This is a genomic window from Simiduia sp. (assembly GCF_058345725.1).
In genome coordinates, this window is the sequence record NZ_JBTUOC010000065.1 from 57,672 (window position 1) to 98,673 (window position 41,002).

Consider the following 41,002-nt stretch of genomic DNA (forward strand, 5'->3'; position numbering starts at 1 on the left):
AAGGCGGCATGACACTTAAGGCATTAATTGTTGACGACGAATCGCTGGGCAGACGCGGACTCAAACTGCGCTTGGCCGAGATAGACGGCGTCGAGGTGGTGGGCGAGTGCAGCAACGGCAACGAAGCCTTGGCGGCCATTCCCGAACTGGCACCCGATCTGGTATTTCTGGATATTCAAATGCCGGGTATGGACGGTTTTGACGTTGTACGCAGCCTACAAGCCGACGACATGCCCATGATTATCTTCTGTACCGCCTTTGATCACTACGCCGTCGACGCCTTCAAAATTCACGCCGTGGACTATCTCCTCAAACCCATTGAGGACAGCAGATTGCGCGAGGCCATCGCGCGCGCGCAAGAGGTATTCGAGCACAAAAATGCCGTCGCCGACAAGGCGCAACTTCTGGATGTCATCGGCCGCATCACTCAGAAAGATCCGGCACAGCTGGAAGATTGGCTGGCCGAAGAAGGCGAGGGCGCCCAATACCCGGAAAAATTGGCGGTTAAAGACGGCGGCAATATTACCCTGGTACCCGTGGCCGACATCGACTGGGTGGACGCCGCCGGCGATTACATGTGCCTGCACGTTAGCGGCGTCATTCACGTCATGCGTATCACCATGAAAGCGCTCGAAGAACAATTAAATCCGGCCCTGTTCCAGCGGGTACACAGATCCACCATCGTTAACATTAAACGAATTGAAAAAATCAGCTCTCATATCAATGGGGAATATCACCTCATTTTGCACAGCGGCGATAAGTTAAAAATGAGCCGCAGCTACAAAGACAAGGTATCCACCTTCCTCAAGTAACCGTTGGTCGTACGGTTTCTTTGTTTGCGGCCCGTGGACTCCACTGGCCGCAAGTTTTTTACACTACGCCTCAATTTGCGGAACTCTGCCAAACCCTTTTGCTAAGGTGACATTCTCTCACGCATCCACGCTGCACGAATGGATATGCCACCATGAATTTCACCAAAGCAACTTTGCGCAATCCACCCGCTGCGATTGTCGCCATCATCTTCGCCGTCGCCTTCGGCCTGTTCAGCTTAAACAAACTACCCATTCAACTTTTCCCCGATATTGAAAACCCAGTGATCAATATTCAAGCGGGCTGGCGCGCCGCCAGTCCAAAGGAAATGGAATCGGAAATCGTCGAGCCCATCGAAGAAGTGCTGCAGGGTTTGCCGGGTGTCAAAGAGGTCGTGGCCTCCTCCAACGCCGGTTGGGCCTGGATCAACCTGACCTTTAGCATGGATACCGACATGCAGAAAACGCTGGTGGATGTGATTTCGCGCATGAACCGCTTAAAGCCTCTACCGCGCGACGCCACCCAACCTATCATTAGCCTCGGTGGCGGCGGCAGCGGTGGGCCCGCGCTGACGTGGTATTTTTTACAGGTATTGCCCGGCAACGACACCCCCGTCGAGGATTACATCCCCTTTGTGGACGAAGTCATCAGCCCCGCCATCGAGTCGATACCAGGCGTTGCCAGTGCTCGGGTGGGCGGCGCCGGGGGCAATAACCAGGAAGAGCTACAAATTCGCTTTGACCCCTATCGCGCCGCCCAGCTGGGCATTCAATTGCCGGCCGTGGCGGGCTTGGTCAGCCAGTCTAACGACGTCTCGGGCGGGCGCGTCGATGTGGGCCGCCGCCAGTACACACTGCGCATGGCCGGGCGCTTTAAGCCGGAGGACCTGGGCGGCATGGTGTTGGAGTGGCGCGACGGCAAGCCCATCACCTTGGGTGACATCGCCGATATTGACGTGCGCAAGCCAGACCGCTTTAGCTTGGCCACGCAAAACGGCAACCCCGCCATCGGTATCGAGATTACTCGCGAGAGCGGCGCCAATGTGCTGGCTACGTTAAACGCCGTGAAAGCTAAAATGGCCGAGCTGCGCGACGGCCCCGTGGCCGCCCGCAACCTAACGGTGGTGCAGTCCTTCGATGCCTCGGTGTTTATCTACCGCGCGATTAATCTCGTCACCAGCAACATCTTTTTGGGTGTGCTATTGGCTGTGGGCGTACTCTGGTGGTTCTTGCGCCGTCTGCGCGCCACCTTGATCGTTGCGCTAACCATTCCCATCTCGCTGCTGTCGACCTTCATTGTGCTGCAGTTTACCGGCCGCACACTCAACGTCATCTCTCTGGCGGGCCTGGCCTTCGCCGTGGGCATGGTGCTCGATGCGGCCATTGTGGTGCTGGAAAATGTGGTGCGCCTGCGGGAGCAAAAACACGCGCCCGACGACAGCGCCACCCAGGGCACGGGCGAAGTGTGGGGTGCCTTGCTGGCCTCTACAGCCACCACCGTGGCCATCTTTTTGCCCGTGGTATTTTTGAAAGATGTGGAGGGCCAGCTGTTTTCCGACCTGGCGCTTACCATCACTATCGCGGTCAGTATTTCGCTGTTGGTCGCCGTGACGGTGGTGCCACTGCTGGCCTCGCGCTGGCTCAAGGACGAGGGCCTAAAAGATCACAACCAGGCGCTGTGGACGCGCATTACCGGGCTGATCATGCGGCTGACGCACACGGCCAAGCAGCGTTGGGCACTGATTGCCGGCCTGATTTCGGTACCGCTGCTGGCCACTTGGCTACTGCTGCCCGAAATGGACTACCTGCCGCCGGTTAAGCGCGACGCAGTGGATACCTTCTTCCGGTTTCCGCCCGCCACCAATATCGACACCATCGAGAAAGAAATTGTGGCGGTCATCAACGAGCGCATGGGGCCCTATATGCGCGGCGAAAAAGAACCGGCGCTGAAAAACTTTTACGTGTTGGTGTGGCCGGGCGGCGGCACCATGGGTGCGCGCGCCTTGGATCAGTCGAAGGTGGAGGATCTACTAAAAATTGTGCGCGAAGAAATTACCGTCGACCTGCCCGACACCCAAGCCTTTAGTTCACAGGGCAATTTGTTTGGCCAGTTCGGCGGCAACCGCGCCGTGCCCATGCACCTGCAGGCGTCCGATCCCAAGCTGCTAGCCCAGGTGGCCGAGCAGGCGGTGGGCTGGGTCAACGAAGCCATACCCGAGGCTCAGGCGCGCGTGGAGCCGGGCACTGCCGACTCGGAGCCTGAACTGCGCCTGCTACCCAACGACCGAGCGCTGCAGGAGCTGGGCTGGAACCGGCGCGACATGGGCGCGGTTATACGCATGCTGGGGCAAGGCCTGTGGGTGGGCGAGCATTTTGACGCCGTCAAACGCATGGACGTCATTTTGCGCGCCCAGCGCTGGGATGATCCCGAGTCGCTTACCAACCTGCCACTGGCCACCCCCAGCGGCGCCGTGGTGCCCCTCGGCCAGCTGGTCAGCCTTGAGCGCACTGTGGGGCCCAACCAGATTCGCCGCATCGACCGCCGGCGCACACTGACGCTGGTGGTGGTGCCGCCGGAAGACATGTCGCTCGAGAAAACCATCGCCACGCTGCGCACCCAGGTGGAGCCCAAGATCCGCGCCGCCCTGGCCAGCGGCAATGTCCAGTACGGCGGCAGCGCCGACAACCTCAAACAGGCGCTCGGCACCATGGGCGAGAACTTTGCCGTGGCGCTGCTGATTTTATTTTTATTGATGAGCGTGCTGTTTCGCTCGCCCAAAGACAGCGCTCTGGTATTGCTGGCCATGCCGCTAGCCATGGTGGGCGGCGTTATCGCCCTGCAACTGCTCAACGCCGTGGGCTTCCAGCCGTTGGATCTGCTCACCATGATTGGCTTTGTGATCATGCTGGGGCTGGTGGTCAACAACGCGATTTTGCTGGTGCATCAAACCCGCTCCGCCGAGCGCGCGGGCATGAATCGGCACCTGGCCGTCGAACAGGCACTGATGTTGCGCCTGCGGCCGATTTTTATGAGCACCCTCACCAGTTTGTTCGGCATGTTGCCTTTGCTGCTGATGCCCGGCGAGGGCAGTGTGATTTACCGCGGCCTGGCGGCCGTTATCGTGGGCGGCATGAGCGTTAGCACGTTATTTACACTGGTATTGCTGCCGTGTTTTCTGCGCATGGGCGCCAAGGGTCAATTGTCGATGCACGACATCCCACCCGGCAGCCAATTGCGCCATCTGAAATCTGTGGCCTGAGGAACTTGCCATGAAGCTATTAACAACCATTGGTGTCATGGGCCTGTGTTTGGCCAGCTCGCTGGTCTCTGCCCAGCAACAACGCCCGCCTGCCGCCGTCGAGGTGGCAGAGGCACAACTGCGCGATATCGCCCCTACGGTGTGGGTGCCCGGCACCGTCATTAGCCGCCAGGATTCCAATATCGCGGCCGAAATTGCCGGTAACCTACTCTGGGTGGCAGAGGTGGGCGATGCGGTTAAAAAAGGCCAGCCACTGGCGCGGCTAAACGATAGGGTTTGGCAATTGCAACTGGCCAACGACCAAACCAATATCGAGCGCCTCAAGGCCAATCTTGAATTTCTGACCCGCCAGGTCGAACGCAACGAACGACTGGCCCAGGCCAATAACGCCTCCAAGTCGGAAACCGAGCGCCTAATCATGGAGCGCGAAACCACCCGCCAGCAATTGCGCGCCGCCGAAATTGCCCTGGCCCGCACCCAGTACGACTTGGAGCGCACCCAGGTGCTGGCGCCCTTTGACGGCATTGTGGTGGCGCGCAATCACCAGCCGGGCGAACACATTGGCGTCGGCGAAACCCTCGTGCGCCTAACCAACACGGTCAATCTGGAAATCAAAGCGCAGGCGCCCCTTGGCACCCTGCGCTACGTGCAAGCGGGCGGCGAGGTGGCCATTAAAAATGCCTTCCTCACCCAAACTGGCAGCGTGCGCAGCCTGGTTCCCGTAGGCGATGAGCGCTCGCGCATGCTGGAATTGCGGATTACCGCCGACGCCGACTGGGTGATCGGGGAGGCAGTGCGGGTAGAGCTACCCAACGGCGAGACACGGGCGTCTCTGACGGTGCCTCGCGATGCTCTGGTGCTGCGCGAACACCAAGTCTACGTGTTTAAGGTGGGCCCCGACGACAAGGCCGAGCGGATCGACGTAGTTACTGGCGATGGCTACGGCAGTCGCATTGCCATTTCCGGCAACCTGGCACCCGGCGACCTGGTCATCGTGCGCGGTGCCGAGCGCCTGCAAGAAGGCCAAACCGTCAACATTCTAAAACAACACGCCGCCACCGACGGACTGGCCAGCAACAGCTGATTCTGCCTGCAGCCTTTCATTTCGGATTTTTGCCCCCATCATTGGGGGCAAACCTCAGTTTTGTGAATGAGCCGATTGTTATGAAAACTGCCTTTTTGCTGCAAAACCAGTTGAAACACTTGCTTAACAAACAACGTGAGTGGGTAGACGCCACAGACCTCAAAAGTCTCTACCAAACGCCCCACAAAGACGAGGCGATCAACCAAAAGGTAGAGGTCAACGCCAAGGACTACACCCAGCGCATCCACCTTTTGGAGTGCCCGCTCAACGACAAGGGCCTGCCAATGATTCCAGCAGATGCCCTGCCCGAGCCGCTGCCCGTCAAACCCAAAACCGGCGAGCAGTCCGACCTGCTGGACGCGACATCCCCTGATGACGCAGAGGCTGCAGACGCGCTAAGCTCCCCCCTAACCGAGGCAAACGACGCACCCTCAGCGCCTTCGGATGCCGATCAAACCCAGCCAGTCAGTCTGCTGGACTGACCACACGCCTAAGGCCTAAGGAGTAGCCCTTGACCACCCTGTCGCAACCCCTGCAAGACAAATTGGCCTGGTTGGCCGAGGGCAACACCCATCTGTTAAAGGTGATACTGCGCGGCCTGGAGAAAGAAAGCCTGCGCGTGGGCACAGATGGCAAGCTCGCCCAAACGGATCACCCCAAGGCTCTAGGCGCCACGCTCACCCACCCGCACATCACCACGGATTACAGCGAAGCGCTGCTGGAGTTCATCACCCAGCCACACACCAGCGTGGACGCGCTACTGGGCCAGTTGAGCGACATTCACACCTTTACCTACCGCCACCTGGGCGACGAGGTGCTGTGGGGGGCCAGCATGCCGTGCATGATAGGCGCCGACGCCGATATTCCCGTGGCCCGCTACGGTAGCTCCAATACCGGGCGCATGAAAACCACCTACCGCATCGGCCTGGGCCACCGCTATGGACGCGCCATGCAAACCATCGCCGGTGTGCACTACAATTTTTCCTTTTCCGACGAGCTGATTGCAGCGCTGCACGCCCGCGCCAAGAGCCCGCTGAGTTTTCAGGACTTTAAAACCCAGTGCTATTTTGATTTGATCCGCAACTTCCGGCGCTATTTTTGGCTGTTGGTGTATGTGTACGGCGCCGCACCCGCAGTGTGCCGCAGCTTTGTGAAAAACCGCCCCCACAAACTCGTACCCGTGGGCGACGACGACCACAGCTTGCACCTGCCGCACGCCACCAGCCTGCGCATGGGCAATCTGGGCTACCAGAGCGACGCCCAAACCTCTCTGATGGTGTGCTACAACAACCTCAACACCTACCTGAAAACCCTGTGCGGCGCCATAACCCTGCCCCACGCGGACTACCAGGCCATCGGCCTGAAAGATGCCGAGGGCAACTACAACCAGCTCAATACCGCACTGCTGCAGATAGAAAACGAGTTCTACTCCACTATCCGGCCCAAGCGCACCAGCCAGCGCGGCGAGACGGCGCTGAATGCCCTGTACGCGCGCGGTGTAGAGTACATTGAGGTGCGCTGCGTCGACCTGAACCCCTACGAACCGCTCGGCGTCACCCGCGAGCAACTGCACTTTATGGATGCCTTTTTACTGCACTGTCTGCTGGAAGACAGCCCGGAAACCGACTGCAGCGAATATGCCGACATGCAGGAAAATCAGCGTCGCATTGTGGAGCAGGGGCGCGACCCCCAATTGACCCTCAAGCGCTCGGGTCGGGAATACCCCATGCACCAATGGGCCGACGAGCTGCTGGCGGGCATGGCCCGCAGCGCCGAACTGCTGGATCAGTCGGCCGACAGCGCGGATTTTTCCCAGGCTGTGGCCAATGTCGCCAGTCGCATCGACGATCCTCGCCAAACGCCGGCCGCCAAACTCTTGGCCGATATGCAAGCGCACAACAAGACCTTTTACCAACTGGCCAAAGACCTGGCCGACCAACACGCCGAGTACTTTCGCCAGCGCAGTCTCACCAAAGACAGCCTGGCGCTATTTGAAAAACAAACCCAGGCCTCACTGGCCGCGCAAGTACAATTGGAGCGCGATCAGGATGGCGACTTCGAACAGTATTTGGCGGATTTTTACGCCCAATACACCTGCTGCAACAAACCGAAGTTTGACTGCCTCTAGCAGCGCCCAAACACCGGTGTGGGCCAGATGAATTATCTGGCCCACCTGGCACTGTCCGGCGCCGATGCGCACATGCGCGCGGGCGGTTTTCTGGGCGACTGGCTAAAGGGCCCACTGCACCTGCACACAGACCATTGGCCCGCCGGCGTCATTGCCGGCCTGCAGCGCCACCGCCAAATTGACGCCTGGATCGACCGGCAACCCGAGACCGCCGCCGCCATGGCCGCTCTGGGCCCGCGCTACCGGCGCCTGGCCGGCCCCGTCATCGACATCGCCTTCGATCATCTGCTGGCCCAGCAGTTTAGCCACTGGCACGACCAATCCTTGCCGTCCTTTTGCGGGGAGGTTTTCAGTCAACTGGCCCCGCTGCGTGCGCAGATGCCCGCCGGCGCCCAGCGCTTTTTAGCACGCGCCCAAGCACACCAGCTGTTTGAGCGCTACGGCGAGCCAGCCACTTTTTACCAAGTGGTGGGCAGTTTGCGTTTGCGCCTGTCAAAGCCCGAGTTATTAGCCGGCGTGGAAACTACGCTGGCGGCGCAGCAAACCGCCATCGCCACCCAGTTCAACGCGATTTACCCCAAGTTGCTGCAGTATGTGAACGCCCTTGAGACGCAAGATCGCTAAGCCTGTCGCCACCAACCACTGGGGAGGCCCCTATGCCCGTCATCACCATCCGCTCACTGCCCTTCGCCGAAACGCCGCCCATGGGCACTTGGCTACAACAGATCAGCGCCGATTTCGCCCGCGGCACCGGCATTGACGAAACCCACATTTCGCTGCGCTGGCATACGCTGCCGCCGGGATATTGCCTCGATGCCGGCCGCTGTGAAGAAACTCAACCCGCGCACAGCCAGCCGATACAAGTGCACCTGCTGGTGCCGGATTTTAACAGTGCCGAAACCCAAGCCCACATGATGACCTTGCTAGCCGACTGCTTGAGTCGCCACACGCCAATCGCGCGCGACAATATTTTTATCCACCTCGAACTGGCGCACTCGGGGCAGGTGTTCGACGCCGGCGAGCTAGTGCGCTGGTAACCCACTTGCGCCTGCCGCCGCCGTGCACATGGCAGTCCGCCACCGACTTTGATATTCTGCGGCCTGCTATTTAACCGCACTGAGAATTACCACTCAGATATTTACGCGCCGCCGTGCTTTAGCAGTGGCAAGCCTTCAATCGGGCAGGTCTTTGGACAGACCCTTTCGTTGCGCCCTCAAGGAGAAAGTTCGTGTCGTTCAACCGCCCACTGGCCACCCTGTTAGCTCTGTTATTGGCGGCCTGTTCGCCCAAAGAAACCTCCGCGCCTACCAATGCCGGCGCAGAATCGCCCTCAACAACACAACGGCTAACCGACGCCACGGGTGCAGCGCAGCCCGTCTTTGAGGCCGCCCCGGTTGAGGGCACGGGTATTCAGTATGAGCTGAATCAAACCCACAAGCCGCGCAATGCTATAGAGCAAGCCCGCAACAGCACCCTGTTTATCGACACGGGCTTTGGCACCGGCTCCGGTTTTTTTATCGATAACGAATGCACCATTGTCACCAACAAACACGTGGTATTGCTCGACAGCGATGACATGCGCGATATGCGCAAATCGCGCAACAATATTCGCTACCAATTGGATAGGGGTGTAGCCGCGCGCGAGCAGCGACACCAACTGACAGAATCACTGGCCTATTTGGACAAAGCCGTAGAGGCATTTTACGACGACGGCTCGGCCAAGAAAATTTTGGTCAGCCTAGTGAACGGACGCGAGATCGAAGCCCGTGTGCTCGCCTACAGCCAGCAGTTCGATCTGGCCTATCTGCACGTTCGCGAACAAGGTTGCGCGCCTCTGCCGCCGCTTGACGAAGACAATCTGCCCCTGGGCCACAAGGTCTACACCATCGGCAACCCCGTGGGGCTTAAGTATTCCGTCACATCCGGCATAGTATCGGGCACGCAAACCTATGAAAAAATAGACTATGTGCAGACCGATGCCGCCATTAACCCCGGTAACAGCGGTGGCCCCCTAATCGATCAAGAGGGTCGTGTAGTGGGCGTTAACACCATGATTTTATCCGGCTCCGAGGGCATCGGTTTTGCGCTTTCCATTCAAAAAGTATTGGCAGATTTAGCGGCGCTGGCAGAAGTCATTGCGGAAGAAAAAAATAGCACCACCTTTGCCGATTGGCTGGCGGGCAAGCAATTCGTCAAAACCGTGGACAGCGCTGCCAAGCAATCGAACACTCAAACGGCACTGCGCAATTGCCTGACCGAATTCGACAACGAAGAGTGGTCCGCCGCACTGCCCGAATGCGAGCTAGCCGCCAATGCCGGCAACGCCCAGGCAAAATACTTTCACGCCCAATTGCTTTACGCCCTGGGTGGGCGGACCAATAAGCGCAATGCCCTGTCGCTGATCAAAGCATCTGCCAACGAAGGTTATGCCGAGGCTATCTACACATTGGCCACTTTGCATCAGCAGGGCGATCAAGTCAGACGCAACATCAATGCCGCGTTCGATTTGTACAAAGAGGCCTGCGATTTAAAACACGGTTTTGCATGCAACAACGCAGGCCTACTGAGCTTGCAATCCTACGAAAACACCCAGGCTGTTGCGTTTTTCGATCAGGCTATTGAACACGGCAGCGTTTTGGCACTGTTCAATAAAGCCTATCTCTATGAAACCGGCCGCGCTTTACCAAAAGATGAAAACAAAGCCTACGAACACTACTACAAAGCCGCCATGCTGGGCAGCAATTTGGCTCAGTACCGTATGTTTTGGCTGAACTATCGCGCCATAGGCACGGATAAAAACTTTCCCGAAGGTTACAGCTGGCTGCTCATTTCCGAGCTCGATAAGGAAGATGTGGAAGACGGCGTACCGGGTTGGAACGACGATATTCCCAGCGGCACTCGTCACTTTTTCGAGAAGCTATTGAGCAAAGAACAAAAACAGCAGGGTGCAGAGCTGGCCGACAAAGTTGGTACAAAAATTAAATTCAATGCCGAGGCGCACCGCCGGAAATTTTTATACAACCGCAGCGCCAAATAAACCTTTTGTATCAACTCTGCCGCAGACATAAAGGGCCTGCAGCAATTAAGTGGCGCCTTGGCGCCAGTCATTTTTTAGCGCGGATTCACCCAGCAAATGCGTCTTATAACGAGCCTAGCGCGCAATTAGCAATTGCGGTAGTCCACTTCACGACCGCTAGGCAAGGGGCCGCTGTCAGCCACCGCTGAACTGCGCCATCTGTGGCGTTATCACGGGCGTCCACCCGCCCCTTGCAACGCCCAACCGGCTTGTTAAGCTGGCGCCATCACACTTGGATAAGGGCCTTATCATGACATCAATGTTGCGCTTTCTTGCGGTGGTCGCCGTACTATCGATTGCCGCCTGTTCCAACGACCAGCATGCTCTCGAACAGGACATGGCCGCACCGCGGCTGGCTGCGTCTATGAAAATGATGGCTGAGCCCGCACCGGAAGGCGCCGGCGCCAGCTATCTGGCCTATGAACACAGTATCACTTTAGACATGGCCGCCGATGAGGTAGCGCCCGCCTACCAACAGCTGATAACACGCTGCAATCAACAACCTCAAAACCTGTGTACTTTAATGACCTCGAACCTGCAAACCGGCGAGCAAAGCTACGCGCACCTACGCATGCGCATGCCACCGGATCAGGTTGAGCCGATGCTGTCACACGCCGGTACGCTGGGCGAAGTGACCCATCAGAATACGCAGGTCGACGATCTGCAAAACGCGATCGTCGATAACGCGAAGCGAGTTGAAATGCTGGAGAGCTACCGCACCAAACTCCAAGCCCTTGAAACCACCTCGGCCAAGGAAGTGGAATCGCTGATTCGCATTGCCTCTGAACTCTCGCGCGTGCAGTCAGACCTGGAGTACGCGCAGGGCGAAAAGGCGCGTTTGCGCCAGCGCGTGGATTTACAGGTGGTTAACATTCACCTGCAAACTCAAAGCTACACGGGATTCTGGTCGCCCATAGTTCAATCACTCGGCGATTTTGGTCGCCACTTCGCCCAGGGCACCGCGCACACCCTGACGGTGGTGGCCTACGGTTTGCCGGGCTTTGCCATACTCCTGCTAGTGGTGCTACTCCTGCGTATGCTGTGGCGTCGACGCCACTAGCAGAACAACTGAACGCTGGTACCCCAATCAGGAGACGCGATGAGTATTCAAGTGGGCATTGTGGGCCATGGTTACGCGGCACAAACGTTTCACTGGCCGCTACTTTCGGCACTGCCCGAGTTCGACGTGTGCGCCGTAATGAGCTCCCGGTCGCCTGCGGACTTGCCACCAGTGGCGGTGTATGACTCGATTGATCAATTGCTTGCGCACCCGGGCCTGTCGCTGGTGGTGGTCACCGCGCCCAACGACCAGCACTTTGCCCTGGGGCAAAAAATACTGCGCGCCGGCAAGCATTTGGTACTCGAAAAACCCATGACCGTTTCGCTGGCGGAGGCACAAGCGCTGGTGCAGCTGGCGCAGGCACAACAATGTGTGCTGACGGTATTTCAGAATCGGCGCTGGGATGGCGACTTTCTGACGGTGCAGAAAATACTGGCTGAAAATCGGTTGGGCGAGGTGAAGTATTTTGAATCTCGCTTCGACCGATTCAGACCCATTGTGCGCGATCGCTGGCGCGAAAATGCCGGCGCCGGGGCGGGCATCTGGTTTGATCTTGGGCCCCACCTGATCGACCAAGCCCTGCTGTTATTTGGCTGGCCCGATGCGATTACCGCGCGCCTCGGTGCACTGCGCGAGCACTCGCACAATACCGATTTTTTTCACGTGCAATTGCACTACCCGGGTCTGGAGGTGGTATTGCACGCCAGCCCCTTTTGCGCGGCGCCCACCGAGCGCTTTCGCGTGGAGGGCACGCGCGGCAGCTACCACAAAGCCGGGCTGGACCCACAGGAGTTGCAATTAAAAAACGGCCTCGCGCCCGACCACCCGGACTTTGGACTGGCACCGGCCGAGGCAGGCACCTATTGCGACGGCCAGCAGTCACACCGCCTACACACCGAGCGCGGCTGCTACACAGCTTTTTACCGGCAACTGGCCGACGCCATCACAACTGGCGGCCCGCTACCTGTGACACCGGCACAAGCCTGCGCCGTGATGGCCATACTCGCCCTGGCCGAACAGAGCGAAGCACAGCAGTCGCGCTTGCCCTGTGGCACCGAACCCTGGGCGATACTGCCGGTCACACGCTCAGCACACTGCGAGAACGCGAATGAATAATCAACACGCGGGATTCCAGTTGCGCCCCTTCGAGCCGGCAGATGCGTCTGGACTGCTGGCGTTAAATCAACACTCGGAACAGGTATTGAGCCCCCTAACGGCCGAGCGCTTTGCGCAACTGCGCCAACAGGCAGCGCTGCTGTGGGTGGCCGAACGCGGCGGGCAGATGGCCGGCTTTTTAATGGGTTTCTGCGCCGGCGCCGCCTACGACAGCGTCAACTACCGGTGGTTTAACGCGCGCCTGCAACACTTTTTTTATATTGATCGGATAGTGATTGGTGCCAGTGCACGGGGTTTGGGCATAGGGCAGACATTTTACCGCGAGCTGCAACGCTGGGCGCGCGGCCGCTCGCTACACTGGCTAGCGGCGGAAATCGATATTGCACCCGCCAACCCAGCCTCACTGCGCTTTCACCAACAACAGGGCTTTGTGGCTGTGGCCGAGCAGGGCACCGGCCACAAACGCGTGTCGCTGCAACTGAAATCCCTCGAGAAAGAAGGCGCTACTAATGAGCACTGACGACCATTTCACCTTTGTACAAGCCGACGAAGTGGAAACCCGTGCCACACTATCAATTTATCCAGCGCCCTTTGCTGCGCGCATGCAGGGCCGTCACAAACGCGTGCTAGGCGCACTGTTCGGCTTGCAAAACTTTGGCGTCAATCACACCACGCTCGAGCCCGGCGCTCAGTCTGCCCTGCGTCATGCACACGCATTGCAAGATGAATTTATTTATATTCTCGCGGGTACCGCAACCTTGATAGACGACCAGGGTGCGCACGCGTTACCGGCGGGCGCTTGTGCCGGCTTTAAAGCCGGGTCGGGCAATGCCCACCACCTGCGCAACGACACGGATCAGCCAGTGGTTTATTTGGAGATTGGCGACCGAACGGCGGGCGACGCGGTGCACTACCCGGACGACGACCTGGTGGCCGAATCCTTAGATGGCCGCTGGCAGTTTCGCCACAAAGACGGCCGACCTTACGAGTGATGTTTTAGCGAGGTCAGCGCTGCACAATGAGGTTGTCAAAAAAAACATCCACCACACCGCTGTCGCCACCCACTTCCAATTCGATGACTTTGCGAATTTCTGCCAGCGCGTCCTGGCGCAGTTGTTCTTTGCCCTGCTGAGTGTCTATCACCAATTCTTCCTGGCGACTCATGAGACTCACCAGCGTATCGCGAATGGCCGGCATATGGTGGCGCACATTCTGGGCTGCACCCACGTCGTGCACTCGAACGGTCAACTCGGCTTTCAAGTAGCGCAGCCGGCCAGGGCCGCCGTAGTTCACTACAAAGGGGGGCTGCAGGGGAATGTATAGCGCCTCGGGCTTTGGGGCCGGGGCCGCATCTTCTTCCGTCTCGTCTTCCTGGGCGGCAGCCTGCAAGGCAAACCCAAAACATAGACACACAGCAAACAACCAGTGCGTAACTTTGACCATAACCTCATCCAACTCATCGTCTAACTAAGCCTTAAGCATAGCAGGCCGGCGCGGCCATTTTGCCCATTGCCGCCCGCACCCTCGGTGACTGAACCTCACTGGTCGGCCGACCGGCGTTTTTCAGCCGACTAGATATTGTGCCGGCTGTCATTTTGCCCTAGTGTGGCCGCCAAATCACAAGCCCCTTCCGACCACAGGAGCCCCCATGCTGCCCGGTATTCGACCCACCTACCTGATTGTTTTCCTCGGCTGTACCGGCCTGATCCTGACTGCACTTTACATGCAGCATGTCATGGGCATGCATCCCTGTCCGCTGTGCATTACCCAGCGCGTCTTTGTCATTGCAGTAGGCTTGCTGGCATTGGCTGCGGCGCTGCACAACCCTAAGCCGCTCGGCCGTAAAATTTACGGCGCGCTGAGCCTGCTGGCGGCGCTTGTGGGTGCCGGCGTTTCCGCCCGCCACGTCTGGATTCAATCGCTGCCAGAAGACCAGGTGCCCGCCTGCGGCCCAGGGCTAGAGTATATGTTTGAAACCTTTCCTCTCATGGAAGCCTTAACGCTGCTGTTTCAAGGCGACGGCAATTGCGCCGACGTGGTTTGGCAGTTCCTGGGGCTCAGTATTCCAGGCTGGACGCTGGTGGCCTTTGCTGGCCTGGCGCTGATCAGCGGTTGGCAGGCGTTGCGCAAGGCGTGATTGCCGGGCTATTGCTACTGCTGCTGTTTCAGGGCATCGGCGAACTCCTAAGCCACTGGTTTGGCTGGCCCATTCCGGGGCCGGTGGTGGGCATGTTACTGTTGTTTGCGAGCCTGCAATGGCTGCCCGCGCTCTGGCCAGATAAGTTAGTGCGCGGCGCGGAGCAGGTGAGCGGGGCGTTAATCGGTAATCTCAACCTGTTGTTTCTACCGGCGGGCGTTGGGATGTTTTTCATGCCGGCGCATATCAACGCCCAGTGGCCCGCGCTTTTGGCGGCGATCCTACTCGGCACCTTTATCAGCCTGTTGCTGTGCAGCTGGCTATTGGCGCGCCTGGCAGTCAATGCTAGCCAGGCAACACCCAAGGCGCGGGATTAGTACCGCCATGCCAGAGCGCTTACTGGATCTGGGGCTATTGGCCGCCACCTTGGCAGCTTACCAACTGGGCCTTTGGGTGCACGGGCGCGCTGGGCGCAGCCTGTGGTTACACCCGCTGGTTATCGGCGCCAGCAGCTTGGCGCTCTTCATCGGCCTTACCGATTTGACCTACCTGCGCTATCAGGCTGCCACGGACTTCTTTTACAGTCTGCTGGGCCTGGCGACGGTAGCGCTGGCCATTCCCTTGCACCGGGAATTCCACCACGTTAAACGCTTCTTGCTGCCCCTACTCGCCAGCGTCGGGCTAGGTAGCTTTGCCGCCTGCGCCGTCGCGGTGGGCCTGGCGAGCCTCGCCGGCGGCACTCAAGCCCTGCTGCTGGCAGTGGCGCCTAAGTCCGTTACCACTCCCATTGCGCTCGGCATCGCCGAATCACTCGGCGCCAATGCCAGCCTGGCCACCGGTACGGTTATTTTTACCGGTGTGGTTGGCGCACTGTTGGCGCCCTTGGCCTTTACCCTAAGCGGCCTCACCGATGCCCGCGCTCAGGGCCTGGTGCTGGGCATCAACGCCCACGGCATTGGCATCGCTCGGGGCTTCGAAATTAACCGCACCACCGGCGTCTTCGCCAGCCTGGCCATGGGTCTGACTGGCGCTTTTACCGCACTTTGGCTGCCGGCTTTGGTTAATTACTGGCTGTTCTGACAGCCAGAAATGCTTGCTCGGTGCAGGGCTTTCCCCTACATTGGGCACTCGTCTCGTCGAATGAGTTAAGGAATTAGCGACATGCTCGAAAATTGCGTAACAGCGAAAGAACGTTGGGGTGGCGTCAGCGATATTATTGACCGCTGGCTGCAAGAACGTCAGAACGCGCTGGTTCTTTACTGCAAGCTGTCTGACTACGACGACTTCGAACCCGAACAGCACGGCGACAAGGTGCGTACACTGTGCCAATTGCTGGTGGACTACACCTCGGCCGGCCATTTTGAAGTCTATAAACAGCTGGTAAACGAGGCCAAAGAATTTGAGGATCAGGAAGCCATCAGCCAGGCGGCCGACCTCTACGCCACCATCGATCCCACCACCGATGTGATTCTGGATTTTAACGACAAGTACCAGGAGACGGACGATCTGGACGCACTGCGCGCCGATTTGTCACACCTGGGCGACGCCCTCGAAACCCGCTTTGCCGCAGAAGACCGCATGATTGCCGTGCTGCACGACGCGCACAAAGACTTAGTGGCGTAATGTCCTCCGGGCCTCGGCAACTCGCGTCGAGCCCGCATACTTCCATTGCACTGGTCGCGCTGGTCGGCGCGCAGCGAGCCTGCCAAGTCAGATTGCGAGCGGGGGCAGGGCGCGGTTTTTTGCACTATCTTTAGAGGCAGCAATCCCTGTGTCCGGACCCCTCTATGAAATGTATTGCCCTCGGCATTACCTTGCTACTCACACTCGCCGCTTGCGATTCCACGCCCACTCCATTTGCCAGTTTTGAAGTTGCCAATAAGGGGGCGCTCAGCGCGTCTCTATCGGACACGGGCGACTACGCCATTGTGGGCTCTATTTTCGAGGGTGGCAGCCTGTGGCGAGTGACCGATCAAGAGCGACTCTACAACTGGAATCACCGAGCTGGCGAACAGTCCACTATTACCAGCAGCGCGTTTTCCCCCGACCGACGCTGGGCCGCCACCGCCACCACCCACACTATTGTGTTTTGGGATCTGCAAACGGGCGAAGCGCTCCGGTTTTGGAATGCACCGGCGGAAATTCTAGACATGGTTCTCGCGCCCAACGGCAACTATGCATTGCTGGGCCTGGTAGATGGTACGGCCGTCATGTTTGACATTAAGCGCGGGGGTGTTACGCGCACCTTTCGCCACGCCAACCGGGTGCGCAGCGTCGACCTGACTGCGGACGCCAAGTTTGCCCTGACTGGCTCAGAGGATAAGACCGCCACCCTATGGGACGTTGCCAGCGGCAAGGCGGTGCGCACCTTTGCGCACGACGAGGAAGTTCAGAAGGTGGCCCTCAGCCGCGACGGTAGCCGCGCATTGACCGCCGCCAAGTACGACAAAGCCGTGGTTTGGGATTTGGATACCGGTCGCGCCTTGGGCAACATTCCTCTGGCCGGCACCATGGTCAAGCGCGGCCTGCGGTTTACCGCCGCACGCTTTTCGCCGGACAGCCGCGAACTGTTAACCGGGCGGCCGGATGAAATTGTGCAGCTGTGGGATGTAGAACAACTGCGCGAGTTAAGGCGCTGGCGGCTACCTAAACGCGACACCCTGCAACCCACCGGTGCATCGGTGCAAGCCGTGGCCTTTACAGAGGCCGGCTACTTGGCTGTGGCCAGCAATGGCTTTATCCACAAACTGCGTTGAGACGCAAAATGTGCGGGCATACAAAAGGCTGCTTGTGCAGCCTTTTTTAAACGCTTTGTCGGTAAAGCTTACTGTGCAGCCGCTTCTTTCTTTTCGCCGGCGGCAATGCTCAGTAATTCAACTTCAAAGATCAGTGCCTGGTTCGGGCCGATGGGGCCAGTGCCGCCGGGACCGTAAGCCAGCTCTGATGGAATGTACAACTCGTACTTGGCGCCGGGGCTCATCAACTGCAGGGCCTCGGTCCAGCCAGAAATCACGCCGGTCACCGGAAAACTAACGGGCTCGCCACGGGTGTAGGAGCTGTCGAATTCGGTACCGTCGATCAGCGTGCCTTTGTAGTGCACTGTCACCGTGTCAGCGGTTGTGGGCTTGGTGCCTTCGCCTTTGGTGACCACTTTGTACTGTAGGCCAGATTCCGTGGTTTGCACGCCTTCTTTTTTTGCATTCTCAGCCAGGAAGGCTTCGCTTTCTTTCAGGTTGCCGTCGGCAACGGCTTTGAATTCGGCTTCCTGCTTAGCTTGGGCTTTAGTTTGAAAATCTTGCATGACCTGCTGCATTTCTTCCTGGCTGATACGACTTTCTTTGCCAGACTGAACGTCGTTGATTGCCAGCGCGATAGCGGCGGCGTCCAACTCAAAACCTTCTTGCTTGAATTGGCTGGCCATATTGGTGCCAAACATGTAGCTCACTTTAGATTCCAGGCTTTCCAGCTTGGGCTCCTCGGCTTTTTTATCTGCGCCGCAGGCGGCCAGCAATACGGACGCCAGGGCAATGCCTGAAACCAGGCTATGTTTCATTTTAATCATTATCTTCTTCCGGTTGAGGACCCAAGCTCCACACTGGCTCAGGCGTGCATAACGAGCGGCCAATACTAGCCTAGTTATCGGGGCCTGTTAAGCCGCTGGGCGCCAACTTCGCCAACGCGCGCCGCAAAGCGGGGAAAGGTTCACAGTCGGCGGGCAGGTGATAGAAGTGTGCGATGCTCGTCAGTGCGGAACACTCACTGGCACGCCAGGGCAAGGACGACAATTTAGCCAGCACGGCGAGTTCGGCACTGAGTTCAGCCTGTTTTACTTGGTCGCGTACCTGGGCTGCCGCCGGGCTCGCTTCGGCCAGGGGCTTCAGGTGTCGGCGCAGAGATCGCACCGGCCAAACCAATTGCTGTTCCCAGTCTAGAACGGGCTGGCACAAACTCACCCACTGGGACTCATCACCGCCAGTGCCGCGCGCATCTAACCAAGCGGCGCACAACAGCAGCGGCACGCTCAGTTGGTGACTGTCTTGCCAGGCGAGGCACTCGGTTTCAACGCCCGGGGCGCCGTACAGGGCGATAGCAAATTCCGTGAGTGAGTCTGTCATTTAGTGCTGGTGGCCGGCAGCGGCGCTGCTACAATGCGCGCCATGATTGAATTGAGCCAAGTCAGCCTGCAACGCGGGCAAAAATTTCTGCTGGAACAGGCAGACCTGCGCATACATCCGGGCCAACACGTGGGCCTGATTGGTGCCAATGGTAGTGGTAAATCCTCGCTGTTCCAAATGTTGCTGGGCAACTTGGCAGCCGATGCCGGCCATTGTCAAATCCCCAGCCAGTGGCGCATTGCCCACATGGCACAAGAAATTGAGGATACCCACAAGCGCGCTCTCGACCATGTGCTCGACGGCGACACCGAACTGCGGCGCCTACAACACATTATCGCCACCGGCGAGGGCGCCGCGCTGGCCACTGCCTACGCCGATATGGAGCACATTGACGGCTACACCGCAGAGGCCCGTGCTCAGCAGCTATTGGCCGGACTCGGATTCGCCCCCGGCGATGAAAATAAAACCGTCAACGACTTTTCCGGCGGCTGGCGCATTCGATTAAACTTGGCCCAGGCACTCATGTGCCCCAGTGATTTATTGCTGCTCGACGAGCCCACCAACCACCTGGATTTAGACACCACCCTATGGCTGGAACAGTGGCTCAAACGCTACGCGGGTACACTGGTGCTGATTTCCCACGACCGGGACTTTTTGGATCAGGTGGTGGACCGCATCGTCAACGTCGAGGCGCAAAAGTTGGTGTTGTACGTGGGTAATTACTCCGCCTACGAGCGCCAAAAGGCCGAGCGCTTAGCGCAACAGCAGCAGGCTTTTGAGAAACAGCAGGCGCGGGTATCGGAAATCGAAAACTTCGTGCGCCGCTTCCGCGCCAAGGCCTCTAAGGCCAAGCAGGCACAGAGTCGGCTCAAGGAATTGGAGCGCATGGAGACCATTGCGCCCGCCCACATCGACTCGCCCTTCCACTTTGAAATCCCCTGCTACGACAAAGTCAGCACCCCGCTGGTGGGGTTGCAGCAGGCTGTTTTAGGCTATGGGGAGCGGCCGCTGTTTCGCGCGCTCAACCTCACCATTCTGCCCGGTATGCGCATCGGCTTGCTCGGTTTTAACGGCGCCGGCAAGTCCACCTTGGTGAAGGCCTTTACCGGCGACCTTGCACCGCTTGCCGGCGAGCGCATCTGCGGCGAGCACCTGCGCATCGGCTATTTTGCCCAGCACCAATTGCAGGCGCTGGATTTAGAGGCCAGCCCCGCCCTGCACCTACAGCGGCTGAGCCCCAGTGCCAGCGAGCAGGAAATTCGCAACTTTTTAGGGGGGTTTGGTTTTAACGGTGAGTTGGCGCTGGCCAAGGTCAGGCCCTTTTCCGGCGGCGAAAAAGCCCGCTTGGCACTTGCCATTATCGCCTGGCAAAAACCCAACCTGCTGCTGCTGGACGAACCCACCAACCACCTGGATCTGGAAATGCGCCACGCACTAACGGTGGCACTTCAGGCCTTTGACGGTGCCGTCATTGTGGTGTCGCACGATCGACACCTACTGCGCAATACCGTGGAGGAATTCTGGCTGGTGCACCAAGGGCAGGTTGCGCCCTTTGAGGGCGACCTGGAGGCCTACCATCACTGGACGCAGCAACAGCTGTCGGCCACCGCAAACACAGCGCCGGCAAACGGCGCGGTAAAACCGGACCGCAAGGCCCAGCGCCAGCAGGCCGCCGCCCAGCGGGAAAAACTAAAACCACTGACTCAGGCACTTAAAAAGGCGGAGCAGGCCATGGAGCGCCACCAGGCGGAGTTGGAAAGGTTAGAGGCGCTATTGGCCGATCCAGCGCTCTACCAGGATAGCCGCAAGAGCGATATGCAACAACTGTTTAAATCCCAGGGCGAGGTCAAGGCTCAGCTGGAATCTGCCGAGGCAAGCTGGTTTGAAATCAGCGAACAACTGGAGCAAATTCAAGCCCAGAGCGATTAGTCGCACCCGGCGCGCGGGATGACCGGAAGGTCAGCTCCGCGGCTGGCATCCCCCCGTCATCCCCCTTATGATCGTCCGCGTATCGGTGAAACAATCACAATAAATCACTGAACTATCACGGTTTTTGCGCAGCTTGCTACACCGCCATCGCCACCTGCGAAGGTCACAATAATAACACTGCCACGATTACGGATAATCGTAATGAGGAATGACGCAATGAGCTTTACCCACCCCCGGATTACCCTGAAACCTTTGGTTGCCGCATTGTTACTGAGCGCCAGCGCCGCACATGCGAACACCCCCTTTGACGAGCTGGTGGTCTTTGGCGACAGCCTGTCAGACTCGGGCCAGTTCCCCGATGCCGGCGGCCCCATTAACCCCACTTTTATGGTGCCAGGCAGCGGCCTGCGCTTTACCAACCGCGTCAATGGCGCGGGCAGCGAGACCGACTTGGTAGGCGTACAGCGCCTCAGCCAACAGCTTGGCCTGGGTTATCTGGCGGCCTCCACGCCCTATTTGCCCAGCCCGGTTACCGGCTTCCCCGCCGGCACCAACTATGCCGTGGGCGGCTATACCTCGGCCCAGATCAAGGCCTCTATTACCGACCCAGATGGCTCCACAGTATTTAACCCCGCCGCCGGTCCAGCGAAAGTGCGCGACGGCTACCTGGCCGAGTACGGCAGCGCAAAGGCGCGCACGCTTTACTACGTCAACGGTGGCGGTAACGATGTGCTAGGGCTCACAGATCCCTTTAACCCAAACAATCCCGCCACCATCGTCACTGCTGCAAACACGCTGGTAGCCGGTATTAACGCCCTGGACGCCGCGGGCGCCGAGTACATCATGGTGTCTAACCTGCCCGATGTCGGTAATACGCCGGCGGGGATTGGCTCGGGCGCCCAGCCCCTATGGTCGCCCATGAGTGCACTCTACAACGACACCCTCTACGCGGGCCTGACCGCCTCCGGCGCAAACGTGATTCCCGTGGACGCGCGCGGCCTGATGGCAGAAATTCTGGCCAACCCCACGGCCTTTGGCTTCGTTAACGACACAATACAACTGACAGCCACCTGTTACGATGGCTCGGGCGGCAGCTGCCTGGAAAACCCTGTTTACGGCATGTCCCAGGCGGGCAATGGCGACCCCACTAAGCTGGTGTTCAACGACGGCGTACACCCCACAGCTGCGGCCCAACAAATCGTGGCCGACTATATGTTCAGCCTGATCAAGGCGCCCCAGGAAGTGGGCCAGTTGCCCATATTGGGCGCTAGCCTGGTTGACGGCGATACCCGCTCGCTGCGCCAGCAAATGCAGGCTAATTTAGCCAGCCGGTCGCTCGAGGCCGGTAGCTGGCAGATTTTTGCTCGCGGTCAGGCCCTGGACGCGCGCTCGCGCAATGGCTTTAGCGATGCCGACGCCGATACCCAAGGCGCCCAGCTCGGCCTGCAATACGGGTTGAGCGAACACTGGAACCTGGGACTTGGACTGGCCTCCAATAGCGGCGACCTGGACTTTGCCGATACCGGCTCTCGCTACGAGGCCAACAGCCAGTCGGTTACCGTCTTTACCGGCTATACCCAAGGCGCACACTGGGCCAATGCCAGCCTGCATTTAGGCCAGCAAAGCTACGATAGCGCCCGGGCGTTGGCGTTGGGCATTACCTCTCGCACTGAGCTGGGCGAGACCGACGGTAGCTCCCTGGGTCTAAGCGCTGAGTACGGCTACAACATATCCCCCCACGCAAACTGGGACTATGGCCCGAAGGTGGAGCTGGCCTACCGCAAGGTATCTGTGGATGGCTTTGCCGAGACGGGAGGCCAAACCACGTCGCTGAGCTATGAAGACCAAGAGCACACCTCTACCACAGCGGATATCGGCCTGTTTGTACACTGGCGTGCCGCACACATGGTGGTGACCTCCGAGTGGGGCATTCGCTCCGAGCTGACCGAGGACGACCACACTGTGCGTATGCGCAATCAGACACTGGCATTGAACAGCTACACACTGCCGGGCTATCAACAGGACAAGGGCCAGGCTTGGCACGGCAATGTGACCGCCAGCTACTTCCTGACACCCACAGCCGCGATCAGCGCCAGCTGGGAAACGGAACAGGGCGACAATCGCGTCAATCTGCTGGGCCTGGGCGTGAGTTTGGCTTTCTAAGTTCAGCCACAGACCCACTAGTCCCCCAAACGGCGCATATATGCGCCGTTTTTTTGTTCCAAATCAAAGCAGAATGGGGTGCCTTTCGCTATGGTTACTAGACCCCCATCAAGCGAGGAACACGGCATGAACGCGCGCAAGCTGCTAGTAGTAATAGATCCATCCACCGACGATCAACTGGCACTGGGTCGCGCCGTCCATCTCGCTCTCGGCACTCAGTCAGAGCTGCATCTCTTTTGTTGTACCTATCTCAACGACGAGGAAATGAGTGCCTTTTGCTCCCGCAAAGATGCCAAGCACACGCACTTAAACAACACTAAGGCCTGGCTAGAAGAGCTAGCGGCACCGCTGCGCGCCCAGGGCATCAATGTACATTGTGAAGTCACTTGGAACCAAAAATGGGAAACCATGGTGAGTCAGGCCGCCGGTCGCATCGGGGCCAACCTGATCATAAAAACCAGTTTTAAGCACAGTCGGCTGGAACGCGCGCTCAGCCGAACCAGCGATGTCTACATAATGCGCACGGCACCTTGCCCGGTGTTGTTGGTGAAGGCAGAGGAAGCCTGGCAGAACGGCATAGTGCTGGCCGCCGTGTGTTTAAATGCCAATGAACCAGATCACGAACCGCTCAACAACGTCATTATCTCGCGCGCACGGCGATTGGCTCAGGCGACCAACTCCGAATTGCACCTGGTCTCTGCCGTGGAAAAAACACCCGAGTTAATTCACCTCTTTCAGTGGATGGAAGAACCAGAGGAAGAACCCATTGAGCTGGTGAGCCGCCGCTTTGGCATACCCAGCCAGTTTATTCACATTGTTGAGGGCGCACCCAAAAATGCGCTGCCCGACACAGTGCAGGCGCTGCACGCCGATCTACTGGTGATGGGCACCTCGGCGCGCACCGGGTTGGCCGCAACCCTACTGGGTAACACGGCGGAAAAAGTACTGGATCAATTAAGTGTCGACTTGCTGAGCATTAGCAAATAGCGGGCACAAAAAAGGCGGGCAAGCCCGCCTTCTCGACAGCGCCTAAAGTTACTTACGGACTTTTGACGTTTTCTTAGACTGAACAGACGCCACTACGCGACGGTTTTCTTCGCGACCAGCTGCTGTCTCGTTGGAAGCCACCGGGTTGGCTTCACCGTAACCCACGGCAGTCACGCGCTCGGGCGCCAGACCAAAGCGCTGAATCAACACATCGCGCACAGCGTTGGCTCGACGCTGAGACAATGCCTGATTATAGGCCTCTGAGCCGCGCGAATCTGTGTAGCCCTGCAGTTCGACGCTGGTGTCTTTGTAGCTCTTCATGAATTCGGCAACGGCGCCAATTTCATCAAAGAACTCGGGCTTAACCACGGCCGCATTGTTGTCGAAGGTCACATCCAATTTAATGGCGACAGCCTCGGTCAAGGAAATCGCGCAGCCTTGTTCGTCAACTTTCAAACCAGCTTCGGTGTTGGGACACTGATCTTTGTGGTCGGCGACGCCATCGTTATCGGAATCCAGCGGGCAACCGCGCTGATCGACTTGCACGCCGGCTGGCGTCTGTGGACACGCATCGCGCGTATCAATTACGCCGTCATTGTCGGCGTCAGACGGTGCCGGTGCAGCGGCAACAACCGGCTTCTCATCGCGCACACCAAAGAAGTAAGTCAACGCGACATTCATGCCCATATCGATGTCGCCGTCTTCAGAACCGCGAATACCGCGCATATCGCCGCGCACTAAAAAGTTGTCGGTCAGATACGCCTTCACACCGGCACCGATGTTGAAAGTGCTTTCGTCATCGCTCTGGCCGCCGGCTTTGTATTGGTTTTGCCCGGCACCCATTAAAAAGAAGGGTTGTACGCGGCTGTCGGTATTGAAATGGTACAAAGCGTCTAGCGCCAGCTGGCGGCCACTGATTTTGATACCGGCCGGATCGGTTTTGGGGTCGTTGTCGACATACATACCCTCGATGCCCCAGCGATCGTTAATGCGATAGCCCAGCGCGGCCATCCAGCCAGTACTGTCTTTTAGATCGCGCTCTTTATCCCAGTTAGTGGCGTTAACACCGGCGCTGACCTCCAGCCCCATTTGATCCGCTTGCACGGTGGTGGCGGCAATCGCACAGGCTAACGGCAACATCAGCACAACTTTTTTCATTGTTTCTCTCCTAAAATGTTCACTCTCACAGGCGGCTCAGTTCAGCGGCCGCCGGGCTGTCTTGTGCAAACCCAAAACTGTCTGGGTTTTAAAAAGTAGTGAAAAAGTGTGAGTAAAATTCAAACAGAGCGCACTGAATTAATCGCCAAAACGCCACTTATTTCCCCCACAACTTAGGCCTTGCCCATCGTTATTATCGCTATCTGCCCGCTCGGCAAATATTGTTAGTGATTGTGGGCAAGGGCTATTTTAATTGCAAGGCAGTGGCGCACTTCATGGCGCATTTAGCGAATTTTTTCAAACAACAGATCCCAAACACCGTGGCCCAAGCGCTCGCCGCGCTTTTCGAATTTGGTGTTTGGTCGATAGGCAGGTCGGGGCGAAAAAAGGTATTCGCCGGCTTGGTTTGCGTAGCCGGGTGCCTGGCTCATGACTTCCATCATATGGTCGGCATAGTGCTCCCAGTCAGTGGCCAAGTGAAACACTCCGCCCGGTGCCAATTTGCGACACACCTGCGCGGCAAAGGGCGCTTGCACAATACGCCGTTTCTGGTGTTTTTTCTTGTGCCAGGGATCGGGAAAATACAATTGAAATCGCGTCAAGCTATTATCGGCAATACAATCTTCGAGCACATCGTTGGCGTCGGCCATGTAAACACGCAAATTTTTAACGCCAGCGTCGGCGGCGTTATTTAACAATCGCCCAACGCCGGGCGGATGTACTTCAATACCAATAAAGTTTTTTTCCGGCTCGGCCTGTGCCATGGCCAGCAGCGAATCGCCCATGCCAAAACCCACTTCCAATACCAGCGGTGCCTGGCGTCCAAAGGCCGCAGCTACATCGAGCGGGCCGCTAAATAGGCTGAGGCCGTACTGCGCCCACTGGCGTTCGAAGGCATTGCGCTGCGCGGGCGTCATGCGACCCGCGCGAATGACATAGCTGCGAATGGATTTCTTTTTAAATTCCGGTCGTGGAGTAAAGCCGTGTTCATCTTCTACGCCGGGGAGGGGAGTTGCGTCCATAAATCACCGTTCCGGGGCCGGCAGGCGCTGCGCGTAGGCAAGCACTAACAACCAACCCAATATCAAAAATACACCGCCTATCGGCGTAACAGGGCCCAAGTGGCGCGGACCGCCCAATGCCAGGCCGTACAGCGAACCCGCGAACAGTAGGGTGCCCAACAATAACGACCAGACGGCCAAGCGCAATCGGCGCGCCGGATCTGTCAGCAACCGACAGCACAAAGCCACCAGCAGAACACTGTGCAACTGGTGGTAGTGCACCGCGGTTTGCCAGGTGTGTAGCTGGCTCTCGCTAAACAGTGGCTTTAGGGCGTGGGCGCCAAAGGCTCCCAATATCACCGACAGGGCGCCACACAGGGCAGCAACAACCAGCAACTGTTTGGGTGTCATAGTAGGGTTGCTCTGCTCACGCGATTGAAAACTAGGAATTATATAAAAAGAAAGCCGCGACAGGCGCGGCTCCGGGTCAGGCAAAAGTAGGGGCTTAGGCCTCCATCATTGCCTTCACTTTTTTCATGGCATTTTTTTCCAGCTGGCGAATGCGCTCCGCGGAAACACCGTAGACGTCGGCCAAATCGTGCAGCGTGGCCTTGTCTTCATTGAGCCAACGGCGCTGCAGGATATCGCGGCTGCGGTCGTCCAGCTGCTCGAGTGCCAGCTCCAGGCTGTTCACATTGGAGGCTTCCCAGTTCGCGTCCTCCAACTGCTGGGCCGGATCGTAGCGGTGGTCTTCCAAGTAGTTTGCCGGCGCTTGGTAGGCACTTTCATCGTCGTCATCGGCACCGGCGTCAAAGCCGGCATCGTAAGAGGACAGGCGCCCCTCCATTTCGTAAACGTGCTTGACGTCTACATCCAGATCTTTGGCGATGGCTTTTGCTTCTTCGTGCGAGAGCCAGGCCAGCTTCTTTTTGGCGCCGCGCAGGTTAAAGAACAGCTTGCGCTGGGCCTTGGTAGTGGCCACTTTAACGATGCGCCAGTTGCGCAGAATGAATTCGTGAATTTCGGCCTTAATCCAGTGCACGGCAAAGCTCACCAAACGCACGCCGCGCTCGGGGTTAAACCGCTTAACAGCCTTCATCAGGCCCACATTGCCCTCTTGAATGAGGTCGGCCTCGGCCAAGCCGTAGCCGGAATAGGACTTGGCAATGTGCACCACAAAGCGCAGATGGGCCATCACCAAGCGGCGGGCAGCTTCCAGGTTTTCATGGTAGTAGAGGTCTTCGGCCAGCTGTTTTTCTTCTTCAGCAGACAGAATAGAAAACCCATTAACGGCCTGAATGTAGGCATTCAGATTGGCACCGGGGGCCAAAACGCCAATAGGTTGCAGACTTGTACTCATGTATACCTCCAAAAACAACCGCGTGAGTGTAGCACTACCGCTTTTGACTGCCAACCGAGCAAAAAATTCACTCGCCGGCCGCCGTTTTGGGGACTATTGCGGTTTAATGTCGCGCAGGTGGCGGCCAACGGCCAACCACGCGCCTAGCCAGCCTATAATTAGGGCGGTTGTCAGCAAAATCAAGCTATTGCCCAGCCCTAAGCCCAGCAGTTGGAACTGGCTTTGGTAACTGTGGGCCAGTTGGGCGACGGGTTCGGCCACCAACAGCAGCCCCAACTGAGTCAGCAACAGCGCCCATAGGCCGCCGCCCAGGCCATACCAAAGGCCGGTATAGAGAAACGGGCGCCGCACGAAGGCGTCGGTACCACCCACCAGTTTTACCACTAAAATCTCTTCGCGCCGGTTTTCAATGGCCAGTCGCAGGGTGTTGCCAATGGCCAGCAACATGCCCAGCCCCAGCAAGCTCCCCAAACCCAATGCCAGACGCTGGCCCAGGGTCATCACCTGTTGCAGGCGTGTGAGCCACGCCATATCGACACGCACTTCATCCACCACCGGCGCCGCTTGCAATTGTGTACGCAGTTCGGCCAGCGCCTCGGCATCGGTCGACGCCGGCTGCACCATGAGCACCCAGGGCAGAGGATTGTCACTCAGGCCCGACAACAACCCGGCCAGACCCGTTTGCTCGGCGAATTGCTGTAAACCCTGTTCGGGCGACACCTGCTGCAGCTGGTCAATGTCGGGGCGATCTCGCCAGCTGGCCACCAAGGCCGCCACCGCTTGCGGCTGGGTCCCCGGCTTCAGATACACCGACAGCTGATGACTGTGGTGCCAGTGCGCCGACAACTGGCTCACATTGGCTAGCGCTACGTACAACAGGGCCGGCAGCGCCAGGGCAATACCCAGCATTAACATGGTCAGCAGAGATTTAACCGGTACCACCAACAGCCGCTGCAGGCTGTCCTGGGCCGACAGCCAATGGTGTTGCCGCCAGGCCTTGAGGCGATCGCCAGCGCCAGTGGTTTGCACTCGAGCACCAGCGCGCAAGGGTGCTGGGCGCCTTGGCACTGCTATTTTGGCGCCCCTAGTCATGACGCGCTCCCGGCGGCTCATCGGCCAACAGCTCGCCCTCGCGCAACGCCAGTACCCGCTTGCGCTGGCGCCTGAGCAGGGCAATGTCGTGACTGGCAATCAACAGTGTGACTCCCACCTCGTTGAACTGGCGAAACAAGTCCATGATTTCGGCCGATAAATCCGGGTCCAGGTTACCTGTGGGCTCATCGGCCAACAGTATGCGGGGCTTATTGACCACCGCGCGCGCAATGCCCACGCGCTGCTGCTCGCCGCCGGATAGCTCCAGTGGCATGCGCGACTCTTTGTGCAGCAGGCCTACTTTATCGAGCGCGGCGCGCACGCGGCGGCCCACGTCGGAGGGCGAGTAGCCGGCAATGACCAGCGGCAGCGCCACATTGTCAAACACGCTGCGGTCAAACAGCAGCTGGTGATTTTGGAATACCACGCCAATTTGACGCCGGTGGTAGGGGATTTGCCGATCGGGCATGCGATTCAGGTTGGTATTATTGACGAACACCTGGCCTCGGCTGGGTGCCTCCATCGCCATAATCAGCTTTAACAGCGTGCTTTTACCGGCACCCGAGTGACCCGTTAAAAACACCATCTCACCCGCTTTGATTTCGAAGCTCAGCCCCTTAAGGGCCTCGAAGCCATTGCTGTAGCGCTTGGCTACTTGATCGAATCGGATCATTGCGGCGACGGGGCCTCGGCGGCCGGTTCGTCGCCAAACAAGCCATCCACAAAGGGTTTGGCCGCAAAGGGCTGCAGGTCGTCTACCGCTTCGCCGACCCCGATAAAGCGCACCGGCAGCCCGAATTTTTTACTGAGCGCGAAAATAACGCCGCCTTTAGCTGTGCCGTCCAGTTTGGTCAACGCTATGCCCGTCACGCCCGCGGATTTGATAAACGACTGCGCCTGGCTGATGGCGTTCTGACCGGTACCCGCGTCCAGCACTAGCAGCACCTCGTGGGGCGCGCTGACATCCAGCTTGGTCATCACGCGCTTAACCTTGGCCAGCTCTTCCATTAAATTGTCTTTGTTGTGCAGGCGACCTGCTGTGTCGGCGATCACCACGTCGATATCGCGCGACTGCGCCGAGGCAATGGCGTCAAAGATTACCGAGGCACTGTCGGCGCCGGTATGCTGGGCCACCACCGGCACCTGGTTGCGCTCGCCCCACACCTGCAGCTGCTCGACGGCGGCGGCCCGAAAGGTATCGCCCGCCGCCAGCATCACCTTGTGGCCCTCGCCCAGGAGCCGCTTGGCAAGCTTGCCAATAGTGGTGGTTTTGCCGACGCCGTTGACGCCCACCACCAGGATGACATAGGGCTTCTTGCCGGTATCGATAATCAGGGGCTGCTCTACCGGCTCCAGCAGTTGCTCCAGTGACTGGCGCAGTGCCGCCAGTAGCGCCGCTGGGTTGTTCAGGGTTTTGCGCGCCACCTGCTCGGTGAGCGACTCGATGATCTCAGTGGTGGCCTCGATGCCCACATCGGCCACCAACAGCTGCGACTCCAAATCCTCTAACAGCTCTTCGTCAATTTCCTTTCGGCCCAGAAACAAATTGCCCATGCCCTCGGCAAACTGACTGCGCGTGCGGCTTAAACCCGCCTTAATACGCGCCAAAAAGCCGGACTTGGCGGCCGGTTCGGGCGTGGGCGGTACGCCGGTTTCAACCTGTTCTTCGGGGTTGGACGCTGGGTCCTTTTTCTTAAACAACTTTGAAAACATCGGGATTCACTGCTCAACAGGCGTTAAAATGCCCGGCCAATGGGGCCGGGCGGGCAATTCAGAAGGCCGCTATCCTACCACTCCTGATGACTTTTGAGTTGAACACTGCATGAAAAAGCGCCAGAAACGCGCGCCAGACACCGGCGGCCAGTTGCGTATCATCGGCGGCCAGTGGCGCGGTCGCAAACTGCAATTTCCAGCGCGCGAGGGCCTGCGCCCCACCGGCGACCGCATCCGGGAGACGCTGTTTAACTGGCTGCAGGGCGAGCTGCCGGACGCCCGCTGCCTGGACCTGTTCGCCGGCGCCGGCGCGCTGGGCCTGGAGGCCTTGTCGCGCGGCGCGGCACATTGCACACTGATCGAAAAAGACGCCCTCGCCGCCCAGCAGTTGCGCGCCAATATAGCGCTATTACAGGCCCAGAACGGCGTGGTAGAGCAGGCCGATGCGCTGGCCTGGCTGACCCAATATCGAGGCCCGGCATTCGACCTGGTGTTTATCGACCCGCCCTTTGCCGTCGACCTGTGGCAGGCCACTTTTGCCCTGCTGGAACAGCGGACACTGCTATCGTCTTCGAGTTGGATCTATGTGGAAAGCCCCGCCCAATTGGCACCGCCCGCGCCGGCAAACTGGCAAAGCCACCGAGAGAAAATTGCCGGTGAGGTGTGCTACCGTTTATACCGTCGCCTATGACATCCGCGCGCAACTTGCTACTATCCGCTTCGCCCGCTCATTCAAACAGGTATTTTAATGCGTACTGTCGTCTACCCAGGCACCTTTGATCCGCTCACTAACGGTCACATCGACTTGGTAGAACGCGCTTGCCGCCTGTTCGACAAAGTGATCATCGCCATTGCTGCCAGCACTAAAAAGAACCCGCTATTTACACTGGAAGAGCGGGTGGCCCTGGCCGAACAGGTACTCGGGCACCTGCCCAATATCGAAATTTGCGGCTTTGATATATTGCTGGCGGATTTGGTTAAGCAGAAGAACGCCCAGGGCGTTTTGCGCGGCCTGCGCGCGGTATCGGACTTCGAGTACGAATTTCAACTTGCCAACATGAACCGGGCCCTGGCGCCAGAAATGGAAAGCCTGTTTTTAACGCCGTCCGAGCACCTGTCCTACATTTCCTCGTCACTGGTGCGCGAGATCGCCTCGCTCGGTGGCGATGTCAGCAAGTTCGTGCATCCGCTAGTGCAAGATGCCCTGAATAAACGCTACAAAAAGCGCCAGAGCTAAACCTGGCGCTTGCTAGGTTACTGTTCGACGTCGTGCTGGTAGCCATTTGAGGTGCAACCCAGGCAGCGAACGAAGGTGGTTTCACCTGGGCCCACCACGAGCGTTTCCGCAGACTGCTTGACGTTGCCGCCAGCGGCCGAGAAGGGAAGCGCCACCACAAAGGCGGCAGCACCCAGCACCGTCACCCCTAACATCACTGGGCGCACAATGACCAGATCTAGCGCCATCGCAGCGGCCGTGGGGGATTCCATTTCGGCGTCTTTCGCCAGCGCAACACTCGAAAGTGCCAGACAGGTAGTCAAAGCGACGGCCTTCACACTCAATTTTTTCAGGTTCACTGCGTGTCTCCTTAGTTGTAGTCCTTCTCGCCTGCCACTTAACTGCTCGAACCAGAACGGGAATAGCAAATATTACCGGTATCAGCCAAGTAGCTAATTACCGATAAATATAAATTGATCAGTAGCTTAGCGCTGAATGCTAAAGTTCAGTGTAGCTATCGTTGGCACTGGGCACAATATACCGTGGCTCGATTGTTGACGCGAACTTCTTTCAGCGGGCTGTGACAGATTCGACAGGGAAGCCCACCGCGACCGTACACATACAGCTGTTGCTTGAAATAGCCAGGCTTGCCATCGCCGCCCACAAAGTCTTTCAGCGTCGTGCCGCCCTGTTCGATCGCCGCCGCCAGTACCGCTTTTATCTGCTGTACCAGCACCGCCGCCTTGCGCCGAGTCAGACTGCCCGCCGCCGATCGCGGCCGCAGGCCCGCCAGAAACAGCGCTTCATTAGCATAGATATTGCCCACGCCCACCACCAGCTGGCTATCCATAATAAAGTTCTTCAGGTTTTGTTTGCGGCCTCGGGCGCGGCTGAACAAGTAATCCGCATCAAAGGCATCCGAGAGCGGCTCGGGGCCCAGATGAGCCAGCAGTTTGTGAGTGCTTACATCGCCCTCAACCCATAGCCAGCAACCGAAGCGGCGAGGATCTGTGTAGCGCAGCAACCATTTATCAAAGCGGAGGTCCACATGGTCGTGATAACCGGGCGGCTCGTCGGGCGCCACCAAGCGCAGACTGCCCGACATGCCAAGGTGCACCAGTATGTGACCGTTTGCCAGCGCCAACAGCAGGTATTTACCGCGCCGCTGCACGGCGTGCAACCGCTGGCCCTGCACCAGTTCGGCCAAGGTTTCGGGTACCGGCCAACGCAATCTAGGATTGCGCACGGTTAACCCCGTAATCACCTTACCCTCTAGGTGCGGCGCAATGCCGCGCCGACTGGTTTCAACCTCCGGTAATTCAGGCATTGATTAACCGCCTTTAGGGTTTGAGCGCGGTGTCAGCCCCACCACTTCTATGGACAGGCCCTCGGGCGACGCGTGATAGCGCCACTGTAAATTGAAGTCCAGCAGGTGCATGCCGTAAACACGCTCGGGCTCCGGCTGCTGGTAAGCAGGTCGGGGGTCTTGCGCCAATACCTCGCGAATCAATTGCGCCACAGCGGAATCGATAGCCAGGTGTGCCGGGATGGCCACCGGCACAGCGGCAGGTGCCGCTGGTGCCAGCCGATTGTGGGCGTCCGCCACCGCATCTACATAGGGCAGATAGGGCTTGATGTCGACCACCGGCGTGCCGTCCACCAAATCCACCCCAGACAGCCAAAGGCGCACCGCGCCCGCGTCTGCTTCGATGCGTTCGAGGCGCACCACCGACAGCCCCAAAGCGTTGGGCCGCACCGGCGAGCGACTGGCAAATACGCCCACCCGCTGATTGCCCCCCAGGCGCGGGGGCCGCACCTTGGGACTCTTCGACAGCGGACTCTGGTGAAAGATAAACTGCAGCCAGACATGGCTAACCTGCTCTAGACCCTGCACCGCGTCCGGTTGATTATAGGGTGGTAGCAGCTCCAGGCACGCCAACGCCGAGGGCGCCAGCGCCGGTTGGCGGGGCACGCCAAACTTCTCCTTAAAACAGGAGTGCACTATGCCAATTGGGTGTAGCTGGTAGGGCGCGTGGGTCACAGAGGGGGGGCACCCATAAAAAAGCCCGGCTTAACCGGGCTTTTTTGAGTGCACAGATCAATTACTTGATCTTGCCTTCTTTGTAGACAACATGCTTGCGAACAACGGGATCGTATTTTTTGATCTCCATTTTCTCTGGCATGGTGCGCTTGTTTTTGTCGGTAGTGTAGAAATGACCAGTACCGGCACTTGAGTTCAAACGAATCAGATCACGCATGGTTATAGCTCCCGCTGAAAATTAAACCGCTTCGCCGCGCGCGCGCAGATCGGTCAGCACCTGCTCGATGCCGCGCTTGTCAATGATGCGCATGCCCTTGGCAGATACGCGCAGCTTAACAAAGCGCTTTTCTGACTCAACCCAAAAACGGTGAGAGTGAAGATTTGGCAAAAAACGACGCTTGGTGTGGTTTTTCGCGTGAGAAACATTGTTACCAGTTATCGGACGCTTACCCGTAACCTGACATACCTTAGACATCGTGTTGCCTCGTACTAAATCGATCCCTGGCCAACAAAATGACACAGAGGTTGCAAGAAATCTGTTAAATCCGGGCTCCCCCGGCGGGCGCCTACGGGTGCCCCAGCTCAAAGAGCCGCGTTTTATACCAGAAAGGCCTTGGCCAATCAAGCATTTCCTGAAAACACGCGGTCGCCGTTAAGGGCCATGGCAGGCTTGGCTGACAGTCGTTATCATTGGCGCACTGAAACCTTACCCACGGGTTGCTGCACAGGCAGAGGGCGCCGCGCCCACCGCGCAGCGAACCAGATCTCCTGGCCGCGGTCTATAGCGCAGGCCCCCGATAGAGTCAGACAATGAAAATTTTGATGGTCACCACCGATTTCCCGCCGACCGTCGGCGGGATTTCGGCCCATGTATTTGAGTTGGCCAAGGCCATGGTGCAGGCCGGCCACCAGGTAGCAGTGCTGTCGCGCCGGCACGCAAACACTGAGCCGGCGCGCGAAACACTGGCTGGGATTCAGGTATTTCGCATGACCTACTGGCCGCCCGGCCTGTTTTACGGGTTACAGATTCGCCGCCAGGTCAAAGCCCTGCTGCCAGAATTGCAACCCGACATTGTCCATATCCACGCCATGCGGCCACTGGAGTGGTACAACATTACCACCGTACCTCTTGCTTACACCAACCACACCTCTGGCTATTTGAAGCGCCTGCGCAAAGGTGGCGCGCGCAGGATGTGGCAACTCAAACGACTATTCGCCAAACCCCAGCTGTTTTTGGCGCCGAGTCGCGAGCTGCTGGAAACGCCTTTCGCGGTCGCCGGTAAAAAATTGTTTATACCCAATGGGGTCGACGCCCAGCGCTACCAACGCAATCTGCCGGTGCGCGCGCAACTGCGGCGCGAGTTGGGTATTGCCGACGATGAGCGACTGTGTGTCATTACTCGCCGCCTGGTTTGGAAAAACGGCGTTATCTTCCTGGCCCAGGCCAGCCAATACGTGACCGACCCGAAGGTGAAATTTTTAGTCATTGGCGACGGCCCCGAGCGCGAGGTCGTAGAGACCACCTTTAAGCAGCACTGTGGCGACCGGGTGACTTTCGTAGGTAGCAAATTGCACGACGACATCATCCAGTATTACAGCGCCGCCGACTTCTCTGTATTGCCGTCTATTATGGAAGCCACCAGCATCAGCGGGCTTGAGGCCATGGCGGCCTCGCTGCCTTTAGTGGGCACGCGCGTGGGTGGTATACCCGACCTAATAGTAGAAGGCGAAACCGGCTACTTGTGCGAAGACCAAAATCCCGAGGCACTGGGCGCGGCGCTCAACAAGTTATTGGCCGCCGACCTAACCGCCATGGGTCGCGCCGCCAATCAGCGCGCAATTGAACAATTCGACTGGACACAAATTGCCCAGCAAACCGTAGCCGCCTACGAGTCAGCCCTATGAAAAAAGTGATGCTTATTTTTGGCACCCGACCGGAAGCTATCAAAATGGCGCCGCTGGTACACGAGCTGAAGAGCCGGCCCGACCAATTTGAAACCACGCTATGTGTGACCGCGCAGCACCGCGAGTTTCTCGACCAAACCCTGGCTACGTTCGGCTTGCAACCAGATTTCGATCTGGACATCATGCGCCCTGGGCAGGATCTGTACGACATTACTCACAAAGTGATGGCTGGCCTGCGGGATACCTTTAACCGCTATCGCCCCGACCTGGTGCTCGTGCACGGCGATACCACCACATCGTTTGCCGCCGCACTTGCAGCATTCTACCAACAAATTCCCATTGGCCATGTGGAAGCCGGGCTCCGCTCGCACAACCTGTATTCTCCGTTTCCCGAAGAGGCCAACCGCCAGTTAACTTCGAAGCTGGCCGACTGGCATTTTTCACCCACTGAAGCCAACCGCCAGGCATTACTCGAGGAAAATATTGCCTCAGAGCGCATTTTGGTCACGGGCAATACGGGTATCGATGCGCTATTTTATATTCTCGACAAGCTGCAGCGGCAGGGCGATTACAGCGATCGCATTCGGCAGAGTATTGCCACTGCCGGCTATGCACCCGCGGTACTTGCTCAGCGAAAAATAGTGCTGGTTACCGGCCATCGACGCGAAAATTTTGGCCAGGGATTTATCAATATTTGCAATGCGCTTAAAAAATTAGCGGTGCAGCACCGGGAACTCGATATCGTTTACCCCGTTCACTTAAACCCCAATGTAAAGGGCCCGGTGCACGCGCAATTGGACGGGTTGAATAACATCTATTTGATCGAACCGCTCGCCTACGAGCCGTTTATATTGCTGATGAAGCACGCGCACCTAATCCTGACCGACAGCGGCGGCATTCAAGAAGAGGCGCCCGCATTGGATATTCCCACATTGGTAATGCGCGAAAATACCGAGCGGGCCGAGGCCATTACGGCAGGCACAGTCAGGTTGGTAGGCACAGATTGCGAAACAATTTTTAATGCAGCACACACGCTACTGACCTCCGACAGTGATTACAACGCCATGCGCCAAGCCACCAATCCCTTCGGCGACGGCAAGGCCTCGGCACGCATCGCGGATTTTTTGGCACGCTAGCGAAAGACTATTCGATGACCTCCACTTGGCACGACTACAACGTCATAGCACGCGGCGCCAATCGCATTTGTGTAGCGCACTCAAAAGACCCCGCGCTGTGTATCAAATTCGATTTAGACGCACGGCAGGCAAAGGGCGGACTGGCGAATACCCTGCGCCGCCGTTGGGCGCACTGGCTGCCAGCAAACTCTTTTGCCGAGCAGGAGTTGCGCCAATTTCAAGCACTCAAGCGGCGGGTAGGCCCGGCTGTCACCCAGTTTTTTGCCGAGCCACTAGAAGTTATCGAATCCGATCAAGGCAAGGGCCTGGTGTGTCGCCGAGTGCTCAATAGCGATGCCACACCCGCTCAGCCAATCCACTATTATTACGCCCACGAAAACACTCTCGCACTTTCGGAGATGGTTCAGGCCATTGAGCGCTTTGGCGATTTTCTGAGGCGTTACGATGTTCCCCTGTTTGATCTGAATGCTGGCAATCTCTTGGTACAGCAAACCAACAGTGGGCTACAGATGGTGTGCGTCGATATTAAGAGTCTGGGAAAGAGCAAAGAAATTATTCCACTTTCCACGTGGTTTAAACCACTGCGCCAGCAAAAAATTTCGCGCCGCATCGAGCGCCTAATTGCCGCCGTGCGCAGCCGGAAAATAGAGCGAACACAATAAACCATGAAACCACTCAAAATTTTGCATTGTGCAAACTTTAGCGAATTGAAAAATGCCGCTGTGTTTTACGCTATCGATCACAAGCTGTCGCACGGGCTGATTCGGGGTGGCCATTTTGTCTACAATTTTAGCTACCGCGATATTGCCAAAACCGAACGCAAGCTGTTTTCCAAAAGCAGCGGTCGCAGCGCCATGCTCAAACGATTGAGTCAAAGCATCGCGAATTTTCAGCCAGATCTTTTACTCTTGGGCCATTCAGAACTTATCACAGCGCAGGATCTGGCTCACCTCAGATCGAGCTTTCCCAATATTAAAGTGGGCATGTGGTGGGTGGATTGGATTCACAATTTAAAGCCGCACCTCGAAAAACTGACGCACGTCGACCATTTTTTTATGACCACCAATCCCAGCGAACTCGCACCGCTGGGACTACCGGACAGCACCCTGGCCAAATGTTCTTATATGCCCAACGTGTGCGACAGTGCCATCGACCGCTACCGAGCCTTTGACGCTGAACGCTACCGTTACGATATCGTATTTGTAGGTCGCTATGACGCCGAAAGGGCGCCGCTGATTGAGCACCTTACGCGCAACTACAGTCAATTTAAACTGGGTATTTTTGGTCAAACCCGCGAGTCGCTGGTTTTCGGCGACGCCTTTTACCAAGTGCTGGCCAATGCCCGTATCGCGCTCAATTATAGCCGCGATAATTCCTTTAGCCTGTATAGCAGCGACCGATTAATTCAGCCCGTGGCCAACGGCGTGCTGACCTTGTCGGCCCACTTCCCGGACATAGAACAATTGTTTACAGCCAAACAAATACCCACATTCACCGATTTTCAGTCGCTGGATCAATTGCTAGTACATTATCTCAATGACGATGCAGACCGACGAGCCACCGCTAGGGCAGCCCATCAACACGCGCATACTCACTATGAAGCAACCACTGTCGCCCGGTCTATGCTCGCGACACTTTTTCCGGAGCACTGACGTTGAACCGTTTTATTGCTTTTAGCGTAGGCCTTTGGGTTTTTTCGATTCCCTTTAAGAATGCGCTGTTTGAACTGTCGTCTGCGTGGCTTATAGGCATTACAGCGCTCATCGTGATTGCCAATCGCGCCCGGCATAAAACCAAAGACATCCCCAAGCTGCCGCCGCTGCTGGCGATCAGTTTTGTATCAATCGCCGGCGCGCTGCTGCTGGCAAATTACTTGGGTCGCCAGACAAGCGTGGGCTATTGGATCAGCGCCCATTTTCTGGTGCGCTATGGCGGCGCCTTTGCGTGTATTTACTACCTCTACTTCCAAGGCTATTTGACCACGCGGGCCATATACAACGCCATTATCTTTAGCTTACTTGCGCAGGCATGCTTAGGATTACTGCAGTTTTTTACGCACTTCGACTATGTGCGCAACAAGCCACTGCTTTATGGCGAACGCCTCTATGGCGGCACCTTCAATCCCAACCCCTATGGTTTCTTAATGGCCATTGGTGCCTCGCTTTGTAGCTGGCGCCTGTTCCAGCGCTTGCACGGCCATTGGAGTAAAACGTGTTTTTATCTGGTGTTGCTGGCATTGTTCATGACCACGCTGCTCCTGTCGGGCTCGCGCTCATCCTGGATTATGTACGTGGTATTTCTGGCCATTATTGGCTTCGCCAGCAGCCATATGAGGGCCATCTACATAGCCGCAACACTGTCACTGTGCACGCTCACGACCGCGAGTCTTTACTGGCTGTTTCCCAGTGTGCAGCAGGTCATAGAGCGCGCGTTTTTAATGGATACCTCCAATCGACTGCAAATTTGGCAAACCACCTGGTCTTTTATTCTAGAACAACCCTGGTTCGGCTACGGCGCAGGTAATTTCAGCGAGCTGACAAAAATGGTTTTCACCTCGGTGCACAATAGCGTATTGGAGGTATTGCTGTTCACGGGTGTTACGGGGCTAGTGGGATTTTCTGCCCTTTGCTACACCTTGTTAGCGCTGGCCAAACAATCCCAATCGCCCGGGCTGTTTGCCATGGTGCTTGCCGTATTGTGTGCCTCGCTATTTGACCACAGCGTGATCGACAGCAAAATATTTTTAACCACCAGCGCACTGTTGGCGGCGCTGACGGCCATCGCCTGGGCGGAGCGCCAACGCGTATTAACGGAGCAGCGCCCGTGAAACCCTTAACTGTCATTCAAGTATTGCCGGAACTCAATAGTGGTGGTGTGGAGCGCGGCACGCTGGAAATTGCACAGGCACTGGTAGCCGAGGGTCACCGTTCCTTGGTGATATCGGCCGGCGGCCGGTTGGTACCGCAGCTGGAAGCAGAGGGCAGCCAGCACTTAATGCTGCCCGTGCACAGAAAAAGTCTGCGCGCGCTCTGGCAGATTCACCAGCTGCGAGCGGTCTTTTTGCGCGAGCAACCCGACATCGTCCACTGGCGCTCGCGACTGCCCGCCTGGCTGTGCAAGCTTGCCATTGCCACACTGCCCGCACACAAACGGCCCAAAACCGTCAGTACCGTACACGGCCTTTACTCCGTCAGCCGCTACAGCAAAGTGATGGCGCGCGCAGACGCTGTGATCGCCGTATCAGATACAGTGATGTCCTATATTCAAACCCACTACCCAGACTGCTACGGCCCGCACTGTGAGCGCATTTACCGCGGCATTGCACCCGAGCGGTTTCCCGCGAGTTTTCAGCCCTCGGCGGATTGGTTACAGGCTTGGCGTGCGCAATACCCTGCGCTGGAGGGCAAAAAAGTACTTTGCTTGCCGGGACGTATCACACGGCTAAAGGGCCATCGAGAATTTATCCAGTTGATCAGGCAGCTGCGCGCACAGGGTTTTGATGTTGTGGGATTGATTGTGGGCGATCCAGATCCCCGTCGACTGGCCTACCTGCGCGAAGTGCAGGCGCTGGTCACCCAATTGGGTCTTGCAGAGACAGTGCTGTTTGTTGGGCACCGGAGCGACATCCGGGAAATTTATGCGGTCTCGGATATTATTTTTTCGCTGTCCACGAAACCTGAATCTTTTGGTCGAACAGTGCTCGAACCCCTCGCCATGGGCCGACCAGTGATTGGCTACGACCACGGCGGCGTAGGCGAGATTCTGACCACACTCTATCCAGTGGGTAAAGTGCCGCGCCTGGACGGTGCGGCACTAGTGCAAAAAACAGCGGCCTTGTTAGCAGAGCCGCAACGGCCCCTAGCGGATAACCCCTTTCTGCTAGACACCATGAAACAGAAAACATTGGCACTCTACCGGCGTCTAGCTAGCCGTTAAAAAATCGCGCCACTAGCCAGCGCGCCGCCCGGTCGGCCTCCCACAGAGGCGCCGCCTCCGCGGGGCTGGCCGGCTCACCAAAACGCTGCAGCTGGCCGGTTTCCACCAGCTCCTGAATGCCTCTGACCACGCGTCCACGCCCGCACGGCTGCAAATTTAAGATACCCGTAGGCACGCCACTGGTGAGCGCCTCATAGACCATGGACACACTGTCTGGACTAACCCAAATGCGACCGCTGGATACCAATTGGGTCGGTAGCCACGCGGCATTTGTGGCGCTGTGCGGCACGGTTGTCAGGTTAGGCAGACCCAGCGCTGCCAAGGCCGGAAGCAAGTCCTCGGGTGTGCGGCGCGAATCGGCCACCGTCCACTGCCAGTCGGGCGCCTGCGCGCACAATTGTGCGACTTGGGCGATAACGCCATTGGTGTCCCACTGGAAATGCTGTGAGGGCCCGCCTATTAACACCAGACCCGTCCGCGTGTCGGTTACCTGGGCGACCGGGGTGATCGCATTGAGCACCCCGCGGGTGACCAACACATTGGTGCGCGAGGGCGGGCGATCGTGCGCCGGTACCAGTGC

The 41,002-nt window shown here is 57.9% G+C and carries 45 protein-coding genes (1 of these 45 running past the window's edge); 29 read left to right on the plus strand and 16 right to left on the minus strand.

Annotated elements, in window-relative coordinates:
- From ACW8F6_RS14010 to ACW8F6_RS14070, 13 genes are all read left to right on the plus strand, one after another.
- Nucleotides 1-12 carry the 3' portion of a sensor histidine kinase gene (locus tag ACW8F6_RS14010; protein ID WP_491576497.1) on the plus strand. Its footprint begins 1,128 nt before the window's first position, so the window shows 12 of its 1,140 coding nt (coding positions 1,129-1,140); the start codon falls outside the window, past its left edge; the stop codon is at nt 10-12.
- A complete protein-coding gene (locus ACW8F6_RS14015; RefSeq protein ID WP_491576498.1) occupies nt 9-812 on the plus strand; it encodes a LytR/AlgR family response regulator transcription factor in 804 nt (267 codons plus the stop codon). Before ACW8F6_RS14010 ends, ACW8F6_RS14015 begins: the two co-directional genes overlap by 4 nt.
- Nucleotides 813-964: 152 nt before the next feature.
- Nucleotides 965-4,069 carry an efflux RND transporter permease subunit gene (locus ACW8F6_RS14020; protein WP_491576499.1) on the plus strand — a complete coding sequence of 1,035 codons (3,105 nt, stop codon included), beginning with the start codon at nt 965-967 and terminating at the stop codon, nt 4,067-4,069.
- 10 nt (nt 4,070-4,079) lie between these two features.
- Nucleotides 4,080-5,153 carry an efflux RND transporter periplasmic adaptor subunit gene (locus ACW8F6_RS14025; RefSeq protein ID WP_491576500.1) on the plus strand — a complete coding sequence of 358 codons (1,074 nt, stop codon included), beginning with the start codon at nt 4,080-4,082 and terminating at the stop codon, nt 5,151-5,153.
- A gap of 80 nt (nt 5,154-5,233) precedes the next feature.
- Nucleotides 5,234-5,635 (plus strand): hypothetical protein, encoded by a 402-nt coding sequence (locus tag ACW8F6_RS14030; RefSeq protein WP_491576501.1) that lies wholly within the window; start codon nt 5,234-5,236, stop codon nt 5,633-5,635.
- A gap of 38 nt (nt 5,636-5,673) precedes the next feature.
- Nucleotides 5,674-7,281 carry a glutamate--cysteine ligase gene (gene gshA, locus ACW8F6_RS14035; RefSeq protein ID WP_491576540.1) on the plus strand — a complete coding sequence of 536 codons (1,608 nt, stop codon included), beginning with the start codon at nt 5,674-5,676 and terminating at the stop codon, nt 7,279-7,281.
- 27 nt (nt 7,282-7,308) lie between these two features.
- On the plus strand, nt 7,309-7,905 hold the full coding sequence (locus ACW8F6_RS14040; RefSeq protein ID WP_491576502.1) for an acyl carrier protein phosphodiesterase: 597 nt from the start codon (nt 7,309-7,311) through the stop codon (nt 7,903-7,905).
- Nucleotides 7,906-7,937: 32 nt separating this feature from the next.
- Nucleotides 7,938-8,318 (plus strand): hypothetical protein, encoded by a 381-nt coding sequence (locus ACW8F6_RS14045; RefSeq protein WP_491576503.1) that lies wholly within the window; start codon nt 7,938-7,940, stop codon nt 8,316-8,318.
- 191 nt (nt 8,319-8,509) lie between these two features.
- Entirely contained in the window at nt 8,510-10,318 is a 1,809-nt protein-coding gene (locus tag ACW8F6_RS14050; RefSeq protein ID WP_491576504.1) for a trypsin-like peptidase domain-containing protein, read from the plus strand.
- Nucleotides 10,319-10,607: 289 nt separating this feature from the next.
- On the plus strand, nt 10,608-11,417 hold the full coding sequence (locus ACW8F6_RS14055; protein WP_491576505.1) for a DUF4349 domain-containing protein: 810 nt from the start codon (nt 10,608-10,610) through the stop codon (nt 11,415-11,417).
- Between the two features lie 39 nt (nt 11,418-11,456).
- Nucleotides 11,457-12,533, plus strand: a complete 1,077-nt coding sequence (locus ACW8F6_RS14060) for an oxidoreductase (RefSeq protein WP_491576506.1) — start codon at nt 11,457-11,459, stop codon at nt 12,531-12,533.
- Complete coding sequence (locus ACW8F6_RS14065; protein WP_491576507.1) at nt 12,526-13,053, plus strand: GNAT family N-acetyltransferase; 528 nt, start codon at nt 12,526-12,528, stop codon at nt 13,051-13,053. The genes ACW8F6_RS14060 and ACW8F6_RS14065 overlap by 8 nt, the downstream gene beginning before the upstream one ends.
- On the plus strand, nt 13,043-13,525 hold the full coding sequence (locus tag ACW8F6_RS14070; protein WP_491576508.1) for a cupin domain-containing protein: 483 nt from the start codon (nt 13,043-13,045) through the stop codon (nt 13,523-13,525). Before ACW8F6_RS14065 ends, ACW8F6_RS14070 begins: the two co-directional genes overlap by 11 nt.
- Before the next feature lie 13 nt (nt 13,526-13,538).
- On the opposite strand, the gene ACW8F6_RS14075 is transcribed toward ACW8F6_RS14070, so the two are convergent.
- On the minus strand, nt 13,539-13,976 hold the full coding sequence (locus tag ACW8F6_RS14075) for a flagellar basal body-associated FliL family protein (RefSeq protein WP_491576509.1): 438 nt from the start codon (nt 13,974-13,976) through the stop codon (nt 13,539-13,541).
- 205 nt (nt 13,977-14,181) lie between these two features.
- Between ACW8F6_RS14075 and ACW8F6_RS14080 the strand changes: the two genes are divergently transcribed.
- The 5 genes from ACW8F6_RS14080 (at nt 14,182) to ACW8F6_RS14100 (ending at nt 17,426) form a co-directional block, all read left to right on the plus strand.
- On the plus strand, nt 14,182-14,670 hold the full coding sequence (locus ACW8F6_RS14080; RefSeq protein WP_491576510.1) for a disulfide bond formation protein B: 489 nt from the start codon (nt 14,182-14,184) through the stop codon (nt 14,668-14,670).
- Complete coding sequence (locus ACW8F6_RS14085; protein ID WP_491576511.1) at nt 14,667-15,047, plus strand: CidA/LrgA family protein; 381 nt, start codon at nt 14,667-14,669, stop codon at nt 15,045-15,047. Before ACW8F6_RS14080 ends, ACW8F6_RS14085 begins: the two co-directional genes overlap by 4 nt.
- 7 nt (nt 15,048-15,054) lie before the next feature.
- Nucleotides 15,055-15,750, plus strand: coding sequence for an LrgB family protein (locus ACW8F6_RS14090; protein WP_491576512.1), 696 nt, complete (start codon nt 15,055-15,057; stop codon nt 15,748-15,750).
- 81 nt (nt 15,751-15,831) lie between these two features.
- A complete protein-coding gene (rsd, locus tag ACW8F6_RS14095; RefSeq protein ID WP_491576513.1) occupies nt 15,832-16,293 on the plus strand; it encodes a sigma D regulator in 462 nt (153 codons plus the stop codon).
- 164 nt (nt 16,294-16,457) lie between these two features.
- Entirely contained in the window at nt 16,458-17,426 is a 969-nt protein-coding gene (locus ACW8F6_RS14100; protein ID WP_491576514.1) for a WD40 repeat domain-containing protein, read from the plus strand.
- A gap of 68 nt (nt 17,427-17,494) precedes the next feature.
- Here ACW8F6_RS14100 and bamJ read toward each other — a convergent pair whose 3' ends face one another.
- Nucleotides 17,495-18,232, minus strand: a complete 738-nt coding sequence (bamJ, locus tag ACW8F6_RS14105) for a BamJ family beta-barrel-assembly machinery protein (protein ID WP_491576515.1) — start codon at nt 18,230-18,232, stop codon at nt 17,495-17,497.
- A 70-nt stretch (nt 18,233-18,302) separates the two neighbouring features.
- Nucleotides 18,303-18,785, minus strand: coding sequence for a TIGR02444 family protein (locus tag ACW8F6_RS14110; RefSeq protein ID WP_491576516.1), 483 nt, complete (start codon nt 18,783-18,785; stop codon nt 18,303-18,305).
- A gap of 42 nt (nt 18,786-18,827) precedes the next feature.
- Here ACW8F6_RS14110 and ACW8F6_RS14115 point away from each other — a divergent pair, with 42 nt between their 5' ends.
- From ACW8F6_RS14115 to ACW8F6_RS14125, 3 genes are all read left to right on the plus strand, one after another.
- Complete coding sequence (locus ACW8F6_RS14115) at nt 18,828-20,714, plus strand: ATP-binding cassette domain-containing protein (protein ID WP_491576541.1); 1,887 nt, start codon at nt 18,828-18,830, stop codon at nt 20,712-20,714.
- A gap of 216 nt (nt 20,715-20,930) precedes the next feature.
- Nucleotides 20,931-22,877: an autotransporter domain-containing protein gene (locus tag ACW8F6_RS14120; RefSeq protein WP_491576517.1), complete on the plus strand. Its 1,947-nt coding sequence runs from the start codon at nt 20,931-20,933 to the stop codon at nt 22,875-22,877.
- 126 nt (nt 22,878-23,003) lie between these two features.
- Nucleotides 23,004-23,864, plus strand: a complete 861-nt coding sequence (locus ACW8F6_RS14125) for a universal stress protein (RefSeq protein ID WP_491576518.1) — start codon at nt 23,004-23,006, stop codon at nt 23,862-23,864.
- Nucleotides 23,865-23,912: 48 nt separating this feature from the next.
- On the opposite strand, the gene ACW8F6_RS14130 is transcribed toward ACW8F6_RS14125, so the two are convergent.
- From ACW8F6_RS14130 to ftsY, 7 genes are all read right to left on the minus strand, one after another.
- Entirely contained in the window at nt 23,913-25,022 is a 1,110-nt protein-coding gene (locus ACW8F6_RS14130) for an OmpA family protein (RefSeq protein WP_491576519.1), read from the minus strand.
- Between the two features lie 284 nt (nt 25,023-25,306).
- The gene (gene trmB, locus ACW8F6_RS14135) at nt 25,307-26,044 is read right to left on the minus strand and encodes a tRNA (guanosine(46)-N7)-methyltransferase TrmB (RefSeq protein ID WP_491576520.1); all 738 of its coding nucleotides are present in this window, start codon (nt 26,042-26,044) and stop codon (nt 25,307-25,309) included.
- A gap of 3 nt (nt 26,045-26,047) precedes the next feature.
- Nucleotides 26,048-26,434, minus strand: coding sequence for a DUF423 domain-containing protein (locus ACW8F6_RS14140; protein WP_491576521.1), 387 nt, complete (start codon nt 26,432-26,434; stop codon nt 26,048-26,050).
- Between the two features lie 94 nt (nt 26,435-26,528).
- Nucleotides 26,529-27,383, minus strand: a complete 855-nt coding sequence (rpoH, locus tag ACW8F6_RS14145; RefSeq protein WP_491576522.1) for an RNA polymerase sigma factor RpoH — start codon at nt 27,381-27,383, stop codon at nt 26,529-26,531.
- Nucleotides 27,384-27,476: 93 nt separating this feature from the next.
- Nucleotides 27,477-28,412, minus strand: coding sequence for a permease-like cell division protein FtsX (gene ftsX / locus ACW8F6_RS14150; protein WP_491576523.1), 936 nt, complete (start codon nt 28,410-28,412; stop codon nt 27,477-27,479).
- Between the two features lie 55 nt (nt 28,413-28,467).
- Nucleotides 28,468-29,148: a cell division ATP-binding protein FtsE gene (gene ftsE / locus ACW8F6_RS14155; protein WP_491576524.1), complete on the minus strand. Its 681-nt coding sequence runs from the start codon at nt 29,146-29,148 to the stop codon at nt 28,468-28,470.
- A complete protein-coding gene (gene ftsY, locus ACW8F6_RS14160) occupies nt 29,145-30,188 on the minus strand; it encodes a signal recognition particle-docking protein FtsY (protein ID WP_491576525.1) in 1,044 nt (347 codons plus the stop codon). The genes ftsE and ftsY overlap by 4 nt, the downstream gene beginning before the upstream one ends.
- A gap of 109 nt (nt 30,189-30,297) precedes the next feature.
- On the opposite strand from ftsY, the gene rsmD reads away from it, so the two are divergent.
- Entirely contained in the window at nt 30,298-30,879 is a 582-nt protein-coding gene (gene rsmD, locus ACW8F6_RS14165; RefSeq protein ID WP_491576526.1) for a 16S rRNA (guanine(966)-N(2))-methyltransferase RsmD, read from the plus strand.
- A gap of 57 nt (nt 30,880-30,936) precedes the next feature.
- Complete coding sequence (coaD, locus tag ACW8F6_RS14170) at nt 30,937-31,425, plus strand: pantetheine-phosphate adenylyltransferase (RefSeq protein WP_491576527.1); 489 nt, start codon at nt 30,937-30,939, stop codon at nt 31,423-31,425.
- 17 nt (nt 31,426-31,442) lie between these two features.
- Here coaD and ACW8F6_RS14175 read toward each other — a convergent pair whose 3' ends face one another.
- The 5 genes from ACW8F6_RS14175 to rpmB form a co-directional block, all read right to left on the minus strand.
- The gene (locus tag ACW8F6_RS14175; RefSeq protein ID WP_491576528.1) at nt 31,443-31,763 is read right to left on the minus strand and encodes a hypothetical protein; all 321 of its coding nucleotides are present in this window, start codon (nt 31,761-31,763) and stop codon (nt 31,443-31,445) included.
- Nucleotides 31,764-31,918: 155 nt separating this feature from the next.
- Nucleotides 31,919-32,731 carry a bifunctional DNA-formamidopyrimidine glycosylase/DNA-(apurinic or apyrimidinic site) lyase gene (gene mutM, locus ACW8F6_RS14180; protein ID WP_491576529.1) on the minus strand — a complete coding sequence of 271 codons (813 nt, stop codon included), beginning with the start codon at nt 32,729-32,731 and terminating at the stop codon, nt 31,919-31,921.
- A gap of 3 nt (nt 32,732-32,734) precedes the next feature.
- The gene (gene tsaA, locus ACW8F6_RS14185) at nt 32,735-33,445 is read right to left on the minus strand and encodes a tRNA (N6-threonylcarbamoyladenosine(37)-N6)-methyltransferase TrmO (protein WP_491576530.1); all 711 of its coding nucleotides are present in this window, start codon (nt 33,443-33,445) and stop codon (nt 32,735-32,737) included.
- A gap of 61 nt (nt 33,446-33,506) precedes the next feature.
- The gene (gene rpmG / locus ACW8F6_RS14190; protein WP_290260040.1) at nt 33,507-33,662 is read right to left on the minus strand and encodes a 50S ribosomal protein L33; all 156 of its coding nucleotides are present in this window, start codon (nt 33,660-33,662) and stop codon (nt 33,507-33,509) included.
- 21 nt (nt 33,663-33,683) lie between these two features.
- Complete coding sequence (rpmB, locus tag ACW8F6_RS14195; RefSeq protein WP_253358209.1) at nt 33,684-33,920, minus strand: 50S ribosomal protein L28; 237 nt, start codon at nt 33,918-33,920, stop codon at nt 33,684-33,686.
- 335 nt (nt 33,921-34,255) lie between these two features.
- Between rpmB and ACW8F6_RS14200 the strand changes: the two genes are divergently transcribed.
- From ACW8F6_RS14200 to ACW8F6_RS14225, 6 genes are read left to right on the plus strand one after another with little or no spacing between them, the layout of a single operon-like run.
- Nucleotides 34,256-35,350 carry a glycosyltransferase family 4 protein gene (locus ACW8F6_RS14200; RefSeq protein ID WP_491576531.1) on the plus strand — a complete coding sequence of 365 codons (1,095 nt, stop codon included), beginning with the start codon at nt 34,256-34,258 and terminating at the stop codon, nt 35,348-35,350.
- Nucleotides 35,347-36,486, plus strand: coding sequence for a non-hydrolyzing UDP-N-acetylglucosamine 2-epimerase (gene wecB, locus ACW8F6_RS14205; RefSeq protein WP_491576532.1), 1,140 nt, complete (start codon nt 35,347-35,349; stop codon nt 36,484-36,486). Before ACW8F6_RS14200 ends, wecB begins: the two co-directional genes overlap by 4 nt.
- Before the next feature lie 14 nt (nt 36,487-36,500).
- On the plus strand, nt 36,501-37,148 hold the full coding sequence (locus ACW8F6_RS14210; RefSeq protein ID WP_491576533.1) for a YrbL family protein: 648 nt from the start codon (nt 36,501-36,503) through the stop codon (nt 37,146-37,148).
- Nucleotides 37,149-37,151: 3 nt separating this feature from the next.
- Nucleotides 37,152-38,138 (plus strand): glycosyltransferase family protein, encoded by a 987-nt coding sequence (locus ACW8F6_RS14215; RefSeq protein ID WP_491576534.1) that lies wholly within the window; start codon nt 37,152-37,154, stop codon nt 38,136-38,138.
- A gap of 2 nt (nt 38,139-38,140) precedes the next feature.
- Nucleotides 38,141-39,313: an O-antigen ligase family protein gene (locus ACW8F6_RS14220; RefSeq protein ID WP_491576535.1), complete on the plus strand. Its 1,173-nt coding sequence runs from the start codon at nt 38,141-38,143 to the stop codon at nt 39,311-39,313.
- The gene (locus ACW8F6_RS14225) at nt 39,310-40,422 is read left to right on the plus strand and encodes a glycosyltransferase family 4 protein (protein WP_491576536.1); all 1,113 of its coding nucleotides are present in this window, start codon (nt 39,310-39,312) and stop codon (nt 40,420-40,422) included. Before ACW8F6_RS14220 ends, ACW8F6_RS14225 begins: the two co-directional genes overlap by 4 nt.
- Here the strand turns inward: ACW8F6_RS14225 and ACW8F6_RS14230 are convergent.
- Nucleotides 40,412-41,002, minus strand: a 591-nt coding sequence (locus ACW8F6_RS14230) for an ELM1/GtrOC1 family putative glycosyltransferase (protein ID WP_491576537.1), incomplete at its 5' end; no start/stop codon positions are given. The two genes, ACW8F6_RS14225 and ACW8F6_RS14230, sit on opposite strands and share 11 nt — an antisense overlap.

What these genes read in the sequence shown, in the direction of transcription:
- ACW8F6_RS14015 (WP_491576498.1), top strand. Translation starts at nt 9, where the DNA reads ATGACACTTAAGGCATTAATTGTTGACGACGAATCGCTGGGCAGACGC.
- ACW8F6_RS14020 (WP_491576499.1), top strand. Translation starts at nt 965, where the DNA reads ATGAATTTCACCAAAGCAACTTTGCGCAATCCACCCGCTGCGATTGTC.
- ACW8F6_RS14025 (WP_491576500.1), top strand. Translation starts at nt 4,080, where the DNA reads ATGAAGCTATTAACAACCATTGGTGTCATGGGCCTGTGTTTGGCCAGC.
- ACW8F6_RS14030 (WP_491576501.1), top strand. Translation starts at nt 5,234, where the DNA reads ATGAAAACTGCCTTTTTGCTGCAAAACCAGTTGAAACACTTGCTTAAC.
- ACW8F6_RS14040 (WP_491576502.1), top strand. Translation starts at nt 7,309, where the DNA reads ATGAATTATCTGGCCCACCTGGCACTGTCCGGCGCCGATGCGCACATG.
- ACW8F6_RS14045 (WP_491576503.1), top strand. Translation starts at nt 7,938, where the DNA reads ATGCCCGTCATCACCATCCGCTCACTGCCCTTCGCCGAAACGCCGCCC.
- ACW8F6_RS14055 (WP_491576505.1), top strand. Translation starts at nt 10,608, where the DNA reads ATGACATCAATGTTGCGCTTTCTTGCGGTGGTCGCCGTACTATCGATT.
- ACW8F6_RS14060 (WP_491576506.1), top strand. Translation starts at nt 11,457, where the DNA reads ATGAGTATTCAAGTGGGCATTGTGGGCCATGGTTACGCGGCACAAACG.
- ACW8F6_RS14065 (WP_491576507.1), top strand. Translation starts at nt 12,526, where the DNA reads ATGAATAATCAACACGCGGGATTCCAGTTGCGCCCCTTCGAGCCGGCA.
- ACW8F6_RS14070 (WP_491576508.1), top strand. Translation starts at nt 13,043, where the DNA reads ATGAGCACTGACGACCATTTCACCTTTGTACAAGCCGACGAAGTGGAA.
- ACW8F6_RS14075 (WP_491576509.1), bottom strand. Translation starts at nt 13,976, where the DNA reads ATGGTCAAAGTTACGCACTGGTTGTTTGCTGTGTGTCTATGTTTTGGG.
- ACW8F6_RS14080 (WP_491576510.1), top strand. Translation starts at nt 14,182, where the DNA reads ATGCTGCCCGGTATTCGACCCACCTACCTGATTGTTTTCCTCGGCTGT.
- ACW8F6_RS14090 (WP_491576512.1), top strand. Translation starts at nt 15,055, where the DNA reads ATGCCAGAGCGCTTACTGGATCTGGGGCTATTGGCCGCCACCTTGGCA.
- rsd (WP_491576513.1), top strand. Translation starts at nt 15,832, where the DNA reads ATGCTCGAAAATTGCGTAACAGCGAAAGAACGTTGGGGTGGCGTCAGC.
- ACW8F6_RS14100 (WP_491576514.1), top strand. Translation starts at nt 16,458, where the DNA reads ATGAAATGTATTGCCCTCGGCATTACCTTGCTACTCACACTCGCCGCT.
- bamJ (WP_491576515.1), bottom strand. Translation starts at nt 18,232, where the DNA reads ATGATTAAAATGAAACATAGCCTGGTTTCAGGCATTGCCCTGGCGTCC.
- ACW8F6_RS14110 (WP_491576516.1), bottom strand. Translation starts at nt 18,785, where the DNA reads ATGACAGACTCACTCACGGAATTTGCTATCGCCCTGTACGGCGCCCCG.
- ACW8F6_RS14115 (WP_491576541.1), top strand. Translation starts at nt 18,828, where the DNA reads ATGATTGAATTGAGCCAAGTCAGCCTGCAACGCGGGCAAAAATTTCTG.
- ACW8F6_RS14120 (WP_491576517.1), top strand. Translation starts at nt 20,931, where the DNA reads ATGAGCTTTACCCACCCCCGGATTACCCTGAAACCTTTGGTTGCCGCA.
- ACW8F6_RS14125 (WP_491576518.1), top strand. Translation starts at nt 23,004, where the DNA reads ATGAACGCGCGCAAGCTGCTAGTAGTAATAGATCCATCCACCGACGAT.
- ACW8F6_RS14130 (WP_491576519.1), bottom strand. Translation starts at nt 25,022, where the DNA reads ATGAAAAAAGTTGTGCTGATGTTGCCGTTAGCCTGTGCGATTGCCGCC.
- trmB (WP_491576520.1), bottom strand. Translation starts at nt 26,044, where the DNA reads ATGGACGCAACTCCCCTCCCCGGCGTAGAAGATGAACACGGCTTTACT.
- ACW8F6_RS14140 (WP_491576521.1), bottom strand. Translation starts at nt 26,434, where the DNA reads ATGACACCCAAACAGTTGCTGGTTGTTGCTGCCCTGTGTGGCGCCCTG.
- rpoH (WP_491576522.1), bottom strand. Translation starts at nt 27,383, where the DNA reads ATGAGTACAAGTCTGCAACCTATTGGCGTTTTGGCCCCCGGTGCCAAT.
- ftsE (WP_491576524.1), bottom strand. Translation starts at nt 29,148, where the DNA reads ATGATCCGATTCGATCAAGTAGCCAAGCGCTACAGCAATGGCTTCGAG.
- ftsY (WP_491576525.1), bottom strand. Translation starts at nt 30,188, where the DNA reads ATGTTTTCAAAGTTGTTTAAGAAAAAGGACCCAGCGTCCAACCCCGAA.
- rsmD (WP_491576526.1), top strand. Translation starts at nt 30,298, where the DNA reads ATGAAAAAGCGCCAGAAACGCGCGCCAGACACCGGCGGCCAGTTGCGT.
- coaD (WP_491576527.1), top strand. Translation starts at nt 30,937, where the DNA reads ATGCGTACTGTCGTCTACCCAGGCACCTTTGATCCGCTCACTAACGGT.
- mutM (WP_491576529.1), bottom strand. Translation starts at nt 32,731, where the DNA reads ATGCCTGAATTACCGGAGGTTGAAACCAGTCGGCGCGGCATTGCGCCG.
- rpmG (WP_290260040.1), bottom strand. Translation starts at nt 33,662, where the DNA reads ATGCGTGATCTGATTCGTTTGAACTCAAGTGCCGGTACTGGTCATTTC.
- rpmB (WP_253358209.1), bottom strand. Translation starts at nt 33,920, where the DNA reads ATGTCTAAGGTATGTCAGGTTACGGGTAAGCGTCCGATAACTGGTAAC.
- ACW8F6_RS14200 (WP_491576531.1), top strand. Translation starts at nt 34,256, where the DNA reads ATGAAAATTTTGATGGTCACCACCGATTTCCCGCCGACCGTCGGCGGG.
- wecB (WP_491576532.1), top strand. Translation starts at nt 35,347, where the DNA reads ATGAAAAAAGTGATGCTTATTTTTGGCACCCGACCGGAAGCTATCAAA.
- ACW8F6_RS14210 (WP_491576533.1), top strand. Translation starts at nt 36,501, where the DNA reads ATGACCTCCACTTGGCACGACTACAACGTCATAGCACGCGGCGCCAAT.
- ACW8F6_RS14215 (WP_491576534.1), top strand. Translation starts at nt 37,152, where the DNA reads ATGAAACCACTCAAAATTTTGCATTGTGCAAACTTTAGCGAATTGAAA.